The sequence below is a fragment of the Desulfotomaculum sp. OF05-3 genome (genome assembly GCF_003435535.1).
Taxonomy (GTDB): Bacteria; Bacillota; Clostridia; order Lachnospirales; family Lachnospiraceae; genus Pilosibacter; species Pilosibacter fragilis.
This window is the reverse complement of the sequence record NZ_QWGO01000010.1, coordinates 1-57,671: the sequence shown is the minus strand read 5'-3', so window position 1 is coordinate 57,671 and position 57,671 is coordinate 1. Positions and strand designations below refer to the sequence as shown.

Sequence of the window (57,671 nt, the reverse complement as noted above, 5' to 3'; positions counted from 1 at the left end):
TCCCGCTCTACACCATGTGCCTGATCATGGGTGCGATTATTGGTATTGCTTTAAGCAAGACAAAATATAGCCAGTATATTGACCGTGGAAGCATGAAACGTATTTCCGGTGTCGCTCTTGAATACGTAATCGCTATGAATGTTGCGACCATCAAATTAAGTGTTCTGGCTTCCTTCCTGGTTCCAATCCTCGTTACTTCTATCGCAATCACCATTCTCACAGCGGTCATCTGTATCATTCTTGCCAAGAAGTGGTATGGAAAGGACTGGTTTGAAATGGCAATGGGCGCTTACGGACAGTGTACAGGAAGTCTGGCTACCGGTCTTCTCTTAATCAAGGTTCTTGACCCGAACGGTGATACACTTGCCGCAGAGAGTGTTTCCGGTTCCAGTACTCTCGGTTCCTTCTGGCAGCAGCCGTATAACACGATCGGCCCTATGCTGATCCTCTCCAGCCCGCTGCTCACGACTCTCGGAACCGCTGGATTCCTCGTCGCATTTCTGATCGTCGGCACCGTATTATTTGGACGCACTGTAAAGAAGGCATAAGTTATGAGTAAAGTAAACGAACTGATCCAACAATATACAAGTGATGCCCTCGAGATCCGGCGTCATATCCACCGCCATCCGGAGCTGTCTATGGAGGAAAAAAACACAACGGAATTCATAAGTCAGCAGCTTCTCAAATATGGCATTGAAATTTCCGATATCCCGTTTAAATCTGGTGTTCTCGGTATTTTAAAAGGCGGGGAGAATGGACATACCATTCTTCTCCGTGCCGACATTGATGCACTTCCGATGGTCGAAAAATCAGGACTTCCCTTTACTTCAGAAAATACCGGAGTCTGCCACAGTTGCGGACATGACATCCATACGACCGCCCTACTGTTGGCTGCACGGGTTTTAACTTCCCTTCGCGATGAACTTAAAGGAACGGTTCTGTTCCTGTTCCAGCCTGCCGAAGAACGCTTAAGCGGATCTCAGATGGTTATTGATTCCGGCGTTTTTGAAAATTATCACCCGGATTTCGCTGTCGGTCTTCATTGCTGGCCGGACATTCCGGCGGGAACCATCGGCATCCGCCGCGGCTCCTTTATGGCTTCCTCTGACACAGTAAAGCTCACGATCCGTGGAAAAGGCGGACACGGCGCTCATCCCCACAAGAGCATCGATCCGGTCATGACATCCGCATACATTTTAACGGAATTACAGACCATTATTTCGAGGACGATCGCACCTCTCGATTCCGCAGTCCTCACCATCGGAAAGATCACCGGCGGTACTGCAGCCAACATTATTCCTGACGAAGTCGTTATGGAAGGAACTGTGCGCACTGTCAGCACCGAGACCCGTGTCCTGATGGAAGAAAAAATCCGGCAGATCGTTTCCCACGGCGCTGCAGCCATGGGGGCAGAATGTGACATTGGTTACCAGAAAGGCGTCCCTGCCGTTGTCTGCGACAGCCATGTTGTGGATCTTATTGAACAGGCAGCTGCTGAAGAACTCGGTGCTGACCATGTAGTCACTCTCGCTACTCCATCCATGGGATCTGAGGATTTTGCCAGATACCTCGAAAAAGTTCCTGGTGCTATGTTCCGGATTGGAACAAGAAATGATGATCCGGCATCTTCCCGCCCACTGCACAATGCCGGAATCGTGTTTGATGAACAGGCGATTACCTCAGGTGCATCCGTTTTCGCGGGACTTGCGCTGAGATACCTGCATTGATATACCATCTCATACCCCTCTTTCCTCCAGGGGCACAGGTGTACGCCAGAAGTTCAGAATTATCCGGACTTTACCTGATGCCCCTATATATGAAGAAGAGCGCTCCGCCAGGGCCGCTCTTCTTCGTCTTATTGTATTCTATTTACCAATCAGTTTTTTCACATCTTCTAACGACATCCCCTGCTCTCTCGCGATCTTTGCAAGGTCTTCATATTCCAGCTTTCCACGAACCACACCGTAGCCTTCAGAAACCTTCTCCCGGACCACACCGTATGGCGTTTCATGTTCCTTCATCGTTCTTGTCAGGGTGTAGCGTTTGCTAATACTCTCACGGATACCAAGCGTTGTTGTGTGCTTAAAGAGCAGGGAAACCATCTTTTCTTTGTCATTACAGCGGCACATGCAGGTTAAAAGGATTCCCGGGCGGCTCTTCTTCATGCCGATCGGAATCGTGTAGACCTCAAGGGCGCCTGCGGCGAAGAGGATCTCCTGAACGAAGCCGAGAGCTTCCGGTGTCATATCGTCGAGGTTGCAGGAGAGCTCTGTCACTTCACTTCCATTCTCCTCTGTCTCGCCTAAGAGGACGCGCATGCAGTTTGCGCGCTCAAAGTCTTTCTTTCCCATACCGTAACCAATGGCAGCGGTCCGCATGACCGGCATTTCCTTAAATTCTGTCACAAAGTGCTTTAACAGTGCCGCTCCGGTCGGGGTACAGAGTTCGCCTTTGATGACTCCGCTGTAAATCGGAAGTCCCTGTAAAATAAAGGCCGTCGCAGGTGCCGGAACCGGAAGGATTCCGTGGGCACAATGGACATTTCCGCTTCCGACATGGATCGGGGATGCGATAACCTTCTGCGGAACGATCATGTGCATTAAGAGGCAGACTCCGGCGATGTCCGCGATCGCGTCGGCGGTGCCGACCTCGTGGAAGTGGATCTCCTCGACAGTCTTTCCATGGACGTGGGATTCCGCCTCGGCGATCAACTGATAAACGGCTACAACATCCGCTTTAACCTCTTCCGGAAGGTTTAAGTGCTCGATAATGTGAGAGATGCCCGCCATGCTGGCGTGATGGTGGTGGCTATGTCTGTGATCGTGGGCGTGATCGAGATCGCTCTGTTCATCGTGGTGATGCTCGAACTGGCCATCATGTGTATGCTCATGAATCGTCTGTTCTGCTGCCGACTCTGCCATTTCATGAGAATGATGGTGATCTTCATGGCTATGGTCATGGTGGTCATCTGTATGGTCGTGATTGTGTTCATGATTATGGTCATGATGATGATCGTGGTCGTGCTCATGATCGTGGTCATGGTGATGCTCATGCCCCTGCAGGTCGACGTCTACACTCTCCTCTTCTTCCCCATGGATCGTCACTTTCATATGCGTCCCGGTGATCCCACACTTTACTGACGGTTCTGCTTCGACGGAAAGCCCCGGAAGCCCCATCCCATTCATCATCTTTAAAAACTTCTCTTTATCCGGGCAGATTTCGTAGAGAGATGCCATCAGCATATCTCCGGCAGCGCCCATTCCGCAGTCAAAATATAATGTTTTCATATCAGTTCCACCTCATTTAAAAATTACGCAAATTATTTTCTTGCATTTCGCCCGCTGCTGGCATCTTCCTCCAGATGCACAGCAGATCGGACTGATTTTCGAGTTTTTATCCACGCATATGGTTCATCATACTCGCCAGATACCCGGCTCCAAATCCATTGTCGATATTCACAACGCTGACACCGCTGGCGCAGGAATTCAACATGGAGAGCAGTGCTGACACGCCGCCGAAGGACGCTCCGTATCCGATGCTGGTCGGCACCGCGATCACCGGGCAATCGGCGAGACCACCGATGACGCTGGCAAGGGCACCTTCCATACCTGCGATCGCGATGATCACGCGGGCGTTCATGATGGAGTCCATGTGGGAGATCAGTCGGTGAAGTCCCGCAACACCCACATCATAAAGGCGTTCCACCTGATTCCCCAAAGCCTCTGCCGTGAGTGCCGCCTCCTCCGCAACCGGAATATCACTGGTTCCGCCGGTCGCCACCACGATCGTCCCAACGCCGTCTTTTTCCGGGAAGCTTCCGCAGATCACAACCTTCGCTTCCTTAAAATATTGATATCCGCTGCCGGTCGGATACAGTTCTGCCAACAGCTGCTCCGTCTCCCGGCTCTTTTCCTCGTCAACACGCGTGATCAGGATCGTCTCCTGCTTCCGCTTTTTCATTGCCTCCACGATTCCGGCGATCTGTCCCGGAGTTTTTCCCGCGCCGTAGATCACTTCCGCCGCACCCTGACGCAGCTTCCGGTGGGTATCCAGCTTCGCGAATCCCAGATCATCGTATCCTGCTGCTGTAAACGGCTCTTTCTTCAGCTCCAGAACAGCGTTATCCACAGACAGCTCTCCCGCCGCTACTTTTTTCAACATTTCCCGTATATTTTCCATGTATAATTTCCTCACGCTTTTGTGCGACAGGGACTTCCTCAGAATTTTCTGTTGCACAAAAAAGCCATGAAAAGAGCAGCCCGTCGTTCTGACCGGCTTTCTGCTCCCTTCATGGCAACTGTTCTCCTCTTAATTTTTATGATGCATGTCTTCCACACCGTGTGAGCACACCAATACGGCATCTACTCACCAACCGTATTCCGGAGTGTACCGATTCCTTCGATTATGCACTCTACAACGTCCCCGGTCTCGAGGAATTTCGGCGGAACGAATCCCATGCCGACTCCTGCCGGCGTTCCTGTTGCGATGATCGTTCCTGCTTTTAATGTCATGCCCTGTGTGAGTTCACAGATCACTTCCTCGATTCCATGGATAAAGAGCCCTGTATTAGAATTCTGGCGGAGTTCTCCGTTTACCTTAGACTGGATCTTTAATACCGGCGGAAACGCAGTGGAATCCGCAGTCATGATACACGGACCGAGCGGTGTAAACCCGTCCAGACTCTTTCCGAAATACCACTGCTTATGCTCTGTCTGAACCTCTCTGGCGCTGACATCATTTATGATCGTATAGCCGAAAATATAGTCCTTCACTTCGCCCGGTTTTACGTCCTTCGCATCTTTCTTGATAATAACGGCAAGCTCTGCCTCGTAATCCAGCTGGTTTGTCAGGTTTTTATGTGCCGGAATGATTCCGTCCGGATCATTTGTGCGATTTACGCGCTTAGAGAAATAAATTGCTTTCTCCGGCTTTGAGAATTCCTCTTTCTTGAATCTCGCGGACTCTTTCGCATGATCCATGTAGTTGATTCCCAGGCAGATAATATCCTGATCCGGCTCCGCGATCGGAGATACGACACGGATCTCGTCCACCGGGGCCGCTCCCATAACATCACCCGGGGCTTTCTTTGAAATATAATCCAGCATTTCCATCTCAGACTGTCCCGCCTCGCGGATCAGCTCCTTCATGGACCGATATTCCATTCCTGCAGCAGAAACCGGATAAACCCAGGTTTCATCCTCGTTTAATACACCTAAAAAAGATCTTTTGTCTACTTCATATGCCAGTAATTTCATAGCCTCTCCTTATGGGATATGTTTCAATTCAAAAATCCCGTTACCCATTATTATAGTACAAATCAGAAAGTGAGACAAGAATAAATTGACAATTAGAGTGTGCAGATCTGCTGAACAGGCACTGACAATTTACAAATTCCATCTTGTAACCACACGGTATCCCCTTTATAATAAAAGTCGATACAGTCAGATGGCATCTGCCTCTGTATTGTACAGAATTTTCAATTCGGAAAATTCCAACCTGTGTACAACAACAAACAGCAAAACTCACGAAAGGGTGTATCTGATTATGGAAAAGATCACAAGCTTCACTGTCAATCATCTGAAACTGATTCCCGGTGTTTACGTTTCCCGAAGGGATGTTGCCGGAGACAGCCATGTTACGACCTTCGATATCCGTATGACCCGTCCGAACTTTGAGCCGGTTATGAACACTGCCGAGGTCCATACGATCGAACATCTCGGCGCAACCTTCTTAAGAAACCACCGTATTTACAAAGATAAAGTGCTCTACTTCGGCCCGATGGGATGTCGCACCGGATTCTATCTGCTTCTCGCTGGCGATTATGAGTCTGCGGACATCATCCCGCTTCTCCAGGAGATGTTCCTCTTCATCCGCGACTACGAGGGCGAAGTTCCGGGTGCCGCTGCCCGCGACTGCGGAAACTACCTCGATATGAACCTCCCGATGGCAAAATATCTCGCCGGAAAGTTCTATGATGAGGTGCTTGAGGATATCCGCGAGGAACAGCTTGTTTATCCGGAATAAGCAACACCGGGCGCAGATTCCGACAAGTGCAGATTCTGGCAGACACTGATCCCGACAGGAACAAAACAAATATGTGCAATTTTCTTATATCATGCAAAATCCCCATCCTTCAGGCCGATGTCTCTATCTTCTGACCTGTGATGGGGATTTTTTCAGCTATTTTTCCAAAAAACTCTCAAGGATCACGATCCCGCGCGGCGGTACCGCCAGCATCATCTGGTTTTTCGGAACTTTACCGGTTCCATCTGTTAGAAGGTCGGCCGCATCCGGGTCGCCCGTATTGCAGATCACACGCCATTTTGCTCCCTTCGGGAGATGCGGAAGTCCGAACATATGCGGCTCCCAGTGCATGTTATAGGCTACATAGAAGTTCGCGTCGTCGGTCCCGTCCGGGTGCTTTGCGTAGGCGCCCCAGTAGAGGATCCCGAACTGGCGGCGGAAATTTTCAAACTCCGGCTTCCAGGCGTTTTCCCCGTGGTAGGACACATCCGGCCGTCCGCAGGACTTATAATCCATGATCCGCGGTTCCCGGTCCATATGGAACATCTTGTGGGCTTTCCGGAAGGCAATGAGACGTTTCACAAAGTCCACCTGATCCTTGTTGGTCTCCAGAAGCTTCCAGTTTAACCAGGAGACCGCATTGTCCTGACAGTAGGCATTGTTGTTTCCGTCCTGACTGTTACCGAACTCGTCGCCCGCCATGAGAAGCGGAACACCCTGACTTAAAAACAGGAGCAGATACGCATTCTTTAAGAGCTGTTTCCTCAGCTCCACGATTTTTTTCTTTCTCGTCGGGCCTTCCGCGCCGCAGTTCCAGGAATAGTTGTAGTCGCTTCCGTCCCGGTTCTCCTCGCCGTTTTTTTCGTTGTGCTTCCGGTCATAGGAGACGGTATCCATCAACGTAAAGCCGTTGGTGTTCGCCATATAATTGATCACGGCATATTCCATCGGATTTCTGCGGTTCCGGAGCTCAAATGCCGATAACATCCCCTCATCGCCCTTTAGGAACCGGCGCATGTCCTCCATGAACTGCATATTGTATTCCGCGAGATTCTTTTCCTCCACCGATACCGCGCCATCTCCCGGAGTCACATAGCCCTGTTTCGGCCGGCGGTTCATGACATCGTTCCAGTTTTCCGCAAAAAGCTTCGTCCGCTTTAAAAACGGATCCTCCGCTGCCAGAGAAAGATCCGGGAATCCGGTCAGATGGAAACCATCCACATGGTACTCTTCCACCCAGTACCGGAGCACGGAGAGGATCTCCCCCGGAAGCTCTTTTCCTGTAAAGTACATCTCCGGGATACACTCGATCCCGGCCTTATGCAATTCTTTAACTAATGTTTTGAACTCACCTTCCGCCGACATTGTCTCACGGGAGGCATACGCCGTCTTCACCGCGTAGAGATAGGACGGACCATATCCCCAGTAATTTAAGTATCCTGTCGGCTCCTGTTTCGCGTTATGGAATCCGCTTCCGGAGGATGACATCATGATCTCATCGAACTCTGTCACCGGCATCAGCTCCACCGCCGTGATCCCGAGCTCTTTTAAATATGGGATTTTTTCCATGACACCGGCATACGTTCCGCGGGCAGATACCCCGGAGGACACATGTGCCGTAAATCCCCTGACATGGAGTTTGTAGAGGATCGTTTCTGCATAAGGGGTTTCCGGGTTTACATCATCCTCCCAGTCAAACTCCTCCGACAGTACCCTGCCACGCACCGGTTTTCCCGCACGTTTCCGGTCTGCCCATTTCTCCCGGCCTGTGATGACGCGCGCGTTAGGATCTGTCACAATTTTCCCATCTATCATGAAATTATATTCAAATGATGCAAAATCTGTCCGATCCAGCGCCAGCTCCCACACATCTCCCATCCGGTATTTCGGATCAAACGAGATCTCCTCGCACGGCGTTTTTTCTCCCGGTCTGTATAAGAGCAGACAAACCTCCTTCGCACGCCCCTGCACCAGGATCCGAACTCCATCTGCCTCCTGCGTGACACCAAGTGGATACAGGATTCTGTTTCTGTTTCGATATTCTGCCATTCTAAAATCCCCCGTTTTCCCGGACATATTCTATTTACTGATTTCAGCAACGGTTACCTGCGGTCCTGAGTTTCCGATAATCAACATCAGTAAAAATATATTTTTGAACAACTGCCGCTCTGACCTTTTCCTGCTGCCAGGTCTCGCATAACCGGCACAACAAATACACAAGTCCGCTGACAGTTATCATATTACCTGTTCTTCTGCGCTTCGATCTGCTCCGCCAGATCGTTTAAGTAGACCCAACGATCCATCTTTTCTTCGAGCTGCGCTTCCTTCTCTTCTTTTTCTTTCATAAGCTCATTGAGCTTTGTAAAGTTCGTCGCAGAGGCCTCGATCTCCTTCTCAAGGTTCTCTACTGCCTCTTCCAGAGCGGCGATGTCATCTTCGATGGTATCCCACTCTCTCTGCTCTTTGTAGCTGAATTTCAGTTTTTTCTCCCTTGGCTTCGCGTTCCCGCGGGATGCGCTGTCTGTCTCAGCCGCGTCATTTCCCTTATCCGCAGACTTCTTCGCTGCCGCCGGATTCTCCGCCGCGCTCTCCGCAAGCTTCGCTTCCCGCTCCGCCTTCGCCGCCTGATAGTCCGTAAATCCGCCCTCGTACTGCTGAAGCTTTCCATCTCCCTCGAAGGCAAAAATCCTGCCGACCACGCGGTCAAGGAAATACCGGTCATGGGATACCGTGATGACGATCCCCTGAAAGCTGTCAAGATAGTCTTCCAGGATCATCAGCGTCTGGATATCAAGGTCATTCGTCGGCTCGTCCAGGATCAGGACATTCGGTGCACTCATGAGGATCTTCAAAAGGTAAAGGCGTCTTCTCTCGCCGCCAGACAGCTTCTCGATCACGGTGTACTGGACAGACGGCGGGAATAAAAACCGCTCCAGCATCTGGGACGCGCTGATGCTGCCGTCCTTTGTCTTTACATACTCCGCAACATTCTTAATATAGTCGATGACCTTGAGGCTCGTGTCCATGTCCTCATTCTCCTGGGAGAAATAGCCGAGCTTTACAGTCTGTCCGATCTCAATTGTTCCGGAATCCGGTTTGACCCAGCCGGCGATCATCTTCATCAACGTCGATTTTCCGCTTCCGTTGGGACCAATATAGCCGATGCGGTCATCCTTTAAGAAAAAGTAGGTGTAATCCTTTACAAGGACCTTGTCCCCGTAAGATTTGCAGAGATCCGAGATCTCGATGGTGGTACGGCCGAGGCGGCTGGAGATGGACTCCATCTCGACTTTTCCGTCCTCCACCGGTCCCTTTTTATCCCGCAGTGTCTCAAACCGCTGAATTCTGCCTTTCTGCTTTGTAGAGCGGGCACGGGCGCCTCTCTGCATCCATGCGAGTTCTGTCCGCAGGATCGACTGACGTTTGCGCTCAGAGGCCTTTTCCATATCCATGCGCTCTGCCTTCAGCTCCAGAAAACCTTCATAGTTTGCCTGATAGCTGTAAAGCTTTCCGTTGTCCAGCTCCACGATCCGGTTCGTCACGCTGTCAAGGAAATACCGGTCATGGGTGATCATAAGGAGTGCACCCTTGAATTTCTTTAAATAATCTTCCAGCCAGTCCGCCATCTCACTGTCCAGATGGTTTGTCGGCTCGTCTAAGATCAGAAGCTCCGCCGTCGATAGAAGTACAGACGCCAGCGCCGCGCGCTTCTTCTGTCCGCCGGATAAATGCTCCACCTTCTCGTTGAAATCCGGGATTCCGAGACGGTTTAACATGGATTTCGCCTGACTTTCGATATCCCAGACGTGTTCATGTCCCTCATTTTCCCTTAAAACGCTCTCCAGCACCGTCTCGCCCGGATGGAATACCGGGTTCTGAGGGAGATATCGGATATCCAGATTCCGTCCACGGACGATCCGGCCGGAGTCCGGCTCCTCAAGTCCCGCCACCAGCTTCAATAGGGTCGATTTCCCTGTTCCGTTGATTCCGATGAGACCGATTTTGTCACCTTCGTTGATGGAAAAGTCGGTGTCATCAAAGAGCAGCCGCTCCGTATATGATTTTGTCAGATGTTCTGCCGTCACTAAATTCATGTTATGTCAACCCACTATCACTTTCTCAATCAAAACTTTTTACCTTCATTTACGTTTTTCAATATCTGCACAAAATTCTTTAATCTGTAAATTGCGTATTCTTTCGCAGATACTTGTACACAGCTTTTATCGCTACATACCGCTATACCTTGAGTCAGGTACTGTACCAAATCTATTCTATTGAATATCCAGCTCCACCGGACAATGATCGCTTCCCATCACTTCCGTATGGATCTTCGCGTCCACAAGCCTGTCCTTCAGACTTTCTGAGACACAGAAGTAGTCGATCCGCCACCCCGCATTCTTCGCTCTTGCCGAGAACCGGTAAGACCACCAGGAGTATATCCCTTCCTGATCCGGGTAAAAATATCGGAACGTATCAACAAATCCTGCCTCTAAAAGCTCCGTAAATTTCGCTCTTTCCTCATCAGAGAAGCCTGCATTCTTCCGGTTCGTCTTCGGATTCTTTAAGTCGATCTCCTGATGTGCCACGTTCAGATCACCGCAGAAAATTACCGGTTTCTTCGTCTCCAGTTCCTTTAAGTACGCCCGGAATGCGTCCTCCCACTGCATCCGGTAATCGAGGCGCTTTAAGCCGTCCTGGGAATTCGGGGTATAGCAGGTGACCACATAATACTCCGGGAATTCCGCCGTGATCACCCGGCCTTCATGGTCATGCTCCTCAATCCCAAGACCATAGGTCACCGCGATCGGCTCTTCCTTTGTGAACATCGCCGTTCCGGAATATCCCTTTTTCTCCGCGTAATTCCAGTACTGGTGATATCCCGGAAGCTCCAGCTCTACCTGCCCTTCCTGACACTTGCTTTCCTGAATACAGAAAATATCTACATCCGATTCCTTCACATATTCTAAAAATCCTTTTCCCAGGCAGGCACGAAGCCCGTTTACATTCCAGGAAATCATTTTTTTCATAGACAGCTTCTCCGTTTCTATCGCACTTTCTCGGCCACCGGACTGCTCCGGATTTTCTTCGATAAATGTCGAAACATTCAGAAAATGTGTGGCCCGCATATAGATTCAGTATAACATTATTCCTAATGTTTTACCATCAAAAAAATAATTCCACATAGTATAAAAAGAATGTGCCTTGGCACATTCTCGCGCCTCGCGCGGTCGCTTGCGACAAAACTCCTCAGAATTTCCTGTTACATAAAAAAACAGGTCCCCACACAGCATACCGCCATATGAGGACCTGTCTATTTTCAGCCTACCACACTCTTATCGATCACTTTCCAGTAAAGCGCCTTCCTCTCGATCAGCTCCGAGATCAGGTAAAGCGCCAGACCGATCACACTTAAAAGAATGACCGCATTCAGGATCATCTTGATATCGTATGTCTCACTGCCCAGCGTAAGCAGATATCCAAGACCTGCTTTCGCTCCGATCATTTCACCGATGACCGCGCCTGTCATCGCCTGCGTTAGGGCAAGCTTAATTCCGGATAACATCATCTCGATCGAATACGGAACCTCGATCTTACAGAAGGTCTGCCATTTGCTGGCCTTTAACACCTTCATCAGATTATATACATTATCCTCTATGGAGCGGATCGCCGATACCTCATTGATCATGATCGGGAACGATACGACCAGAATAACTAACGCCGCCTTGGATTCGATTCCAAGACCCATCCACAAAATGAACAGCGGTGCCAGAGAAATCTTCGGGGCTGTCTGGATAATGATGACGAACGGCATGATCAGACGCTCAATAAAGCGGATCTTCGCCATAATATAGCCGAGAACCAGTCCGATCACGATACCGATCGCCGTTCCCACCAGGATCTCTTCCATTGTGACGCGGATATGTTTCATCACATCACCGCTCACAAACAGCTTTACCATCGAGTTCGCCAGCTCTGCCGGACCGGGAAGCAGGTAGTTCGGTACATGAAAGATCCGGATATACAGTTCCCACACGATCAGAAACAGCGGCAGAAACAGTGCCGGAAGAATGGTTTTTCTATATTTTCTGTAAAACATCTCTCACCTCATAGCTCTTCCCGTCCGAAGCGGGGAAAATTCTTTATTTTGCCGGTGTGTAAAGGAGTTCAGATGCATCGAAGGTCTCGTCGATATTGCCAATCTCCTTGGACTCATCGATCAGTGCCTGCCACTTCTCCGGGTTTGACGCGCCGATTCCGTTTTCCTTCGTGTAATCGCTCTGCCATAAGGTCTTTACGAATACATCGTTTAAGATCTGGACAACAACATCTCTCTTCTCAGCGAAGGTCGGTGCATATTTCTCGATGGACATATCAACAGCTTCCTCAACGTGACCGTCGATGATGTACTCGATCGCTTTGTTTAACGCGCGGCAGAATCCGTCAACAGTCTCCGGATCCTCTGCTACTAACTTGTCGCCTGCAACTAATACGTTGCCGAAGGACGGAAGGAACTGGTCGCATGTGATCTCGCTTGCCGCGTAACCGGAGTTGTTTAACTCGATGGTTCTGAGTTTGGAGAACACGATCGCGTCAACCTGACCCTCTGTGAGTGCTGTCAGAATTGCGCCTGTACCAACGATCTCAACCTGTACATCGTCGATTGTAAGGCCTGCAGACTCCATAGCTGCCTGGAGCTGGAAGTAGTTTGCGCTTCCAAGGCTTGTAACTGCTACTTTTTTACCCTTTAAGTCAGCCGGTGTGCTGATTCCGGAATCGCTTCCGAAGATGATCGCGCCGAGGCCTTCCTGATAGGTTGTATGAACAACTTTAACCGGGATACCCTGTGCCTTTGCCGCTACAACTGCATCTGCGTTCGGGAAACCGAACTCAACATTTCCTGCTGCAACGTTCTTTACGATATCGGCTGCTGCTGCATAATAGAATTCAACATTCAGTCCCTCTTCCGCAAAATATCCGTTCTCCTGCGCAAGGTATAACGGTGCGTAATACGGAACTGCGGAACCATCGATCTGAATGGAAACCGTCTTTAAATCGCCTGTGTCCTTTGCTTCTGCCGCCGTTGTCTCCTCAGCCTTTGTCTCCTCTGCGGCTGTCGTTGCCTCTGCGGTCGTTGCTGCTGCTTCGCTTGCTTTGCCTGCGCTCTCAGAGCTGCATCCTGCGAGCATGGACACTGCCATTGCCGCTGTCAGTACGGTTGCAAGAATTTTTTTCTTCATGGTACTCTCCTTCTCCTTTTCATAAATACATTGATTCTTTGTCTTACCGGAACTGCATTTCCGGCATCTATAACTTCCCTCGCCATTTTTGGCCGGGTCATTATCTATATTTTATTTGATCGCGGTCAGCGGGCGGGCCCGCAGGCCTTACAATCCGTTACTTTCTGTTCAGATATTCCTTATAAAGCTTTTCTCCCGCGGCAAGAGCCGTTCTGCACATCTCCTTCTGGGCCGGTTCAAAATCCACCAGCCACTGGTCCGTGATCCGGTTGCAGTGTACTGCACAGATACTTCCGGAAAGAACATTGTTTAACGATGCCAGCGTAAAGATCGTCTCCGCCTCCATCTCCATGTTCAGAATGTTCCATTTTTCATACTGTTCCAGAACAGCATTTTCATCATATCCTGTCTCAAACGGCATCTGACGTCCCTGTCCGTGATAGAAGGAACCGACCGACATACAGATTCCCATGGAATATTCGTTCTTTCTCTCCTCACACGCGCGCTTTAAGCAATCCAGCACTTCAAATGAGGCTAATGCCGGATACTCAGACGGAGCGTAGAAGCAGGAAGCACCGCCTTTCCGGACAGCACCCGTGTTCAAGACCATCGCCCCGCACGGTACATCTTCTTTCAGCACGCCGGTCCCGCCGATGCGGATCAGAGCTTTCGCGCCGAGAGCGATCAGCTGGAGCACAGCGATCTCCGTTGACGGACCACCGATTCCAGTCGAGCACACTGTAACTTTGATTCCGTTGTAATATCCGGTTCCAACCACATATTCCCGGTAGTTGCTGACGATCTTATAATCCTCTAAAAGACCCTCAAACATGGCAACGCGTCCCGGATCACCCGGAAGCAGTACGATCTCTCCGATCTCCTCAGCCGTACACTGGATATGCGGCATTTTTCCATTCATCGTCGGTGATGAAGCCGATGTAAAATTCACACTCATTTCCTCCCAAAATCTTTCTCTCATTCAGCACACCGCATTTTTGTCAGAAGCGGCGGGCTGAGCACTAATTTTTCGATTCGTGCCAGTACAGGAACTTATCCTCCAGCACACTGATCACCTGATACGTCGCGATTCCCAGAATGATCGTGACGATGATGCCCGCGAGCAGCATCGGGGTGTCATAGGTCGATGACGCGTAAGTCAGGATATATCCGAGACCCTGTTTTCCGGACATCCATTCGGCAACGATCGCACCGATGACTGCCTGAACGATACCGACCTTCAGACTTGCAAACAGCGCCGGTAATGAATACTGCATTTCAACCTGTGAAAACACCTGCCATTTTGACGCTTTTAAGATCTTCATCAGGTTTCTGACATCCGGCGGGATCGATTCCAGACCCAGCATCATTCCCGACAATACCGGGAACAGGACCATGGATATGATCAAAACAACCTTTGATACGAGTCCGATTCCGAACCATACGACGAATAACGGGACAAGTGCGATCTTCGGTGCCGTCTGAAGGAAGATCAGGTACGGCATCAGCATCGTTTTTAAGGCATCGATCTTGATAAACACATATCCCAGAACAATTCCTAAAAAGGCGCCGATCACAAATCCGAGAATGACCTCATAAGTCGTCGTCCAGAGATGTGCGTATACAGTTCCTTTTACAAACATTTTGACAAGGCTGCTCCAGACCTTCGGCGGAGACGGCAGGATGTACGCCGGGACATGCTTTACCGCAACGTAGATCCACCAGAGCGCGATAAACACGCCGACGGAAAGCGCGTATTCCCCGATGGTTCTCAGGAGTCCCTGAAGTTTTCCGTTCTTTTTCATCCGATGATCCCCCTCAGATACTTATTGTATTCCGTGAACTTCGGATCATTTCTCGTTGCCTCTCCCCTTGGACGCGGCAGATCGATCTCCACCATCTCCTTGACTCTTCCCGGTCTCGCCGACATGACGAGAACGCGGTCCGACAGGAAGGTGGCTTCCTCGATGCTGTGGGTAACGAAAATAACCGTCTTTTTCGTCTTCTGCCAGATCTTTAAAAGCTCCTCATTTAAGTGGTCACGGGTCAGGGCATCCAAAGCTCCGAAGGGCTCATCCATCAGAAGTAACGGAGCGTCATAGGAAAGCGCCCGGACGATGGACACACGCTGTTTCATACCGCCGGAAAGCTCTCTCGGAAGCGCAGTCTTAAACTCCGAAAGCCCTGCAAGTTCCAGGAGCTCGTCAAGCTTCTCCTCATTCTCTTTCGTCTGCTTTTTCTGGATCACTAACGGAAATTCTGCATTCTGTCTCACATTTTTCCACGGGAGAAGAACGGAATCCTGAAATACGAATCCCATCTGCTGGTCTGCCCCGTCGCGATACTCGATCGTACCGGAGGTCGGTTTATCAAGGTTTCCAATGATCCGCAAAAGTGTCGATTTTCCACAGCCGGACGGGCCGATGATGGAAATAAACTCCCCCGGACGGATCTGGAGGTTGATATCCTTCAGTGCGATCGTATCCTCTTTTAGCAGGTTACTGTACACCTTATTTAAGCCCTTTAACTCTACACTATACTCGCTCATAACAAATCTCCTTTTTTCTATCGGATTGCCTCGGAAATTTCTTTCGCACATTCCTTAAGCTGACAGATCCTCTGGAACATTTTTTCCGTATCCCCATCCTTCATGGACGTAAACGCGATCGCAGCCGCCAGCTCTCCGTTTCTGTCAAATACCGGGCACGCTGCGCCGATGATCCCCATCTGTAATTCCTCGTCAATGACCGCATACCCCTGATTATGAATGCGGTCCAGCTCTTCATTCAGCTCCTTCAGATCCGTTTTCGTATTCGGCGTCGTTTTCGTGCGTTTCTCACGATCAAGAATATCCAATGCCTCGCTCCAGTTCATGTAAGCCATAAAAACACGGCCAGCCGACGTGGAATAGAACGGGATCTCATGTCCGATCTTAACCATATACATATTGGAATCGCCGCGTTCGCTGCATGCCACATTCATCACTGCTCCATGCTCCATGATGCAGAGGACCACATTCCGGTCGATCTTTTCCGCCAGTCTCCGCATAGGCATCTGTGCCGCCTGCGTCAGCGCACTTCCCTTTACGACCCCGGTAGCGATTGCGCAGATCTTATATCCAAGACGATATTTTTTCGTATGTTCGTCCTGAACGACAAAATGATTTCCCTTTAAGCTTGAAAGGATCCTGTGAGTGGAGCTTGCCGGGATCCCAAGCTGCTCCGCCAGATCCGTCACCGACATTCCATTCATATTTTGGCTCAGTATTTCCAGGGCATTCAATGCCCGGTCGATCAATTGCATAGTCTCCTCCAATTTCTGTAATGTGCGCAGCCACAGGATCCGTGGCTGGCTTATGTCAATGAGTTATCGTTTCTATGCTATTCCGCGTAGCGGAATACTGTTCCGTTTATCGAAATATTACAATTTCATTTTAGCATTATCCAATCTTCAATGCAAAGCTTTTGCTACATCGAGCCGGAGTTTTGGCATATGCTACAATTCCCCTATTTTTTTTCGTATAATTTCACGGAAACATGTTCCATCCAGCGGAAAATCAGGTTTTTGTCATTCCGCGGCATGGAAAAAGGAGGCAATACTCTGCCCCCTTACATTCACACGTTTCCTTCTTATGATTCTTTGATGCCGGATTGTTATATGCTTTTCGCTCCGATATCCTGTTATTTTAAAAAACGTGCTTCCCACGCATATTCCTGCATCTTCTCGATCTCCTCGTCGGTGAAACCAAGTTCCTCCTTCAGCACTTCCTTCTCTTTCTGAAGTGTGGTTCTCGAACAGGTGCGGTTGTCGGAATTTACGGTCACATGGACACCTGCCTCAAGAAGCTTGTGGATCGGGTGCATCCTGATCGCCGGAACTACCTTTGTGTGGTAATTGCTGGTAACGCAGACCTCAAGAGTCACATTCTCGTCGATGAGTCTCTTTATCAGCTCCGGATCATTGATGGCCGCAACGCCATGTCCGATCCTCTTTGTTCCGAAGGACAGCGCCGTCTTCATACTGTCCGGACCAGCCGCCTCCCCGGCATGGAGCGTCATCGGAACACCGTACTCACGGGCCTTCGCGAATACCGGGGCGAAATTCTCAGTCGGGAACAGGCCTTCCGCGCCTGCGATGTCCACCGCGCAGACCACATCCCCAAGATATTTCTTCGCAGTTTCTACTGTCTGCATGTTCAGCTCCTCATTGTCCGCTCCACGCATACAGCAGAGAATCAGACCCACACGAATCTGTGGATACATCTTCATGCCGCGTTCTGCTCCGCGGATGGCTGCCTCGACAACCTCATCCTGAGTCAGTCCGTCTTTGATGGAAAACTGCGGCGCAAATCGAAGCTCCGCATACTCCACGCCCTCCTTCGCAAGATCCTCCACCAGTTCAAAGGTCACACGCTCGATGGCATCCGCCTTCTGTAAGACGAGTAACGGAAGATCGAAGCGCTCTAAGTATTCTTCCAGAGTCTTACAGTCCTCCGGTACTTCCATCATATATTTTACTTCCTCCGCACTCTTTGCCGGAAGCTCCACGCCCTGCTCTTTTGCAAGCTCCCAGACGGTCTCCGGGCGAAGCGATCCGTCCAGATGTAAGTGAAGTTCTACGATATGGCTCATATCTGACAATATTCTCCCTTCTAAACTATTCAGTGTCTTCTATATTGTGTCTTCTATATTGTGTCTTCTATATTGTGTCTTCTATGTTGTGTTTTCGTACAGTCAGCACAATCACTGCACAGATCTTCTAATTTACTACAAAGCAGCCCCTATGTCAGGAGCTGCTTGCATCAATTCTTTCCGACCGCACTCTGCTGCCGTTTTTTATCTCAGTCGAGAAGACTCCCACCTCTTTAGGTGGTGAGTAATAGCAAATTTATTTCCCGGCCGCCGCCTTCATCTGTTTTTTCTTCTTATTGTGCTCCACCATCGCGCAGTAAACCGTATACGCAATAATAATGATCAGATACGGCATCATCTGGATAAACTGCAGCGGGATCGAAGAGTTCTGGAGATAGTTCGCAAGACTCTGGCAGAATCCGAATAACAGAGATGCCAGCATGCCGATCACGGCATTTCCCGCCGCGATGGCCTGAGTTGCCAGAGCGATGTAACCACGCCCCGCTGTCATACCGGAGGAGAAGAGTCCCACATATCCCATGGACAGGAACGCGCCTGCCATGCCTGTCATCATTCCGCTTAAGCAGAGGGCGATGTACTTGATCTTTTTTACCGGAATTCCGACGGATTCCGCCGCATCCGGGGACTCACCGACGGCACGGATATGCATGCCGAGTCTTGTATACTTAAACATGTACCACACAACTGCCACCAGGATCAGCGCCGCGTAGGTCAGGACATGATGTCCGGAGAGCACCGCACCGATCACCGGAATATCCTTGACTACCGGGATCGTCACACTCGGGAGCTTTAAGGACGGCAGGGATGTGGACGCACCCTTTTCGCCTGTGATCAGGTACAGGACAAAGATCGTTCCGCCGGAGGCGAAGGTGTTTAACGCGATACCTGAGATGACCGCGTTGGAGTTTAATTTCAGGATAAAGTAGGCGAGGATGTTGCTGACGATAAAGCCTGCAAGCACCGCGCCCAAAAATCCAACCCATGCGCTCTGGGAAAATGCACTGACGACAACGCCAACAAAGGCGGAGATCAGCATCGTTCCCTCAAGGGCGATGTTGCTGGTTCCGGACCTCGAGGAGATCATAGCCCCCAGTGTCGTTAAAAGCACCGGTGTCGCGCTTCGAAACATTGCGAAATAGAACTCCGGGAGACTCAATGTTTTTAAAATTTCCTGTAAGATTCCCATCTGTTACGCCTCCCCTTTCAGTGCTTTTTTCGCTTCCTCGCGCTGTTTCCAGCCTGCCATGAACCGCTCGGCCGTCACAAACAGGATCAGAACTGCCTGGATAATGGAAACCAGCTCGTTCTGGACGTCGGAACGTCTCGACATTAAGTCTGCGCCGACACGGATATACGCAAGGAAAAATGCCGCGAACGGTACCATCTTCGGATTATTGCCGGACAGGATCGCGATGATAACACCATCCCACGCATAGGACGGGGAATCCTGCCAGTTGAAACGCTGGTACATTCCCATCTGCTCGACTGCGCCGCCAAGACCCGCAACGGCACCCGCAATGACCTGGGTCATGATGATGACACGGCTGGTACGGATTCCGGAATACTTTGCGAACTCCGGATTGCTTCCTGAGATGCGGACCTCATAACCAAACTTCGTCTTGTATACAAGAATATATAACAGGATCACCGCTGCAATGGCGATGAGATATCCCACATGGAAGTTCGTTCCGGAGATCAGCTTTCCGAGAGATGCTGTTGCCTGATATTTCTTCGACGCAAAGGTTCCCGCCTCACGGTCAGCAAGGAACTTTGTCACGTTGTAGATCCCAAGGTAAAAGAACACGTAGTTGAACATTAAGGAAGTTACCAGCTCATTCGTGTGGAAATACACCTTTAAGAGCGCCGGGATACTTCCGATCAGCCCACCCACAGCCGCAGCCGCGATCATGATCACGATCGGGTGTACTGCGAACGGCAGGGATGTCTTGATGGCGAGAGCCGCTGTCACAACAGCGCCCGTGTAGAGACATGCGTCCGCAATCATGGAGAAGTTGCCGGACTTGAATACAAGTCCCAGGGCAAGTCCCGTAAAGATCAACGGTACGCTGCTGGCAAACACTTCAAAAAAGTGACGTTTGGACTGCAGCGGTCCTAAAAACAGGTTATAGATCGCGGTCACCGGCTCCTCACTGACTGCGAAGATCACCGCTACCGACAAAGCGATGGCAATGGCAAACGCACAGAGAAGTCTTACGATCGTAAATTTTTTATTCACAGTAAGCACCTCCGATCTGCTCCTTGGAATCTTCTTTTACACCCAGCATATAAAGACCGAGCTCATTCTCTGACGTATTTTTCACATCGGAGATATGACCGACGATGCGGCCCTCATGCATGACAAGGATCGTATCACTTAAGGAAAGAATCTCGCTTAAGTCCGCGGATACAAGCAAGATCGCTTTCTTTCTGCTTCTCATGTCCACGATCTTCTTACGGATAAACTCGATGGCTCCGACATCGATACCTCTGGTCGGCTGGTTCATAATCAGAAGATCCGGTTCATAATCGAACTCACGTCCCACAACGACTTTCTGGACATTACCGCCGGAGAGCTCCGCGATGGACTGCTTGGAGTTATCGAATTTTACAAGGAACTCTTTTAAGATCCGGTTCGTAAACTCGCTGATCTTTTTGCTGTCCAGGAGTCCGTGGGTCTTTAATTTGTCGGTATAGTAGACCTTGGAGATCGCGTTGTCCTCCAGGGAAAGCTTCGGAGCCGTGCCGAATTTCATACGGTCCTCGGAAACGTGGGAGATTCCCGCTTCCTGGCGTGCGAGCACCGGGGCGTTGGAGATGTCCTTTCCATTCATTGTAATCGTTCCCTGCTGCTGTTTTAAGGTCCCGACGATGGCCTCGACAAGCTCCGACTGTCCGTTTCCGTCGATTCCTGCGATTCCTAATATCTGACCTTCTCTGATAGAGAAGGAGACATGATCCAGTCTCGTCTTTCCGAACTGGTCCACATAGACCATATCTTTCACAGAGAATACGGTCTTTCCCGGCTCCATCTCTTCCTTTTCAATGTCCAGGCTGACATCACGGCCTACCATCAGGCGAGAGATCTCATGCTCGTCGAGATCCGAGATCTCGTAGGTTCCCATGGTCTTTCCGTCCCGGAGGATCGTCATACGGTTGCAGAGTGCCTTGACTTCGTTTAATTTGTGGGAGATAAAGATGATCGTGTGGCCGTTTTCTCTTAAAAGTTTTAACTGTTCAAATAATTCTTCTGTTTCCTGTGGTGTCAGCACGGCTGTCGGCTCGTCCAGGATCAGAATATGGGCACCCCGGTAGAGTGCCTTTAAGATCTCAAGTTTCTGACGCATGGCAAGAGAAATGTCCTCGACCTTTTCCTTCGCCTCTACCTTCAGATTGTATTTGTCGGAAAGCTCCGTAGTGATCCGCACCGCCTCTTTCCGGTCTACCTTAAATGCAGTTCCTGTCTCTGCGCCGAGAATCAGGTTCTCCGCAACGGTCATGGACGGAACCTGCATGAAATGCTGGTGTACCATGCCGAGTCCGGCCGCGATCGCGTCGCTGGATGATGAGAAATGTACCTCTTTTCCATCCACGAAGATCTGGCCCTCCGTCGGTGCCAGCATGCCAAACAGCATCTTCATTAAGGTAGATTTTCCCGCGCCGTTTTCGCCGACGAGGGCATGGATCTCACCCTTTTTGATCTGCAGATTGACATTATGGTTTGCCACAACGCCGCCCGGATAAACTTTTGTGATGTTCCGGGCCTCTAAAATGATCTCCTGCTCCATTGTTTCCTCCAAGTAAGGCATCTTTGTCTGCCTGTGAAAGTGGTTCCTGTTCGTAAATTCCTGAGTCGCAAATATATTGCAAATGCGGACATTGGACTGCGCCCGCGTAAATGTAAAAATCTCCTGCGATTCGCGGGTAGATACGGGGCGATGGACGGCCCGTTCCCCAGAGTTTCCGGAGGACCAGACGATTCCAACGTACCCTATATCTCTCCGCATGAATACAGGAGATAAAGACTCGCTGCCCCGACATGCCTCTTCTTGTTTTCATTAGCATGAAAACAAGAAGCTATGGGCGTTTACTGAGCTCCGTTGATGATTCCCTTCAGAGTTGCCTCATCCATACCATAAGCGGAATCAACGGTAACCTCGCCTGCGAGCAGCTTCTCTTTTGCATCCTCGACAGCCTTCTTCGCATCATCGGAAACAACAGACTGGTAAATATCGTTGTCAGCAAGACCTACAACGCCGTCCTCGATTCCAAGGATCTGGTACTCACCGTACGGAAGTGTTCCGTCAACTGCCTTCTCTACTGCATTGTAGATGCTGTCGCCAACGCCCTTGATCGCGGAAGAGATGATGAAGTTTGCCTCATCCTTGCCCTCGTAAGCAAGCGCCTGGTCGGAGTCAACGCCGATGCAGTACTTCTTGCTTTCTGCTGCTGCCTCGATAACACCTACGGATGCCGGACCTGCTGCTACGAATACAACGTCAGCGCCGTTGGAGTACTGAGTGATTGCAAGCTCTTTTGCTGTTGCGGAGTCAACATAGGAACCAACGTAGGAAACAAGTACCTTCACATCCGGATCTACGAACTGAGCACCCTCAATGAAGCCTACTGCAGAGTCGTTGATAACGGCTGCTGTATCCTTTGCGCCTACAAAACCGATGACGTTTTCCTCGTTTGCGTATTCCATATCGGACTTTGTCGCACTTGCTGCAAGAACGCCTGCAAGGAATGCGCCCTCGTTCTGCTTGTAGCTCATGGAGTATACGTTGCTTAAATCACCAAGTGTGTAGTCAACATCTGTATCGAAGATGATGAACTTCTTCTCCGGGAACTCCTGAGCGACCTTCTCTGTGATCTCCTTCATATCCCAGAGACCTGTAATGATAAGGTCTGCATCGGACTCACAAGCGTCTAACATGGAACCTTCGAACTTTGTCTTGTCGCTGCCCATCTCGACCATGTTTACTTCAACCTTGTCGCCAAGCTCAGCCTCAAGCTTTTCCATACCGGCCTGTGCGGAGTCGTTGAATGCCTTATCGCCGAAGGAACCGGTAACAAGAAGTGTTACTTTTAACTTCTCGCCGTTTGTCTCAGCCTTTGCTGCCTCTGCAGTTGTCTCAGCAGCTGCTGCGGTTGTCTCGCCTGCTGCTGCAGTTGTCTCGGTCTTGCTCTCGCTTGCGCATCCGAACAGCATGGAAGCTGTCATAGCCATTGCAAGTGTGCTGCATAAGAATTTCTTTTTCATAATTAGTTGTTCTCCTTTTCGTAAAAAGTTGATTTATTCAAACTATCCAGAGTTTCCAGATAATTTTTCTTGTTCATCACCGGCTTGAACGCCTCTTTGATCTTCCACGCGGACGCACCGCCGTCGGATAAGAGATCTGCCACGGTATCTGCAAAATAATGAGCCGGGACACAGTATGCCTGCTCCGGATCCGCCGTCTTAAAATCTTTTCCGTGAATGCTGCCCTCAAATCCGGCAACACCGATCTCAACGATCGGCCACATAAGGGATAAGTCTCCCATATCTCCGGAAGCGAAGCCGTGGGTTCCCTGGGCGATCATGCTCTCGTCGATATAATCTAAAATGTGTTTCTTCACAAGCTCTGTCAGGTTCTCGTCCTGATGGAGCGGGAAATATCCCGGTGTATCCTGGATCTCAAGATCACAGTTGATCGCAAGTGCTCCGGCGCGGATCGCGCGGGTCACTTTCGCGTTTGTCTCAAAGATCGCCGGAACTGTCTTCGCCCGGACATACATCTCAAGCTGTGTTCTTCCCGGAACCGTATTGACGGACTGACCACCTTCCGGCACATAGAAATGGACGCGGATCGCGTCATCTGCTCGGAAAGTCTCTCTCAGAAAGTTGATCCCTGTCATGGCAAGGTTTACCGCGTTGAGCGCATTCACACCGCCTTCCGGGTTTGCGCCTGCGTGGGACGCTTTACCGGTGAAGATCGCACGCTTCATGATAAAGCCGTTTAAGCTGGAGCCGATCTCCGCATGATACTTTGTCATATCGATCCCCATAGCGTGGCAGGATAACATGATGTCCACATCATCAAAAATGCCTGTGGCGATCATCTCCTGCTTGCCTGACGGGTGGGAGATCTTTCCTTCCTTAATAAGCCCCTTCCGGTAATCCATATCGCAGAACTCCTCCGCCGGCGTCACGAGAAGTGTGACCTTTCCGCAGAGATCCTTTAACATACCGGATTCCCTGATGGCTAAAAATAAGCTCATCATAACGCCCAGCTGACCGTAGTGGCCGCAGGTATGAGCCGCGCAGCTGTCCTCACTGGCGTACGGATGTCCGAAGGTCGGAACCGCGTCGAATTCCGTGATCAGGCCGATATTCGGCCCCGGCTTTCCGGAGTCTAAGACTGCCCGGATTCCCGTGTATGCGACATCTTCATGCGGAATCCCCGCCTTGTCGAGTGCCTCGATCGCCTTTTTTCTTGTTCTGAACTCCTTAAATCCGAGCTCCGGATGACAGTAAATATCTTCGCTCATTGCGATGATCTCCGGCAGGATCTGATCTAATGCTTCATGAACTGATTTCATGGTGTTTCCTCCTTCACTATACCTGTGCAGGCCGGATGCAGAGCCCTTCACGACAGTCTGCCTGAAATTCCTTAGAAGTCCCCATTACACAAAAAAGGTCTGCAAATGCAGACTTTTTTACGGGTTACTCAGGCAACTAATGAGTCAGTATAGTGCAGAAAATATCATAACGAGTTTTATAGGCAGATGTCAAGATTTTTCTTTGTTTTTTCTATGTTTTTCTATGTTTTTTCGGCAGCTTCAGACCATATTCCGTCTCTCAGAATAGAACGCGCCAACTCCGTAACCGGAATCGGCGCGTTCTGCATATCAGGTATATGAGAGGGATTTAGTAGATGATATTTACAAGTCCGGTTGAGCAAATCGGGATAAATGTAAGGATCAGAAGGCAGCCGAATAACAGTGCATAAAACGGAACGGCTTCCTTGATGAAATCCTTTGTGGAACACTTTGTAACACCGCAGGTTACAAACATTAATGTTCCCATCGGCGGTGTGAAAGCACCGATGGCGTTTGCGAAAATAAATACCATTGCGAAGTGAATCGGATCGATTCCGTATGCTGTCGCAGCCGGCGCAAATAACGGCACGAGAACAATCATGCTGGCATTCCCTTCTACGAACATGCCGACAAAGATCAGGAAGATATCAACAGCAACAAGGAAAATCCATTTATTATGGATCACAGAGATCATCCACTGGGTAAACATCTGCGGGATCATCTCTTTTGTGAGGATCCAGGAGAATGTGGATGCCGCAGCAACGATCAGCATGATGGATGACGTTGTCATAAGAGTCTCTTTTAAGCCCTGACGAATTTCATTCGGTCCCAACTCTCTGTAGCCGAATCCGAGGACAGCAGCATATACGATCGCAACAGCACCGGCCTCTGTGGCTGTGAAGATGCCGAGACGAACGCCGCCGATGATGATGATCGGAAGGCATAACGGGAGAATTGCCGGTTTAAAGGATGTCCAGAACATGGATCCTGTCATTTTCTCCTTGCGAAGCGGAAGATATCCGCGCTTCTTGGAGATTTTTGATACCATGAACATCATGGTCGCGCAGAGAAGAATTCCCGGTCCGAAACCTGCGATAAACAATTTACCGATGGACACGTTCGCAATACATCCATAAAGGATCAGTCCGATTCCCGGTGGGATCAGCGGAGTGATCATACTGGAGGCTGCGGTAACTACTGTGGAGAATGCACGTCCGATTCCTTTTGCTTCCATCTCCGGAACGAGCATCTTTGCCTCCATCGCCGCATCCGCAAGTGCGGAACCGGAAAGTCCTCCCATCAACGTACTTAATAAGATATTTACCTGGGAAAGTCCGCCGTACATTCTTCCGGTCAGTACGGAGCAGAAGTCCATGATCCGTTTTGTAACGCCCGTGTAGTTCATCAGAACACCAGCACATACGAAGAACGGAATTGCGAGAAGTGTCACGCTCTCAGATCCGGTGATTGCCTGCTGGGCAAATACCGCCGGATTGATTCCCGGAGTCATAATAAAATAAACGACTGAAGCTCCTAATACAGCCACGAATACCGGAATTTTCAAAAACAGCAGCACTAGGAGGATCAATGACATAATTCCAACAGATGAATTCATTACTTTTCCTCCTTTCCTTTGAAAAGTTCTTTTAACTCGTAATATTTTTCTTCCGTATAGCTGATCAGCATCAGCACAATGGAGGCTGGGGCAATCGCATAGATCCATGCATATGGGATCATAAGGATCGGAGTCTTGCGGTTTGTACGCAGCATTACATTGATATAATCTTTGCTTCTAAATAAGAAATAAACAAGTACTGCATATACGATTACTGGAATCAGAAGTTCTATAATCTTGCGAATATTTTTCGGAAGTGCATCTACTAAAATCTCAATCGCCACATGGCTCTTTGTGCGGAACGCAGCTGGCGCTGCCAGGAATGTGATCCATACCATGCATGCAAGCTGAAACTCTTCCTCCCAGGTAAATGGCTGGCTGAAGATATAACGCATCGGCACACCGACAAATGTCACGCCGATCAAAACCGCCAGTACCAGAGATGCCACAGCGACTTCAATTCTGTCCAGAATATCCAGAATTTTTTTCATCGTTTATCACCATCCTTATCTATGGGAGCTACCGCAAGTGGCAGCCCCCCCCTGACAGACTTTTTCTTACTGGATTGCAGCTTTTACGGTATCATACAGACCATCGCTCCATCCGAACTGAGAACCTTTTTCATAGAAGGAAAGGCTTGCTTCCTTCCACTGAGCCCTCTCATCGTCGGTAAGCTCTGTGAATGTTACACCAGCATCTTCCAGTTTCTTTTTGTAATCATCGTTGGCTGCTGCCTGAAGATCGTTGTTATAGAGACCAGCCTCCTCACATGTCTTGAATAACAGGTCCTGCTGCTCCTGTGTTAAGGTGTTGAGGTAATCTGTTCCGATACACCAGGTCGTAAAGTTTAAGATATGTCCTGTCATAAGGATGTTTTTCGTAACTTCCTGGAAACTCTGTCCGTATAATGTGGAAAGTGGGTTCTCAACGCCATCAAGAGTACCATTCTGTAAGGATGTATATACATCGCCAAGCGCCATCGGCACTGCAGTTGCTCCAAGCGCATTAAATCCCTCTACATATATCTGGCTGTTCGCAAGACGGATCTTTTTACCTTTGATATCTGCTGGTACAACGACTTTATCTTTTGTCATAAGTTCACGCTCGCCGTATACCCAGTTGGATCCGAGAACAGTAAGTCCCTTATTCGCGAGTTTTCCGCACTGCTCTTTATACCAATCACTGTCAATCAGTTTCCAAACCTCATCCCAATCGTCAAAGAAGAATGGTCCATAGAGAATTCCAAGATCCGGTACACCGTAATCTGCATAGTACGCGCCATCTGCAATCGTGATAACATTCTCGCCCATAACCATCTGGTCGATCAGTTTACTCTTATTGCCGAGTGCACTGTTGGCGAATACCTTGAGTTCCATGGTTCCGTTACTTTCTTCTTTTAAGAGTTCAGCCCATTTCTCAACGGCCTGTCCGATCGGCTCTTCTGTTGTATTTTCAAAGCCGATATTGATCGTTACAACATCACCAGGTGCTGCCGACTCTGATGCTGCGGTTGTTCCTTCTGCTTTTGCTTCAGCTGCGGTTGTCTCTGCCGATGCTGCTGTTGTACTTGTGGATGCGCTGCTATCACAAGCGCTGAGTAACATAGATGCGCATACTGCTGCGGATACGGCCGCCATTGCTTTTTTCTTCATAAGTATATTCCTCCCATTTATAAATACATTTTTTGTTTCTTGGATCAAAACTGAAATTCAGCTTTTACGATCTCCCCATAGTTCCTATCCAGATCTTCAAATGCTTCCCCGGCATGATCTACGGAATATGTTCTGGAAATAAGTTTTGTGAGATCCACAAATCCTTCACGGACAAGCTTTAAAACTGACCGGAAATCATCGGAGGTTGCGCCCCTGGATCCGTATATATTTAACTCTTTTCTCTGAACTTCCAGGAAATTGAAATCTGCATTATGTTTTGCGACACCGATCACAACCATCTTACCGTGGCTTGCAACTGCCTTTACGCAGGCCAGAAAGGTGGACGAAGCACCGACTGCCTCTACGGTCGCGTCAAAACCGTCCCCGTTTGTGATCGTCTTAATAAATTCTTCCAGTTTTTCCGGACTGTCATTGACAAATCCACCATCAAGGCCAAAATCCTCAACTGCTTTCTTTACCTTTTCCTCAGCGATATCCGTGATGTAAGCTTTCGCCCCGTAGCTCTTTGCCGCTACACCTGCGAGGATTCCGATTGCTCCTGCACCAAAGATCAGTACCTTATCATCAGGTTTTAACTGTGCTCTGGAAACACCGTGATAGCTGATACAAAACGGTTCTACGAGAGCCAGTTCCTTCGAATCAATTCCTGTTCCATCAAACAATCGCTCCACCGGCATTGTAAAGTAGTCGCTGAACGCCCCTTCTCTCTGTACGCCCATGGTCTCGTTGTGGATACAGGCATTTACATATCCGCGCCTGCAGGAATAGCAGGTTCCGCAGTTGAAGTACGGGTTTCCGGTTACCAGCATTCCTTTTTTGATTCCATATGGATTCTCGCCAACCTCTACGACTTCCGCTGCGAATTCATGTCCGATGGTTCTCGGATAGCTGACGTATGCGGATTGTCCGCGATAGGAAGCGAGATCACTTCCGCAGATACCGCCGCAAACCATTTTTAACAGTACCTCTCCCTGTTTCGGGACCGGAACCTCTCTTTCTGCTGTGACAGCTTTCCAGGGTTCCGGAATGACGATTGCTCTCATTTTAAGATCACCTCTGATTATTTAACTTCTGTCATAAACTCATGTAAGAAGCGGAAGCCCCAGCCTTCACCCTCACGTGGGCGAGCGAAACCGTTGTCGATCACCATCGGATTATCGATGATCGCATCGATCCAGTCGAAGCTCTCTGCGCCGTATGGGTTCGCAACTGTGCAGAGGAGCGGAACATCGTAGTCTTTGTAATAGTGCGGAAGTACCGGGATGTTGTAAGCGTTTGCAAGTGCTGCGCTGTCTCTCCATGCCTCTACACCGCCAAGGCGGATCAGATCCGGCTGCCATAAGTCAAGGGCACGTCTTCCGATCAGCTCACGGAGAGCAACTGTGGAATACTCTCTCTCTCCCATCGCAAGACTGATCTTTGTCTTTGCATGGATCGTCGCGTATCCTTCAAAATCTGTATTTACCACCGGTTCCTCAAACCAGAAGATTCCGAGATGTTCCACATTGCTGATCAGCTTGATCGCGGACGGAACATCCATACCCTGATTTGCGTCCATCATGATCTTCATATTCGGGCCGGTCGCCTCTCTCACGAGGTTTAATCTGCGGATATCGCGCTCCATATCCGGGCTTCCTACTTTGATCTTAACTGCTGTAAATCCGCGTTTCTGGTAGTTTACTACCTCGTCAACAAGCTCTTCGTCGCTATAGCTGATCCATCCGCCGCTTCCGTATACCGGGATCGGTTTTCTATGGCAGCCAAACATGCGGTAGATCGGCTGTCCCATAGTTCTTGCCCATGCGTCCCACATTGCTACGTTTAATGTGGCGAGTGCCCATCTCTGAAGTCCTACGATTCCGAAGTATTCACTCTCGATCTCATAGTCTTTCTGGGCCTGTGCGGTCTCATATACATGATAATCTCTCTCAAGAACGAATTTCTTCATATCTTTTAAAGCGCCCTCGATTGCGTTCGGACTGTAGTGGAAGCTTAAAAGATAGCCCTGACCGATCACTCCGCCTTTCGTCTCGACCTCGAGAACGTAGAAAGCAATCTTGCTGATATCATGTGTGGAATCTGCGATCGGATGACTCAGCTTGCTGACAGCCTGATAAATACGTATATCTTTAATGTGTGTTTCGTTTTCGTTCATTTTTTGCTTCCTCCTGTTATTTTACTGACATGTTTTTTTGCTATGTGATATATCTAACTGTATATTACATCAATAGTTGATATATTTCAATGCTTTTTTTTGAATTTTATATTGCAATTTGTCACAAACTTATATATGCTTATTACAGCACATTTACCAAATGGGAGGATCATAATGGCAGAAGCATTGACAAATCAAGCATATGAATATCTCTATCAAAAGATCGTTTCCTGCGAATATCTGCCCGGTCAGGAATTAAATGAAAAGCAGTTGTTGGAGGAGACCTCTTTCGGAAGGACTCCGCTTCGTGAAGCACTACTCATGCTGCAGGCTGAAAATTTAATCGATATCTTTCCTCGAAAAGGTATGCGGATCACGCCTTTTACAGAGAAAAATATCGATGATCTTTATCAAACACGCAAACTGATCGAGCCGACAGTCTGCCGGAAATATCTTACAATGTATTCCAAAAACAAATTGCTGGAATTCCAGAAGCAGTTTGAAAAGGCGGAGAATGGTCCTGATTTCGATGAATTTAAGATTGATACCTCCTTCCATTCGTATCTGATTGACATTACAGAAAACAGCATTCTGATCAATATGTACCATTCTGTTATGGTCCAGCAGATGCGTCTTGCCATGTACGCTGCACTTAAAGATGACCGAAATCGCGTCGGGAACCTTGAACAGCACCGCGCAATCATTGATGCGCTCTTGAGGGAAAACGGAGAAGACGTACAGGATGCCATTATTCTGCATATCAATCACTCTTTAATCAAATCTCTAAAAATGATTAAAAACGAAGATTGACCGTTGTATATATGTCAAATAAAACAGATCTGGCACATATATGGAAAGACTGCTGTGATCCGCCTCTGTCCGGGGTTAGTGATCACAACAGCCTTTTTCATCCATGTATAATGTTGTTTCTATAAAATTTCGAACTTCTTAAACGCGTCCGTTGCGCTCATTCCGCCCTCGATGGCAGCGCGGACTTTCTTTTCTCCGGCCGCCTTTTCCAGCGCTTTTTCAATGCACTCTGTCGCTATTTCCTTTGGAATGATCAATACACCATCCATATCACCGAATACAATATCGCCGTCATGGATCGTCACCTGACCGATTTCAATCGCGCAGCGGAAGTCCACCACATTTGTCCGGATCGAAGAATCCTGCGCCCAGCGTCCTCTCGCAAAAACCGGAAAGTTCTGCGCAAGTACCTGCGGCGTATCTCTCGTGTAACCGTCAAGAACTGCTCCCACAGCCCCCCTCGTTCTCGCTGTCGCAGTGAGAAGTTCTCCCCAAAGCGCGCTGTTTCCCGCGCCGGTAGCAATATAGATCTCATCCTCCTTCAGCTGATCCAGAGCCTCTGTCAGAAGTCCGAACGGTTTTTTCTGCGCTTCATATACATTATGTTCCAGGATTGTACACGCTCTTCCGGCTAATTTCATGTCATCCTTTAACGGCATGATCTCCGGCGGCAGGAACTGATGATTATAACCCATTGTATCCAGAATATCGCCTACTACCGGAGTGTACAGTTTCTCTTTCATGAGCCCAAAAAGCTCTTTGTCATCGGTCCACATACTCATTGTGCATTTTCTCCTTTATTTTTAATATATTATTTGTATTATAGTGCAACTTGTGATATAATTCAATCATATTTTTATGTATTGTGATATATCTATGATTCTATCAACCTTTTACCTCAGGAGAATGGCTATGATTATTACGAAATTTGAGACATGGTGGGTAACTCGTGACAAGTGTCTGTTCGATGAAAAACGTCAGGGCGGAGCAAAAATGGGCTGGGATGTTTTCGCAATTAAGCTGACTGCCGATGACGGCACAGAGGGGATTGCAACCTGTATGGCTGCCCGCAGCGGCGGTGTCACCGAAAGCTATCTTCATGACAGCATCGCCCCGATCCTGCTCGGGCGCGATCCCCATGACCGGGAAACACTCTTCTATGAATTATGGAATGTGGATCGCCATGAAGCGTTCTTCCCGGTATTTCTTCCGGGACCGGTGGATGTAGCGCTCTGGGACATGTGCGCGAAGGCTGCCGGTCTTCCGCTTTACAAGTACATCGGCGCTTACCGTACCAAACTTCCAGTGTATGCCAGCGGAAATTTCCATGCTACTGTACAGGAATATGTGGACGAAGCTCTCTACTACAAGAACAAAGGAATTTTAGGATACAAGGCTCATCCGGGCGGACCTGTCGAATTTGATATGAAGGTTCACGAGGCTGTACGGGAGGCTGTAGGGCCGGGTTACACTTTGATGAGTGATCCGGTAGGCGAATATACCTTAGATGATGCGGTACGCGTCGCAAGACAGTTAGAGCGTCTTGGTTACGAATGGTTCGAAGAGCCATTCCGCGATTTCGAACTCTACAAATACACGGAACTCTGCAAAACTGTCGATATTCCGATCGCGGCCACAGAGACAACCCGCGGCTGCCACTGGGGTGTTGCTCAAAGTGTTGCTCAGCATGCCGCCGATATCGTACGCGCGGATGTGAGCTGGAAGGATGGTGTCACCGGTACATTAAAGATCGCCCATATGGCCGACAGTTTCGGGTTAAACTGTGAGATCCATACAACGACTATGAACTACATGGATCTTGCCAATGTCCATGTAAGCTGCAGTATCAGAAACTGCAAATATTTTGAATACTTTGTTCCTGAGGACAATTACAGACTTCCGATGAAGGGAGATCTGCCGATCAGGGACGGCTATATCTATGTCCCGGATAAACCAGGCGTCGGTGCCGAGCTTGACTGGGATCTGATCAACGCAAACTGCCACAGCTATCGCTGTCAGAGTTTATAGTTACTGATTTTTCAGGAGGTACATCATCATGAAAGAATTAGAAGAACGCGTCGGCATCGTTACCGGCGGAAGCAGTGGAATCGGGTACGCGATTGCAAATGTACTGGCTGAAAATGGTGCTGCTGTATATGTTATCAGCCGTACCGGAAAAGTCAAAGACGGCATTGCGCCGTCCGCCCCGGGTGTCACACACCTCAAAGGTGACGTCACCGATTATGACGGGATGAAACGAATTGTGGATGAGATTGCCGGAAAGTCCGGCCTCGATTTTATTGTAAATAACGCCGGTATTACAAAAAAAGCCCGGGCCGAGGTATTTCCGATGGATGATTTTAAGCACATTCTTGATGTGGATGTGACAAGTCTGTTCGCTCTGAGCCAGATCTGCTACCCATATTTAAAAGAGAGTAAACACAAAGGACGTATCATCAACATCAGCAGCATGGCGGCACATCTCGGCTTCTCTGAGGTCGTTCCCTACTGCGTCAGCAAATCTGCCGTATGCGGCCTGACCCGCGGTCTTGCCGTTGAATGGGCAAATGACAACATCTGTGTCAACAGCATCGCCCCGGGCTGGTTCCCGAGCGAGATGAATAAGCAGGTCATGACACCGGAAAGAAAGGCAGCGATCCTCGCGAGAATGCCTGTTCACGCTTTCGGTGACACAAGAGATCTGGGTGCTATGGCGAAGTTCTTAATTAGCGACGGTGCTACATATATCACAGGACAGGATTTCGCGGTTGATGGCGGCGCACTGGCGTATGGATTCTAATTTTGACTGGATAAGATATTAAATTGGCAGGGCTTTTTGCCGGGCGCATTCTTTGTATACACGTCTCCACAAAAGGCCCTGCCTTTTGAAAAAGAAAAATCTGCGGTCAATTTCTCTCTCGAGTTATCTGACCACAGATTTTTTAGAGGATGTATCGTATAGTTTTTATGAAATACCTGATTAATATTTTCCAGCCTACATAAATCTGGAAACCGCCTTGCGGATCTGCGGACCCGCGATGATCGCAATGATGATCTTCGCTGTGTCGCCCGGAAGATACGGGATAACGCCGATGCCGAGAGCTGCCACGAAGCTCATTCCGAGCTGTCCCGCAAGCCATGCGGTTCCGAAGATATAGCAGATCGCCATTCCGATGATCATTCCGACTACATGCATGTAGATCTTTGCCGGAAACTTCTCAACGAAGAAGCCTGCGATCGCTGCCAGAAAGATAAATCCGATCAGGTAGCCGCCGGTCGGTCCGAGAAGCTTACCGACACCGCCACTAAATCCGGAGAATACCGGAAGTCCTACTGTTCCTAAGAGCAGGTATAATACATAGCTCGCTACGGAAAGCTTCATTCCGAGAATATACGCCATAAAGAAGATGACAAGGTTTGTCAGGCTGATCGGTACCGGGCTGATCGGAATCGGAAGTGCCATCGGTGCCAGGATACAGGTAATCGCTGTCATAAGTGCTGTCACCGTCATCTGCGCGGTGGACATGTGTTTTGCTGTTGTCTTTTCCATCTTTGTTTTCCTCCCAACATCCATCATTTCTGCCGCCGGATCTTAAATTCTATCGTTCTTAAATTCTACATTCCGGTACGCATATCACAAAATGGAATTGTTCTGATCGATTCTTTTCCTATCATACGCAGATTCCGTGCATTTGTCAACCCGCTTTTATTATTTGGTTTACATTTTTCCCCTTTTCTTTTTTGCCTATAATCTTCCTGTGTGCCATTTACCCGCCCAGGAAAACGTGCTATACTCTATGTACTTGTCCTCCCACCGCCAACTGGGAGAATTTAGCAGTTACCAGTTATCAGTACAGAGCAGTGTCCGCATGCATCACCGATGCGCTGCACGCGTTTTATATGCCGGACATAAGGAGATTCACTATGAAAATGAAAAGCGGAAACGAACGAAAAAAAATCATCCGGGAACTCCTGAACAGGACTGATCAGGAATTTACAGATGAAGAGCTGATCCATCAGCTGATCATGACAAACATCACAGAAAATTCCAATGAGACAGAAAAGCTGTCCTTCGGCCAGAGAGCATCCGACGCAGTAGCGAAATTTGCCGGAAGCTGGGCATTTATCTTCAGCTTTATCGCTGTCATGGTCGGATGGATGGCTGTCAACGTTATCCTTGGAACGAAGGCCTTTGATGCCTACCCGTTTATCCTTTTAAATCTGGTACTTTCCTGCATTGCTGCCATTCAGGCTCCCCTTATCATGATGAGCCAGAACCGACAGGAGGCAAAGGACAGACAACGCGCGGAAAACGACTTTAAGGTCAATTTAAAGAGTGAACTCATTATCGATGACCTGCACAAAAAAATGGATCTGATCATCGAAAACCAGAAAAAGATCAACCATCGTCTGGATATGCTGGAACAGACCGGCAAGGCTATAGACACGCCAAAATCTGGATCCCCTATCCACAATGCTTAATACAAAATAAGAATGTGCCTTGGCACATTCGCGCGGTCACTTGCGACAATCTACATCTTCACGCAAGTACACAAATATTCCGCAGTACAGTTTTTCTGTACTGCGGATTTTATACAGGAGAGTTTTATTATGGCTGCTGAAAATGATCTCGGCCGTGACGACATAAAAAAACTCGTCGTCCGGATCGCAATTCCCAGTATGCTGGCACAGTTTGTCAGCGTCCTTTACAGTATCGTAGACCGCATGTATATCGGAAATATCCCCGGCTCCGGCGACATGGCACTGGCGGGGGCCGGTGTCTGCGGTCCGGTAGTCACTATGGTCGGCTCCGTCGCGTTTCTCGTGGGAATCGGCGGTGCCCCGCTTATGAGCATGAAGATGGGACAGGGCGATAAAAAGGCCGCCGAGCGGATCCTCGCCAACTGTTTCCTCATGCTGGCAGTATGTTCCATCCTCATGGTGGCCTGCATCTACCCGATCCGCATTCCGATGCTGCGGTATTTCGGTGCCAGCGATATCACACTGCCCTACGCAAACGCATATTTTACGATATATCTGACCGGAACTGTATTCGCCCTAATGTCCACAGGTATGAACCAGTTTATCATCTGTCAGGGCTTTGCAAAAACCGGCATGTACTCCGTCATCCTCGGCGCGGTGCTGAACATCATTCTGGATCCAATCTTCATCTTCGGCCTCCACATGGGCGTCTCCGGTGCCGCCGTCGCAACCGTCATCTCCCAGATGGCGAGCTGCGCTTTCGTCCTGAGGACACTGTTCGGGAAAAATATGCCGGTGCGCATCACCTTCGGCGGTTACAGCTGGCGGCTGATCCGCAGAGTGCTCACCATCGGCTTTACCCCATTTATCATCATCGCCATGGATAACGTCATGATCATCACCATGAACGCGATCCTGCAAAAATACGGCGGTGCGGAGCGCGGAGACCTTCTGATCACCTGCGCAACCATTGCCCAGAGCTTCATGCTCGTAGTCACCATGCCTCTCGGCGGTATCACCAGCGGAACTCAGGCTGTTCTTGCCTACAATTTCGGAGCCGGAAAGACCGACCGCGTAAAAAATGCGCAGAAGTACATCTTTAGCCTTGCTGCGGCATACACCGCTCTGCTCTTCGTCCTTGCGCGTACCATCGGCGGCCTGTTTGTCCGTCTCTTTACAGCAGACCCGGTCGTTGCCGCAGAAGCGCTCCGGGCGATCCGGATCTTCACTCTGGCGATCATCCCGCTGGCATTCCAGTATGAGATCGTCGACGGTTTCACCGGTCTTGGTCAGGTACAGGTTGCCCTGCCGCTTTCCTTCTTCCGAAAAGGCGCATACTTTGTATCCCTGTTCCTGCTTCCCGCGATGTTCGGAGCTGAAGCGGCGTTTTACGCAGAACCGGTATCTGATATCCTTGGACCGATTGCTTCGGTGATCGTGTATCTCACTTCGATGAAGAAGGTTCTGGCGAAAGCCGGGGCTAATTAACCGGTTCCGCCAAAACTAAGTGTAAATACGCAAAAACAGAGCATATATCTTCGCATGCCAATGTTTTACATAGGTTATGGTTGAATATATGCTCTGTTTTTTATGTCTGCAGACAGTTTACACTGCCATTTTCTATCTCAATTCAGGCGGCAGCAGAATCAGTCATCATTCTCTTCACTCTCAGTGATCGTATATGTGAATCTCTTTCTCGCCATCTCATCGCTCTCAAGGTACTCGTCGTAGGTCGTGATCTTATCGATCAGCTGGCCGTTGATGATCTCCATGATACGGTTTGCAGTCGTCTCTACGACCTGATGGTCACGGGAGGAGAAGATGATCACGCCCGGGAACTTCTTCATTCCGTTGTTCAGGGCTGTGATGGACTCCATGTCCAGATGGTCAGTCGGCTCATCAAACATCAGTACGTTCGCGCCGGAGATCATCATCTTGGAGAGCATGCAGCGCACCTTCTCACCACCGGAGAGAACTTTTACCTTTTTTACGCCGTCTTCACCGGCAAACAGCATTCTTCCGAGGAATCCGCGGACATATGTGACATCTTTTTCCGGGGAGTACTGGGTCAGCCAGTCTACGATCGTATCATCATTGTTGAACTCTGCGCTGTTATCCTTCGGGAAGTACGCCTGAGTCGTTGTGAGGCCCCATTTGTAGCTTCCGGAATCCGGCTCCATCTCACCGGAGAGGATCTTGAAGAGTGTGGTCTTCGCAAGCTCGTTCGGTCCTACAAGGGCAACCTTGTCCTCTCTTCCCAGGGTAAAGGAAATATTGTCGAGAACCTTTACGCCGTCGATGGTCTTTGTAAGTCCCTCAACGGAGAGAACCTCGTTTCCGATCTCACGGGCCGGACGGAAGTCGATATACGGGTATTTTCTGCTGGACGGGCGGATCTCGTCAAGCTCGATCTTCTCTAACGCACGTTTTCTGGATGTCGCCTGCTTGGACTTGGAAGCGTTGGCGGAGAATCTCTGGATGAACTCCTGCAACTCTTTGATCTTCTCCTCTTTCTTTCTGTTTGCTTCCTTCATCTGCTTGATCATCAACTGGCTGGACTCGAACCAGAAATCATAGTTTCCGGCATAGAGCTGGATCTTGCCGTAGTCGATATCAGCGATCTGCGTGCAGACTTTATTTAAGAAATAACGGTCATGGGATACCACGATAACAGTATTCTCAAAGTTGATCAGGAACTCCTCAAGCCATGCGATCGCGTCGAGATCCAGATGGTTCGTCGGCTCATCGAGGAGCAGGATATCCGGGTTTCCGAATAATGCCTGGGCGAGGAGAACTTTAACCTTCTGCGGTCCGAGAAGGTCTTTCATCGTTTTATAGTGGAGGTCTGTCTCGATACCAAGACCGTTTAACAGGTTCTCAGCGTCGGACTCCGCTTCCCATCCGTTCATGGTTGCGAACTCGCCTTCGAGCTCTGCAGCCTTGATTCCATCTTCGTCTGTGAACTCTTCCTTCATGTAGATCGCGTCTTTTTCCTTCATAATGTCATAAAGGCGCTTATTTCCCATGATAACGGTATCGAGAACTGTGTACTCGTCGTATTTAAAGTGGTCCTGCTGTAAGAAGGAAAGACGCTGACCCGGAGTGATCGCAACTTCACCGTTTGTCGGCTCGAGCTGACCGGATAAGATCTTTAAAAATGTGGACTTTCCGGCACCGTTGGCACCGATCAGACCATAACAGTTTCCTTCTGTGAATTTAATGTTTACGTCTTCAAATAAAGCTTTTTTTCCGACACGGAGTGTCACATTATTTGCACTAATCATTTTCTAAATCTCCTTTTAACTGACAAGGGGTATCTGTGAAATGCGCCTTAGCGCATCCCCCGCGCCGGGCACAAACAGCCTGCCTCGGATCTAAACCCTGGCAGAACTTAAAACGATAACCTTCCGCAAATGTCTCCAGCCTGCCGGTCAGTTATCAAAGTCCTTCTTATTCTATTAAAGAACACAAGTTTTTGCAAGGCTTTTCGCGAAAAAAGCCTGTTTTTCAAGGAAAAATCCTATCCAACAAAAGAACTGCCGCTCCAAGTACAACTCGGAACGGCAGTTCTCTTAGTTTCTCTTCTATTCGAATTAGAGTTTAACTACGTTAACAGCGCGAAGCTTCTTGCTGTTCTTCGGATCCTGCTCTGTGTCGAAAGTAACCTTCTGGCCCTCTTCAAGAGTCTTGAAGCCGTCGCCTACGATTGCGGAAAAGTGTACGAATACGTCGTCGCCGCCATTATCGTTGGAGATGAATCCGTAGCCTTTCTCAGAATTGAACCACTTAACTGTACCGTTGTTCATTTTGGTACCTCCATAAAAAATTGAATTTTTCCGTACTAAGACTATTGGAAATCCCCACACATCGCTGTTGGTCTTTATTTCAAAAAACTCACATGCTTTTGTAATTCATCGTATCGCGCAAATGACTTACAAAAACATGTGAGTTCAATAGTGCATCGGAATTAACTTAACAATATCACACTTCTGGTCTTGTGTCAATCGAATTTCCAAGAAACGGGCGGTCTGTTTTATCCTTACGAACCGCCCGTTTTTCCTTATTTCTCGGCACTGTGCCGCGTACCGCAAACATCTGTTTTTCTCGACAAAAATTGACTTTTCCCTTCGGTAATTCTACCGTGATTTTTGTATTTTTTTCGATCTAAAACCGTCCGAATGTATCGACCAGCCATGACAGATGGTTGATATGATCCTGCGTCAGCTCGCCCGGTTTCATTCTCCATCTCCAGTTGTTTCCCACCGTACCCGGCGTGTTCATTCTCGCCCAGCTATCGAGCTTTAAGACATCCTGCGCCTGGAAGATCACAACGCTGGCTACAGACGCGTAGGCGGTCTTTAAGACCTTGTCTACGACCTCATGCTGATGGGAGACACCCATGTAGTCTGCGATATACTGCAACTCCCACCACTGGCGCGCCTCCGGCTTAAAGTAGCCCACCAGAGTCTCGTTGTCATGGGTTCCGCCGTAAACGACGGAATTCGGGGAGTACATATGCGGCAGGTGCTCGTTGAAGCGGTCGCCGCTGAAGGCGAACTCGATGATCTTCATTCCCGGATATCCTGTCTCCTCAAGAAGCTCCTTGACCTCCGGAACAAAGATTCCAAGATCCTCCGCGATGATCTTCGTGTCACCGATGACCATGTTGATGGCATCTGTGAGCTTCTTTCCAGGTCCCTTTAACCACTCGCCTGTCTTTCCGTCCTCGGAACCCGCCGGAATCGCGTAGTACTGGGTTACACCGATAAAGTGGTCGATACGGACCACGTCATACAGGCGGGCAGACGCTTTCATGCGCTCCTTCCACCATGCGAAATCGGTCTTTTCCTGAACATCCCAGCGGTAAAGCGGATTGCCCCAGAGCTGTCCCGTCTCGCTGAATGCGTCCGGCGGAACTCCGGCAACCTTGATCGGAGTCAGGTTCTCCTCATCCAAAAGGAATAACTCCGGGTGGGTCCAGACATCCGCGCTGTCAAGTGCCACGTAGATCGGAATATCACCGATGATGGAGATTCCCTGCTCATTCGCATATGCGCGGAGCTTTCCCCACTGCTGGTAGAATTTATACTGTAAAAACTTCCAGAAGTCGATCTCGTCCTTCAATTCCTCGCGGTAGGACTCCACCGCTTCTTTCTTCCGGAACCGGATATCTTCCGGCCATGCCAGCCATTCTTTATTATCAAAATGGAACTTTAACGCCATGTAAAATGCGTAATCATTCAGCCAGAACCAGCTGTCCATACAGAACTTCTCGTAGCCCTGTTCCTCGCGGTACTCACTTCTCGCGTACGCCTTTTTCAACAGTGGAAACCGGTACCAGAACACCGCGTCGTACGCCACCTGGGTCGGATTATCCCCCCAGTAACAGGCGTTGATCTCGTCCTGTGTGAGAAGTCCCTCCTTCACCAGGGTATCCAGATCGATAAAGTACGGATTTCCCGCAAAAGCGGAAAATGACTGGTACGGGCTGTCCCCGTAGCTTGTCGGTCCCACCGGCAGAACCTGCCAGTATTTCTGTCTTGCTTTCTTTAAGAAGTCCACGAAATCATAGGCCGCACTGCCAAATGTACCGATTCCGTATGGTGACGGCAGGCTTGACACCGGCATCAGAATTCCGGCTCCGCGCTCCAGCATTGTCTTCATATTTGTATCCCCTTCTGTCCGGCAGATCCCCGCCTGTTTATCTTTTACCATTCAGCATTTTACCATCCATAACGGCTCACAGCCCGGCACATATTATGCGCAGGGCTGTTGCTGATTTCTTCTGTATCGTCCACCTTCTACACTCCGCTGTTCATGCCATTGGCAGACAGCAACAGAAACTTTCTGGTGAATTAACGATTCTTCTTGATTCTCTCGTCGTTTTCAAGGACTTTCTTCGCGATCATGATAAAGTGGAGCTTGAAGTTATCCTCTGTATCGTTTACGTCAAGTCCGGTATTGATGCGGACCATATTTAAGCTTGTCTTTACATCATCCTCAGACATTCCGAGCTGTCTTGCAGTCTCAGCGATGTCCTCTTTGCATTTGTAGTATTTCGCGAGAACCCGCTTCTCAGTCTCACCGAGCTGTTTTAAAACGGTTCTGGTAAGGCGGTCACCGAAGTTTACAACCATCTGGTTGATGCTGCTGTAAATCTCCATACCCATGTATTCAAGGATCACACGGTCTTTCTTGAAGATCTCGCCGGCCTTTACCGCATCCTGGGCATTGATGTATGTATGCTTGATTCCCTTGATTCCGCTCTCGATCGTACCGATGCCGACGCGGATCTTTCTGTCAGAATTGATCTTTTCTACCTGCTCAAGGGCTGTCTCCTTGATCTGCGGGATCAGGTCACGCATTGCGGATTTGTCGTTCATGATCAGGATCACGCATACGCCGCTGTCGCAGGTGATAATCTGCTTTCCACCGATCTTCTTGTTGATATCGGAGAGAGCGATGATCGCGTTTGCCGCGTCTGTGAGCTTCTCACGGTCTTCCGGTTTTACATTCATATCAGACGGATACTGGAAAGAGACCGCCATAAAGGTGTCCATATCCACGTCGAAACCAAGCTGTCTTCCAAACTGTTTTACCAGATCCTCGTCCTCGTAGTATCCGATTACGATGTCATTAAAATAAGCCGATAATGTGATATCTGTCGTGTTCTTGTTCATGAAATACACCCCTCATTTCTATATATTCGCCGCCGCTCTTTCTGTCCCTTCACCGGATCCGTATGCGGCGGACAATGCTCTCCGGGAAAGCTTAATTATAAGAAAAATCTTCTTATTTGTCAAGATGTCTGACAATATTTCTCAGTATTGCTATGACTTTTTGCAATTTTGAAAGATACCAGCAGTAAAACCAGCCTTCAAAATGATTTTCCATGGATTTTATCTCATTCCAGATGCATTTAGTTTACATAACTTTTCAGAGAAATTGCCTGATGCTGTCGTTCTGAAATTAACTCAGCATCTCACCTATCTTTTCCAACGTATCCGCCTCGTAATCCACATGCACCCCGGCTGTATTCTCCTGATGGTGCGGGTTGTACCACAGGGTATCGATTCCGGCATTGTTTCCTCCACGGATGTCAGAAGTCAGGGAGTCACCGATGATCAGCATGTTCTCCACGTCATTTCTGCCCATCTTTTTAAAGCAGTAATCGAAGTACTCCTGCTGCGGCTTCTGGTATCCGGACTCCTCTGAAACATAGATTCCCTGAAACAGTTTATCCAGTCCTGCTGCCGCGAGGCGTTTATACTGGGTCTCAGCGACGCCGTTTGTAACGATATGAAGCTCATAGCGATTCTTTAAGCCATTAAGGAGGTCCATGACTCCGTCTAAAAGAAACGCACTCTCATTTAATGTCTGGCGGTACAATCCATCGACCTCAGCGCCATTTACCTTGATTCCGAAGTCACTGAAGAAATCCTCAAATCGCAGGCTTAACACCTGCTCTCTCGTAAGTTCCCCGCGCTCCAACTTCTGCCAGTAGCTTTTGTTCAGATGGTGGTACTTCTGCATGTTCTCCTCTGTAGCCGGTACGCCAAAGTGGGTGAGTACCCGCTCGATGCCGATCTTCTCCGCCTTGTCGAAATCCAGAAGTGTTCCATCCACATCAAAAAGAAGCACCTGGTATTTTTTCATAACTTGTTTGCTCCTGTTCTTTATTTCTCACAATTCTCAGCTTTGCCTCCTCCTGCATTGCTGAAAACCGCTGCACTCCCCGGATCCAGCTCCAACCGGACTCTCTGAGTCTTATCAGCCCGATGCCAGGGAGCTCTGCTGTATGTTCTTAATCCTTGTATACAATCTTTCCACCGCAGATCGTATACTTCACACGACCGAAAAGCTTTGTTCCGATAAACGGCGTGTTGTGGGACTTGGACGCGATCTCATCATCTGTAACGATCCATTCCTCGTTCTCATTGAAGATCACGATATCCGCATCTTTGCCCTCCGCGAGATATCCCTTATCAAAATGGTATAATTTCGCCGGATTCACGCACATCTTCTCCACAAGCTGCATGGTAGTCAAGTGGCCTTTCTTCACAAGCTCTGTCACCGCAAGGCCGAGAGCAGTCTCAAGACCAATGATTCCACTCGGTGCTTTCCATACCGGAAGAACTGCCTTTTCCTCCGCGCTGTGCGGAGCGTGGTCGGTGGCGATCATATCGATGGAGCCGTCCTTGATTCCTTCAATAATTCTCTCGCGGTCCTTCGCGGTTCTAAGGGGCGGGTTCATCTTCGCCATTGCGCCATGTTCTAAAACAGCAGTCTCATCTAATGTGAAATGGTGAGGTGTGACCTCCGCTGTCACGTTTGCTCCAAGCTCTTTCGCAAGCTTCACAGCCTTTACGGATGTGGCGGAGCTGATATGCTGGATATTGACTGACGCGCCTGTGTGCAGGGCGATCATGCAGTCACGGGCCACGAGAGAATCCTCAGCAAGTGCCGGGGAACCTGTGATTCCAAGCTCTTTTGCGACTGCACCTGCGTTGATTCCGTTCTCGGAGATGAATGCCGGGTCTTCCTCATGGAAGCTCAGCGGTACATTTAACTCTTTCGCCTTCTTCATGGCCTCGTAGACGAGTTTCTCGTTCATCAGCGGGATTCCATCGTCCGTAAATCCAACAGCTCCTGCTGCCTTTAAGGCGTCCATATCCGTGAGCTCCTGCCCCTTCATTCCAACAGAAACGCATGCGGCCGGAAGAACATTGATACCTGTCTTCTCTCCTTCTGCGATGATATATTTTACGGTCTCCACATTGTCTACCGGCGGTTTTGTATTTGCCATGGTGACAACCGTTGTGTATCCGCCCTTTTTCGCTGCGGCGGAGCCTGTCTGGATATCCTCTTTGTATGTAAGTCCCGGATCGCGGAAGTGAACATGGACGTCAATGAGGCCCGGCGCTACGACACAGCCGTCTGCGTCGATCACCTGCTCATAGCTTCCATCATCTTCCACTTTTCCGATGGTCTTTATCTTTCCGCCATCAATGACAACGTCCAGGATCCCGTCGGTATTGCTCTTTGCGTCTACTACTCGTCCGTTTTTAATCAGAATCATCTTAGCTCCTCCTGTTTTATCTGTTTCTATGTTTCCTATCTCTGACCGGCTGCTGTTTTTCTTTTCAGCAAGAATGTTTTCCTTCATCTCTGCCTGATGTGTGAATTTTCATATGTCTGGCCGTCGGACCTTTTTATCACTTTCTTGTCGGCACGATCTCCAGCCAGTAATTATCCGGATCTGTGATAAAGTAGATCCCCATCTTCTCATTTTCAAAGCAAATGCATCCCATCTCTTTGTGCTTTGCGTGAGCCGCCTCGAAATCATCTACCCAGAATGCAAGATGGAACTCGTTGTCTCCAAGATCATAGTGATCTTTCTCCCAGTCCCTGAGCCATGTGAGTTCTAACTGGTGCGGTGTCACGCCGTCTCCGAGGTATACCAGGATAAAGCTCCCGTCCGCCGCTTCTTTTCTTCTTACTTCCTTTAATCCAAGAGCTTCCTCATAGAATTTTAAGGACTTGTCAAGATCTGTGACATTAAAATTATTATGCGCAAATGTGAATTTCATGGTGTTCTCCTCTCAAATTATACTTGTTTCACATTACGGTATCGTAGACAAAAGAATCCCTGTATAATTATGTAAAATATCATCCGGCTGGATTGCGTCCGATACCATAGAAATTTCAAGCTTATACTCTGTTCCCTCTTCGCCAATCGAGCCATGTACCGGTACATACCGGTCAAAGCAGACATTTTGTTTTTTCTTTGTTGTGACAATTAACGAAACGTACTCTTCCGTTGTCAGAAGCTTGTAGTAAACATCTTCTTCCGGAAATGTATTTCTCGCCCGGTCGATCATATCTGCATAGTTGTAATCTTCTGATCCATCATCCGGACCGGACCTTTTTCCGTTGATCGCAGCCTGCAGTTTTTCTAAAACAGCTGCCGTCCTTGCCTCATTTTTCCTTTGTTCGATTTCTGACGCAATACTCACCTGCAGTGAAATGATCAGTACGATTCCTGTCATGCCAGCTATAGTCGTCAACCATACAGCGATTATCTTTGATTTCTTTTTCTTCTCGTCCTCTCTTGTAAGCCGGGTACAAGAAAATTCTTTTACAAAGGATGGCTGATTTTTATTTCCGTAAGCAATAATGGCATCTATCGTGTCATATCCCTCTTCAACACTGTACTTTCTCCAGACAGCATGCTCTGAATAAAACTTTTCCAGCCTATCGTAGAAACGCGGGAACCATCCCGTGTACCGCTTCCTTCGAATGAAAAATACGCTGATTCCGCCAATAAGAATCGTAAAATATCCGACTCCTATCACCCCGTAATAAAGGCCTTCTATTTTCGATACCTGTTTTTCCGGCAGTATGGCAAGGAAATGATACTCACCATCCGTTTCCTTCTCCCAGTATGTCTGAAGCCTGTTTCCGTAAGAATACTGTACCGGATCCATTCCAAGTTCGGCAAGTGTATACTGTACATGCTCACCTTTATTTGGATCTTTCAGACGCAATGACTGTCCATCTTCCTGTACAACTGCGATGACATTCTTTTTTCCTGTGAGTTTATAGCCCGTTATGCTCTGAAAAGGATCATACAGCCCAGCACCGAAAAACCATGTCAATGATAAGATCATATAAATAACGAATAGTGTTATGAGTTCTTTCCACACGTTATATTTCAATGACTTCTCTATCATTTCTTTTTCGTACTCAGGAATTCCAGGTAATGTAATGTACCAGGAAGCAAACCGTTCTCTTTTCGCTTCTTCATCCATCACTTTTCCGATATTCATTGAGGTCGCAAGCTGCATTTTATTCCCCCTCTCAGATTTCCCAGCCTTCTCCCTCTTCATGGATCTCAACGATCCTGTCACGGTATCCCGCCGAACACGGCATTTTTTTCAGCCGCTCCGCCACATCGTATTCCCCCCAGAAGTGCATCGGGAAAATATGTTTCACGTCGACTTCCTTCACGAAATCATCGATTCCCAAGTAAAAATATTCACCGAGTCTCGGATCCAGCGGTAAAAACGCAATATCCGCCTTCCTGCCATGCATCTTTGCGATCTCCTCCCGGTAAGCCTTCGTCATATTCTTATTCCACTGCGGATCTTCCCCATCCCAGTACCAGTGGTTTAAATCTCCGGCATGGTAGATCTCCAGGCCATCCACACTGCACCAGAACGCGACGCCCTCATCCGTGGACTTAAATCCCTCGACCTTCAGCGTTCCGTCATCCAGTATCTGCCCCGGATTTAAAAATTCTGTCTTTCCTTTACAAGATTCCGGAACCCGCTTACTCCAGATATCAAATGCCAGAATATAATGGATCTTCGGATGTTTCTCCTCCAGTTCAAAGATCACCTTTGAAAAATGATCCGGATGTCTGTGACTGGCAAACACATAGAGCGGCTTTTCCTCAGAAAACTCCGGCAGTTTTCCCTGAAAATAATCAAACAGCAGATACGCCGATTCCGTCTCCACAAGAAATGCGCTGTGATGAATGTATGTGATCTTCATGTCTTAAAACCTCTTTCCGCACTTCGGGCAATAGTCAAAATTTTCTTTCGTCTCATAGCCACAGTTTGAACACCGCTTCACCGGCACATCCCAGGCCGGGGCATCATGCCCCTCTGAAACAAGGGTAAGGTCTTCCTCCCGGATCGGCACATCCTCTCCTGCGGCGATCCGCTTTCCGACTTCCTCGTCCAGCTGGTAAACGGTCCCGCAGCAGCTTGTCTTCACATAATATTTCCGCCCCCATTTAAAGATTGGAATAAAGAAAAAGGACAGGCACATATAGGTCATAAACACCTGATACCGTCCATATCTCCCGCAGCGGCCACAGATCATCGCCGCCGCGTTATAAATCAGTTCTTTTGTTCCCTGAGTAATTCCGCCAATAAAAAACATTGGGTTCCTCCAGTAATCTTATTTTAATAGCCTAAATTTTCCCCAACGATCACAACCTTGATCCGTCCGTCATATCGGGATCTCCGTGTAACAACGATCGAACAGCACATACAGTCGGGGGACTGGCAGTCCATGCAGACTCCCTTTACACCACATGGCGTTTTCCGGCCGGTAGCATCTGCAATGATCGGACAAGCCTGCGTCTGGATCCGGTCGATTCCATCCTCAATACTCCGCACTATCTTATTCATTCCGACAACAATGATCACCTGCTTTGGTCCATGAATCAGACAGGCTACACGGTTTCCCGCACCGTCAATATTGACCAGTTCGCCTTTTACGGTGATCGCATTCGTTCCCATAAGGAAACAGTCCGCACTGCAGGAGCCGAGATATGACGGATTTCCCATCGTCTCTTTATCTTTCATCGGATAATCCCGCATCTCATGTCCGGATTTCTCCAATTCAGCCAGAATCCCCAGCTCCCGGATCGATGCCGAGCCGCCCCAGCCGATGGAAGCACCGGGTTCGATCAGCGAGAGTACCGTTTCCACTGCCTCTTTCTTATCCCGGCAATAGATTCCCTCCATGTTTCTTTTTTTCAAATTACAAATGACATCTTCTGCCATCCGTTTTTTTGCGTCCTCCAACATCGTACCTCTCCTTTATAACTGCCTGACCATCGTTTTTCCGATGCTTCGCATTTCAAATCGACAAAATTCACCATTACCACTGTATTGTACGGAATTTTCAATTCAGAAAATTTCGATCCGTATACAGTAACCACTTTCTCAGTGCTAATTGTAGCATACTCTTCCCATATCTTGCAATTCCTGCTCAAATATTTTATACTGGAATCCATCAGCATGTTACTGTTTGTGCCTTGCGCAAACAGTGGAATCGGCGTCCATCCGCCCCGCTGCGTGACTACCCGAAACACAATTTTAGGAAAGAGGAAGATATTTTGAGTATAAATCCAATGATGTTTCTGCAGTTCAAAAACTCCTGGCAGACCTTTATCAGAAACCACCCGAAATTCCCGGCTTTCTGGCGTGCGGTCTACAAACATGGCATACAGGAAAACATGATCATCGAATTTAAGGTTATCGAACCGGATGGCAAAGAACTCGCCTCCAACATCCGTGTGACCAAATCCGATCTGGAGCTTTTTGAGAATCTGAAAAAAATGATCACAGACCAGTAAGTCTTTTTCTTGCAATTCGTGTACGAGTATTCTATACTTTATATGTCAGTGTCAGGCGGGAAAACGCCGCGCTGATCACACTTCCCCGGTTTAAATCCCGGATCTTTGCTGTCACTGTCAGGATCTCCGGTATTGTAAACTGTGGTATTCAGTAACTATTCAGTAGGTCTGCGCATTTACTTCGCTGACCGTAAGAAAACTTAGACTAGAAGGCAAAAATCCTATCGACACAGCCGATTTAGAATGGATTTTTGCGCGTAACTGTGAGGGTACTGAACAGTTACGGTATTCATTTAATCATGGAGGACAAACTTATGCTGGAAACTGGAATAAAAGGAAGACAGGAGGTTGTTGTCTCTGACGCAAACTCCGCAAAAACAATGGGAAGCGGCACACTCGACGTGTTCGCGACACCGGCTATGACCGCTTTAATGGAAAAGACCGCCTGGATGAGCGTTGCTGATCAGCTCGACGAGGGCTGCGGTACTGTGGGTACACTCTTAAACGTAACACACGACGCACCGACACCACTTGGAATGACCGTATGGTGCGAGACTGAACTTGTCGAGGTAGACGGACGTCGTCTCGTATTCGATGTTGCCGCTTACGACGCCAAAGGAAAGATCGGCGGAGGCCGCCACGAGCGCTTTATTATCCAGAACGAAAAGTTCCAGGCGAAAGCGAATAAGAAGGCACTTGCTGAATAATTTTTTGTCTCCCGCCATCTCTAAATTTGGTGGGAGACAACTTTCTTTTTTATTTCATAAATATTCTTCTGATGTTCAATTCGTTTTAATCTGGTTCTTTTAATCTTTATCAAATCTTTTGATTCATGATTTATTAACCTTTTTTATTTCTAAATTACAATTCTATTGACTTATTGAGATATATCTCATATCATATAAGGAGACACACAAAACACCAAAGAAAGAATTATCGACCGCACTTTTGAGAAAAAGAAACTATATTCAGAGGAGGGAACATGCATGACACTTCAGGAATATAAAAAACAGAAAATGCAAAATCCAGATTTTTCCGCCGCATATGACGAGATTCAACCGGAAATGGATATCATCCGGGCAATTATCGATGCCAGAATCAGTCAGAACATGACGCAAAAAGAACTTTCCGAAAGAACAGGAATCAACCAGACTGAGATCAGCCGTCTGGAAAACGGAAGTCGAAATCCATCTATCAAACTGCTTCAGCGCCTTGCCGAAGGAATGGGAATGACTTTAAAAGTTTCTTTTGTTCCTAGGCAGACCCGCTGACCAGCCAGGAGGTACTCTATGATTACAAAAAACTTAAAGAACTTCAACCTCCGCCAGATCGCCGACTCCGGTCAGTGTTTCCGTATGATTCCCTGTGCCCCGAATGATCCACAGACGGCTTACCGGGTCATCAGCGGCGGACATTTTCTTATTGTGGATCAGAATAGAGATGAGGTGATTTTTCACTGTCCCAATGACGAGTTTGCATTCTGGGATCATTATTTTGATCTTGGGACGGATTATGGTGCTTATATCCGCGCTGTTGACCCTGCGGATGAATATCTTTCAAAAGCGGCGGCTTTCGGCAGTGGAATACGGATCCTGAACCAGGATCTCTGGGAGATGATCATCACCTTTATTATCTCACAACAAAAGACAATTCCGGCGATCCGAGCGCTAGTGGAGGCGCTGAGTGAGAAATATGGAACGCGGTATGAGTTGTCTTCCGGATATTATTATGCGTTTCCAACTCCTGAAGAGTTAAACCACGCCTCCCTGGATGATCTCCTCGCCTTAAAACTCGGTTACCGTGCCAAGTATATCAAGCGGACCTGCGAAGACGTCTGCTCCGGAAAGATGGATCTTGACCGTCTGCGGGGACTGAATTACTCCGACTCCATGGAAGCTCTTCTCTCCTGCTACGGAATAGGCGTCAAAGTTGCCAACTGCATCTGCCTCTTCGGTCTGCACCATATCGGTGCCTTCCCGGTGGACACCTGGATCAAAAAGATCCTGCTGCGGGAGTATGCCCCGAAAAGCCGCTGCACCAGTCATGTTCCCGAATCACGGCTCTGCGAGGCGCTGATCGAAGAAAATTTCTCGAAATATCCGGGGTTCGCCGGTGTGCTGCAGCAGTATATCTTCTTTTATGAGAGAGAGTTCTCATCAAAAGCAGCCCAGACTGCTAACGTCTAGGACCTGCTGCCGGCAGCTTCTTCCAGATGCACGACTATAAAAAGCCACCGGAATGATAATTTTCACTTTCATCCCGATGGCTTAATATTTACTCTATTTCCCGTTCCAGCACACATTTCATGTGCCGGCACCGGCAATTTCTATCTCTTATTTGATCTCATCCGCAATATCATAGATCAGCTTCTCCGTATCATCCCATCCAAGACACGGATCCGTGATGGATTTTCCGTAAATATGCTCGCCAATCTTCTGGCTGCCCGGCTCTAAGTAGCTCTCGACCATAACGCCCTTGATGAAATTATGGATCTCCTCAGAGTGGCGGCGGCTGTGAAGAACTTCCTTCACGATACGGATCTGCTCCATGTAGCGCTTGTTGGAGTTAGAGTGGTTTGCGTCAACGATGCAGGCCGGATTCAACAGCTCTCTCTCCTGGTACAGGCTGTAGAGAAGCTCCAGATCCTCATAGTGGTAGTTCGGCAGACACTGACCATGCTTGCTGACTGCGCCTCTTAAGATCGTGTGCGCCAGCGGATTACCCTTTGTCTCAACTTCCCATGTACGGTAAATAAAATCGTGGCCATGCTGGGCAGCATAGACCGCATTTAACATAACCCCGAGATCACCGCTGGTCGGGTTCTTCATTCCAACCGGAACGTCCATACCGCTGGATACAAGGCGGTGCTGCTGGTTCTCAACAGAACGCGCACCGATCGCGACATAGGAAAGTACATCGGAAAGGTAGCTGTAATTTTCCGGATACAGCATCTCATCGGCTGTCGTGAATCCATAATCCTCGATCACGCGCATATGAAGCTTACGGATCGCTACAAGTCCTTCGTACATATTCGGCTTCTTCTCGGGATCCGGCTGATGAAGCATTCCCTTGTATCCGCCGCCTGTGGTACGCGGCTTATTTGTGTATACACGCGGTACGATAACCAGCTTATCCTTAACCTGCTCATTGACCTTGGCGAGACGGCTCATGTACTCACATACAGCGTCCTCGCGGTCCGCGGAGCACGGTCCAATGATCACGAGGAACTTTTTGCTCTTTCCCGTGATAACATCCGCAACCTCTTTATCTCTTGCCGCTTTTAACTCCACGCACTCCGGTGTCAGCGGAAATTCCGCCTTGATCTGCGCCGGTGTCGGAAGTAAACTTTTGTAATTGAATGACATAATTTTCTCCCCCAAAATATTATTTTCATGTAGATTCAGCCCTGCCTTTCTATATCGAATATGAACCGCGAACCAACTGTTCCAGACTGCATCATTCAATATCCAAATGCTGGCAAAACCAAATCATCACCTTTTAAGCACGTATTTTATTTTTAAGCACTTTATCGCTTTTAACTGCTGATGTGTCCATTTCTAAAAATGTCCCGCGCTGCACATATGTCAGTGCGGGACATTTATTATTATAGTACACTTTTTTTAGGACTTCAAGTACTTATGTCTCTATATTTCTTTTTTTCGATGCTCCTTCCTCAATCTGTTTGCGTCCTGCTTGCCCGCATATATTTTGCATACTTTTTCTGGTAAAACAAAAACCTCAGAGTCCTTATAAACAAAGGATTCTGAGGCTCTCATAAGAGAGGCGGCAACCAGATTTGAACCTCCTGTCATCTCTCGAAACCCAGATAAAGAAAGGAGTTTACATGCCGATTGATGCTTGTGTTTGCGGACGCAAACAGTGCGCAAACACATAAATCTCACCTTTTCTGGCTCTAAGTTCATTTTTTCTGATTTAATATACCGGTACATTGTAATGGTGCGTTGTTTATAAAAATGTCTCAAAAAGATATAAATTTATGTAATCGGAGGGTCACAGTCCCTCCGCAGAGGGGCAAACCGCCTGCCGTGTTGCGCAATTAGACGGTGCTGCTTGAGACGGATATCTAAGCGGACATTTTGTACAGGGCATATTTCTAGCAAAACTTGCAACCCATTTCATGGACCAAGTACAACGAGGCTGTCGCATTAGCAATGTTTTTGCTAGGCGACAGCCCCATTTATTATTACATTTGTAATGCAGCGGCCTCTTCAGAGTGCACAGATGGAAATGGAATGACATTTTCTGGAAGATGCTGTTCAGCTTCCCATAGTGTCAATTTCTGTTGCATATTCATCCAGCTCTCTGGAGAAGTATTCGTTGCTTTCGCGATGCGAATTGCCATATCAGGGCTTAGCATTGCTTTTTCATTTACAAACTCTGACAATGTTTTTCGACTGACCCCAAGCATTTTGGCAGCCTCTGTGATGGTAAGACCCAGCGGCTTTATAACATCTTCCAGGAGGACAGCTCCCGGATGTGTTGGTTTTCTATTGGTCATACATGTTCCTCCTTCTAATGATAATCTTGGTAATCTAGGAGATACGCATCCTGCCCTTCAAAATAAAATGTTAATCTCCAGTTGCCATTAACAGTAACAGCCCACATATCCTGTTTATCTCCTTTCAGAGGATGTAATCGATATCCTGGTAAATTCATATCCTGTGGACTTATACTTGCATCAAGACGATCAAGCATTCTTCCTAGTTTTGGCGCATGCTCTGGTTGGATTCCCTTCTTGGAACCACTTTCATAAAATTCCCTTAAGCCTTTGTGCGCAAATGATTTAATCATATTTATATTATACCGTGTAACGCTATGGGTGTCAAATAAGAAAATATAGTTCAGAAAAAATAAGATTCAGGAATTTTCCAGTTACCGTTTGCTTGATAAGCATATCTGATGAACGAATCTGCGGAAGATTCTTAGGAGAATCAGTATCCCAGACAGCATCCGTTCCTGGTTCAGGCCGGGAATCAATCCATCCCGTAATAACGGAACAGAAAAACCCCGGAGGTCGCAACTCCGGGGTTTTTCGCGTATCGTTTGAATTCTTACATCATTCTTACCTAACGGTAGCCTAACGATAGTATAACATGTATGTTTTTTCTGTATACCTAATAGTTTCCTTTTTTAATTTAATTTCTCGTATAATTAAAATAATCGCGCCATTCGAATTCTGTACGGTATCATTGTATTGCGATTATTACGGAAATGGTGCATTCGCATGTTACCCAGGCGCGCACTGGAAAGAGCTGTGCTTTCCGCATGCAGGGGGGGAAATCTCCCATGTTTATTTGCTCCCCGATATACATTCTGTTAATGAAATTTTTTATGGTATGATTTCTTTATATAACAGAAGAAAAGCCATGAGGTGATCAACGATGAAAGAAAAATTTTTAATGGACCTGATCGGTTGCTATCGGGAGTATTTTCCGGAAAACATACCTGTTGAATGCCGAAAAACAGCGGCATTGATAGTATTCCGCTTTGCAATTCCAGATGAGGAATTAGATCATATATGTAAGTTGCTTATAGAGACTGAACTGGGAGAGCTGGAGTCGGCCGTGTATCAGGCATATCGCTTTTATATCAGCGAACCGTTCCGAGCGGCACTTGCATATATTTTACAGCACCAGGATCTTCCACTGTCAGAGGTCAGATATGGATTAACTGATGCCAGGCAACAATCCAGAACCAGAATCCGGAATACAAAAAAGGGAGAACAGTTCGTTGCAGAGCAGATGCAACGAATTGAGCGGATTAACCGGAATCTGCTTTTACTTAGTGAGGAAATACAGGCGGGCGAAGATTCCCACAATATTTAAAGCCGGATGACTACACGTAATCATCCGGTTTCTTTAACTGCTTAAAATAAATCGGTTGTAAAAAACATTTTCTGAGATGCAGATATTCTGGACTTCAGATCTGAAGGTATTTGAAAACTTTCCCCCTTTACTCTATGCATAACGCTAAAGATATAAAACAAACAATATAGTTAAGCGAATAGTATTACTACATACACATATAAAAATGAATAATTTCTTGCATTTTAACCAAAAACTTACAGCATTTTTATGATTTATTTACCAATATTGCATATTCAAAATTATTATGATAAAATTTACATACAAAAAACAAATGGTGTGCCTAATTTTGAAATATTTAAACGTGAAAGAGGGTGAATACTGTTGAACAAAAAATTGTATATATTTTTTTCTTTAACATCCTTTGCTTATATGCTATCTGTTAGCGTATATTTGCTTAATAGCTTTATACTGTTAAATGATACTATTTTTGCGGTTACCAGAATTTTAATGATATGTTGTTTGCTTATATTTTTACTGTTTGGATTAAAATTAAAAACAATTGCAAAAATAGGAGGGAATAATCAAACGCTAACCAAATTTCAACATATTCAAAAAGTATGGAGCATAGTCATAATAACTAGCCTAATAATTCTTGTTTTTAGAGATTTTGTATGAATATTATAGGGGCTGTTGCATTAACAAATATTCGATTCTCTCAGCAGGGATGAACTGATCCAGGTATTAATGACAAAATACGGAGCTACAGAAACTGAAGCTGAAAGGTTAGTTGACCGTGCTTATGAAAATACCCAGCCGTATTCCGCAAGGGCGAAAGCTTTTCCTTCGAACCCATCCATTGGGCAAACATGCGTTATTGATGTAACGATTCACGTTGACGATGCCGCAACAGCTGCTGGAATTGCTAGTGAAATTATGGCTGCTTCGCCTTATGTGACTTTAGCAGCCGCGCTTTATGCTGCCAATATATTACTTACGGCTGGAAGTATGATATATGGATATACAGTTGTACTCCATATTAGTTATACCTATGGATATACAAACGATGGTGTTTTAGGTTGGACCCCGGGCTATGTATCTTATGAGATTTATTAATTGAGAGGTATGCTATGAAATATAAGGGAAATGTCTATTCGTATTTTAATTTATCAGGGATATTATTTTGTATTTTTATTGCATGGGCATCCTATTACAATTATAAGAATTTACAAATAACCGGACTTTTGGCTTTTTTTGTATTCTGCGTATTGAAGTGTGCAATGCTTGCAAAATTTAAAAAAGATATACTTGAAAAAGATACTCCCTTATTATTTAAAGTTTCTAACCATGTGTTTGGAATAGCATTTATTATCATGGATATCTTTATCTTTTATGTAAATAGGTGATCACTGGTCGCCTATGTTAAAGGAACTTAAGGCGGAAATACACATGGATGCATTTCCGCCTTTTACTATGCAATTGGAAATTTAGATAAGTCGTTTCTATATTTGTAGTAAGTGCCGCGACTGATGCCGATTACTTTCATGCAGTCAGATGGACAAAGATCTCCACCAAAGAGCGTATCACGTTTCAGAATAATATTTTTTGCCTTTCGTTCCTTCTCGGTGATGCACCGGCCACGAGGCCGGCCGAGCTGCTTTCCAGAACGTCTGGCTGTTTCTAATCCCTCGATCGTTCGTTGCCTGAGATCATCCAGTTCCTTATGGGCCTGTTGAAAGGCAATACGGACTTGCTTTTCTGCAAGCTTCACTTGATATGCTTCGATGGCCTCCAGAATTATATCAACCTCCGTGCCAGTCCGTGGAATTTGCATCTGACAGGCTTCCCGATATACCTCCGTGTTGATCCCAGGCTCCACGAAGAAAAACAAGTTCACTTTTCTTTTATACAGATCCAGGTACTCCTTTACTCCATCATCCTCATCACGGGCCATTCTGGAAACCGAATCAAAATAGATATTATCTCCAGGCATAAATCTGGGATAATATCTCCGCCACTTAGGCCGATCCTGTGTGCTACCAGTAAAAATTTCCTTGATGATAACAAGGTTCGGATCCGGACACATCAGGCGGATGTTGCGCTCCTGTCGTTCCACGTTCTGAAATTTTGTAGAAATCCTTATATATCCATAGTTCAATGCGCATCTCTCCCGATTGTATGAAAAAAATGTTATATTTATAGTGTACAGATGATTGGCAATATACGCAAGTTGAAACTGTATAAAAAAAACGACCGTTTTTTTTCGTACACTTATATCTTTCATTATCTGAGCGATTATTGTATAATATAAACGTAAGCTTTTTATCATACTCCTCGGAGGATACCTCATTGATATACGGATAAAGGGCCTAAAATGGGCTGACATTGATGGGGACTTTATTCGTATACAGCGCTTTATAGATAACAAGAACCGTGTCATCAATTCCATTAAGGGCAACACAGCAGATGGAATTCGCTCTATGCCGCTGACACCTGCAACAAAAGCCATTCTCAGCCGGATCCGAAAGTTACAACCCGATAATCAGGAATTTATCTTTTATCGTGGCGACAGCCCATTGGCAACAGTTACTTTCAATCGCCGTTTGAAAAAATGTTGTGAGGACTTAGGCATCGAATACCGCTCCTCCCACAAGCTGCGTTTCTCGACAGCATCTATCATGTATAAGAATGGTATGGAAGATACAGCGTTACAAAAACTGCTTGGTCATACGACACTTTCCATGACACAACACTATTTATGCAATATTACTTCCAATGAAGAGACAGCAAGTAAAATGGCCGCTATTCTCGGTTAAGGTATAGCGACCATTTTACGATTCTAATAAAGGAGATATGAGCTTCTGCTTGCGCAAACACACTCTCTTCTAAATATTTTTTTGTAAGGACAGCCGGAGCATAAATCTTGTTGAGCTGCAATTCCTTTATAGCTATAAGCAGATCAGCAATACTCATTGCTATCAGAAGCCTTGTTTGCGCAAACGATATATAGTCCTTTTAATGCATTGAAAATGTGCCAGATTCAAGATCAAATCAATTTATTGTATGAATATAGATAGGTAAATCTTCATACAATGCACTGTTTTCAGACCGCAAACACGCGCAAACATCAAAATTATAAAACATAAACCCCAGAACCCTTATAAATAAAGGATTCTGAGGCTCTCATAAGAGAGGCGACAACCAGATTTGAACTGGTGATCAGGGTGTTGCAGACCCACGCCTTACCACTTGGCTATGTCGCCATATTTAGTTAAATGACCCCAACGAGGTTCGAACTCGTGTTACCGCCGTGAAAGGGCGATGTCTTAACCGCTTGACCATGGGGCCTTAAATATATACTACCATATTTACATGCCTCTGTCAACCGGGTAGTATTACCAGTCATCAGGTTCATCGGATAGTACGAAAAAAGCTCCCCGAGTAGGACTCGAACCTACGACAGCGCGG

56 protein-coding genes and 2 tRNA genes (1 of these 58 running past the window's edge) are annotated in these 57,671 nt (G+C 47.7%); 16 read left to right on the top strand and 42 right to left on the bottom strand.

All coding sequences use genetic code 11. The features are described from left to right. Both DXA87_RS07405 and DXA87_RS07400 read left to right on the top strand, forming a co-directional pair. Positions 1–548: the 3' end of a sodium/glutamate symporter gene (locus DXA87_RS07405; RefSeq protein WP_117483812.1), read on the top strand. The gene continues 799 nt to the left of window position 1, outside the view; only the last 548 of its 1,347 coding nucleotides appear in the window; its start codon lies beyond the left edge, outside the window; the stop codon is at positions 546–548. A 3-nt stretch (positions 549–551) separates the two neighbouring features. Beyond that, the gene (locus DXA87_RS07400; RefSeq protein ID WP_117503718.1) at positions 552–1,727 is read left to right on the top strand and encodes a M20 family metallopeptidase; all 1,176 of its coding nucleotides are present in this window, start codon (positions 552–554) and stop codon (positions 1,725–1,727) included. Positions 1,728–1,865: 138 nt separating this feature from the next. Here DXA87_RS07400 and larC read toward each other — a convergent pair whose 3' ends face one another. The 3 genes from larC to DXA87_RS07385 form a co-directional block, all read right to left on the bottom strand. Continuing rightward, complete coding sequence (larC, locus tag DXA87_RS07395) at positions 1,866–3,287, bottom strand: nickel pincer cofactor biosynthesis protein LarC (RefSeq protein ID WP_117503717.1); 1,422 nt, start codon at positions 3,285–3,287, stop codon at positions 1,866–1,868. Positions 3,288–3,393: 106 nt separating this feature from the next. Continuing rightward, on the bottom strand, positions 3,394–4,179 hold the full coding sequence (larB, locus tag DXA87_RS07390; protein WP_117503716.1) for a nickel pincer cofactor biosynthesis protein LarB: 786 nt from the start codon (positions 4,177–4,179) through the stop codon (positions 3,394–3,396). A gap of 182 nt (positions 4,180–4,361) precedes the next feature. Beyond that, positions 4,362–5,255, bottom strand: coding sequence for a fumarylacetoacetate hydrolase family protein (locus tag DXA87_RS07385; protein ID WP_117503715.1), 894 nt, complete (start codon positions 5,253–5,255; stop codon positions 4,362–4,364). 289 nt (positions 5,256–5,544) lie between these two features. On the opposite strand from DXA87_RS07385, the gene DXA87_RS07380 reads away from it, so the two are divergent. Beyond that, positions 5,545–6,024, top strand: coding sequence for an S-ribosylhomocysteine lyase (locus DXA87_RS07380; RefSeq protein WP_117503714.1), 480 nt, complete (start codon positions 5,545–5,547; stop codon positions 6,022–6,024). Between the two features lie 156 nt (positions 6,025–6,180). Here DXA87_RS07380 and DXA87_RS07375 read toward each other — a convergent pair whose 3' ends face one another. From DXA87_RS07375 to DXA87_RS07280, 20 genes are all read right to left on the bottom strand, one after another. Continuing rightward, positions 6,181–8,073 carry an alpha-amylase family glycosyl hydrolase gene (locus DXA87_RS07375; RefSeq protein WP_117503713.1) on the bottom strand — a complete coding sequence of 631 codons (1,893 nt, stop codon included), beginning with the start codon at positions 8,071–8,073 and terminating at the stop codon, positions 6,181–6,183. Between the two features lie 191 nt (positions 8,074–8,264). Next, the gene (locus DXA87_RS07370) at positions 8,265–10,118 is read right to left on the bottom strand and encodes an ABC-F family ATP-binding cassette domain-containing protein (protein WP_117503712.1); all 1,854 of its coding nucleotides are present in this window, start codon (positions 10,116–10,118) and stop codon (positions 8,265–8,267) included. A 177-nt stretch (positions 10,119–10,295) separates the two neighbouring features. Beyond that, the gene (locus tag DXA87_RS07365; RefSeq protein ID WP_117503738.1) at positions 10,296–11,051 is read right to left on the bottom strand and encodes an exodeoxyribonuclease III; all 756 of its coding nucleotides are present in this window, start codon (positions 11,049–11,051) and stop codon (positions 10,296–10,298) included. A gap of 290 nt (positions 11,052–11,341) precedes the next feature. Further along, positions 11,342–12,121 (bottom strand): ABC transporter permease, encoded by a 780-nt coding sequence (locus DXA87_RS07360; RefSeq protein WP_117503711.1) that lies wholly within the window; start codon positions 12,119–12,121, stop codon positions 11,342–11,344. Positions 12,122–12,164: 43 nt separating this feature from the next. Next, positions 12,165–13,262, bottom strand: a complete 1,098-nt coding sequence (locus tag DXA87_RS07355) for an ABC transporter substrate-binding protein (protein ID WP_117503710.1) — start codon at positions 13,260–13,262, stop codon at positions 12,165–12,167. Between the two features lie 157 nt (positions 13,263–13,419). Next, positions 13,420–14,217: a nucleoside phosphorylase gene (locus DXA87_RS07350; RefSeq protein WP_117503709.1), complete on the bottom strand. Its 798-nt coding sequence runs from the start codon at positions 14,215–14,217 to the stop codon at positions 13,420–13,422. 64 nt (positions 14,218–14,281) lie between these two features. After that, on the bottom strand, positions 14,282–15,064 hold the full coding sequence (locus tag DXA87_RS07345; RefSeq protein WP_015552254.1) for an ABC transporter permease: 783 nt from the start codon (positions 15,062–15,064) through the stop codon (positions 14,282–14,284). Further along, the gene (locus DXA87_RS07340; protein ID WP_015552253.1) at positions 15,061–15,807 is read right to left on the bottom strand and encodes an ABC transporter ATP-binding protein; all 747 of its coding nucleotides are present in this window, start codon (positions 15,805–15,807) and stop codon (positions 15,061–15,063) included. Before DXA87_RS07340 ends, DXA87_RS07345 begins: the two co-directional genes overlap by 4 nt. A 17-nt stretch (positions 15,808–15,824) precedes the next feature. Next, the gene (locus DXA87_RS07335) at positions 15,825–16,562 is read right to left on the bottom strand and encodes an IclR family transcriptional regulator (RefSeq protein ID WP_117503708.1); all 738 of its coding nucleotides are present in this window, start codon (positions 16,560–16,562) and stop codon (positions 15,825–15,827) included. Positions 16,563–16,939: 377 nt separating this feature from the next. Continuing rightward, positions 16,940–17,890 (bottom strand): adenosine deaminase, encoded by a 951-nt coding sequence (gene add / locus DXA87_RS07330; protein WP_117503707.1) that lies wholly within the window; start codon positions 17,888–17,890, stop codon positions 16,940–16,942. 256 nt (positions 17,891–18,146) lie between these two features. Beyond that, positions 18,147–19,097: an ABC transporter permease gene (locus DXA87_RS07325; protein ID WP_117483801.1), complete on the bottom strand. Its 951-nt coding sequence runs from the start codon at positions 19,095–19,097 to the stop codon at positions 18,147–18,149. A 3-nt stretch (positions 19,098–19,100) separates the two neighbouring features. Then, on the bottom strand, positions 19,101–20,147 hold the full coding sequence (locus DXA87_RS07320) for an ABC transporter permease (protein WP_117503706.1): 1,047 nt from the start codon (positions 20,145–20,147) through the stop codon (positions 19,101–19,103). Further along, positions 20,140–21,696 (bottom strand): ABC transporter ATP-binding protein, encoded by a 1,557-nt coding sequence (locus DXA87_RS07315; protein WP_117470506.1) that lies wholly within the window; start codon positions 21,694–21,696, stop codon positions 20,140–20,142. Before DXA87_RS07315 ends, DXA87_RS07320 begins: the two co-directional genes overlap by 8 nt. 299 nt (positions 21,697–21,995) lie before the next feature. Continuing rightward, entirely contained in the window at positions 21,996–23,171 is a 1,176-nt protein-coding gene (locus DXA87_RS07310; RefSeq protein WP_117503705.1) for a BMP family ABC transporter substrate-binding protein, read from the bottom strand. Positions 23,172–23,173: 2 nt separating this feature from the next. After that, positions 23,174–24,490 (bottom strand): amidohydrolase, encoded by a 1,317-nt coding sequence (locus DXA87_RS07305; protein ID WP_117470504.1) that lies wholly within the window; start codon positions 24,488–24,490, stop codon positions 23,174–23,176. Positions 24,491–24,818: 328 nt separating this feature from the next. Further along, a complete protein-coding gene (locus tag DXA87_RS07300) occupies positions 24,819–26,105 on the bottom strand; it encodes a TRAP transporter large permease (protein WP_117503704.1) in 1,287 nt (428 codons plus the stop codon). Further along, positions 26,105–26,596 (bottom strand): TRAP transporter small permease, encoded by a 492-nt coding sequence (locus tag DXA87_RS07295; RefSeq protein WP_117503703.1) that lies wholly within the window; start codon positions 26,594–26,596, stop codon positions 26,105–26,107. The genes DXA87_RS07300 and DXA87_RS07295 overlap by 1 nt, the downstream gene beginning before the upstream one ends. Before the next feature lie 66 nt (positions 26,597–26,662). After that, the gene (locus tag DXA87_RS07290; protein WP_117503702.1) at positions 26,663–27,757 is read right to left on the bottom strand and encodes a C4-dicarboxylate TRAP transporter substrate-binding protein; all 1,095 of its coding nucleotides are present in this window, start codon (positions 27,755–27,757) and stop codon (positions 26,663–26,665) included. Between the two features lie 44 nt (positions 27,758–27,801). Continuing rightward, the gene (locus tag DXA87_RS07285) at positions 27,802–28,821 is read right to left on the bottom strand and encodes an alcohol dehydrogenase catalytic domain-containing protein (RefSeq protein ID WP_117503701.1); all 1,020 of its coding nucleotides are present in this window, start codon (positions 28,819–28,821) and stop codon (positions 27,802–27,804) included. Between the two features lie 17 nt (positions 28,822–28,838). Continuing rightward, positions 28,839–29,933 carry a mandelate racemase/muconate lactonizing enzyme family protein gene (locus tag DXA87_RS07280; RefSeq protein WP_117503700.1) on the bottom strand — a complete coding sequence of 365 codons (1,095 nt, stop codon included), beginning with the start codon at positions 29,931–29,933 and terminating at the stop codon, positions 28,839–28,841. A gap of 174 nt (positions 29,934–30,107) precedes the next feature. On the opposite strand from DXA87_RS07280, the gene DXA87_RS07275 reads away from it, so the two are divergent. Beyond that, complete coding sequence (locus DXA87_RS07275; RefSeq protein WP_117503699.1) at positions 30,108–30,743, top strand: GntR family transcriptional regulator; 636 nt, start codon at positions 30,108–30,110, stop codon at positions 30,741–30,743. Positions 30,744–30,862: 119 nt separating this feature from the next. Here DXA87_RS07275 and DXA87_RS07270 read toward each other — a convergent pair whose 3' ends face one another. Further along, the gene (locus DXA87_RS07270; RefSeq protein WP_117503698.1) at positions 30,863–31,525 is read right to left on the bottom strand and encodes an RraA family protein; all 663 of its coding nucleotides are present in this window, start codon (positions 31,523–31,525) and stop codon (positions 30,863–30,865) included. Between the two features lie 130 nt (positions 31,526–31,655). On the opposite strand from DXA87_RS07270, the gene DXA87_RS07265 reads away from it, so the two are divergent. Together DXA87_RS07265 and DXA87_RS07260 are read left to right on the top strand one after the other, a co-directional pair. Then, entirely contained in the window at positions 31,656–32,771 is a 1,116-nt protein-coding gene (locus DXA87_RS07265; RefSeq protein WP_117503697.1) for an enolase C-terminal domain-like protein, read from the top strand. Positions 32,772–32,799: 28 nt separating this feature from the next. Continuing rightward, positions 32,800–33,543, top strand: coding sequence for an SDR family oxidoreductase (locus DXA87_RS07260; protein ID WP_117503696.1), 744 nt, complete (start codon positions 32,800–32,802; stop codon positions 33,541–33,543). A 195-nt stretch (positions 33,544–33,738) separates the two neighbouring features. Here the strand turns inward: DXA87_RS07260 and DXA87_RS07255 are convergent, their stop codons facing one another. Further along, positions 33,739–34,293 (bottom strand): biotin transporter BioY, encoded by a 555-nt coding sequence (locus DXA87_RS07255; RefSeq protein WP_117470503.1) that lies wholly within the window; start codon positions 34,291–34,293, stop codon positions 33,739–33,741. Between the two features lie 374 nt (positions 34,294–34,667). On the opposite strand from DXA87_RS07255, the gene DXA87_RS07250 reads away from it, so the two are divergent. Together DXA87_RS07250 and DXA87_RS07245 are read left to right on the top strand one after the other, a co-directional pair. Next, positions 34,668–35,225 (top strand): DUF1003 domain-containing protein, encoded by a 558-nt coding sequence (locus tag DXA87_RS07250; RefSeq protein WP_117503695.1) that lies wholly within the window; start codon positions 34,668–34,670, stop codon positions 35,223–35,225. A 129-nt stretch (positions 35,226–35,354) separates the two neighbouring features. Next, positions 35,355–36,713 (top strand): MATE family efflux transporter, encoded by a 1,359-nt coding sequence (locus DXA87_RS07245; protein ID WP_117503694.1) that lies wholly within the window; start codon positions 35,355–35,357, stop codon positions 36,711–36,713. A 158-nt stretch (positions 36,714–36,871) separates the two neighbouring features. On the opposite strand, the gene DXA87_RS07240 is transcribed toward DXA87_RS07245, so the two are convergent. From DXA87_RS07240 to DXA87_RS07190, 11 genes are all read right to left on the bottom strand, one after another. Then, positions 36,872–38,509, bottom strand: coding sequence for an ATP-binding cassette domain-containing protein (locus DXA87_RS07240; protein WP_117470501.1), 1,638 nt, complete (start codon positions 38,507–38,509; stop codon positions 36,872–36,874). A 309-nt stretch (positions 38,510–38,818) separates the two neighbouring features. Further along, a complete protein-coding gene (locus DXA87_RS07235; RefSeq protein WP_015552243.1) occupies positions 38,819–39,031 on the bottom strand; it encodes a cold-shock protein in 213 nt (70 codons plus the stop codon). A gap of 358 nt (positions 39,032–39,389) precedes the next feature. Beyond that, positions 39,390–40,889: a 4-alpha-glucanotransferase gene (gene malQ / locus DXA87_RS07230; protein WP_117470581.1), complete on the bottom strand. Its 1,500-nt coding sequence runs from the start codon at positions 40,887–40,889 to the stop codon at positions 39,390–39,392. Positions 40,890–41,080: 191 nt separating this feature from the next. After that, positions 41,081–41,905, bottom strand: a complete 825-nt coding sequence (locus DXA87_RS07225; RefSeq protein ID WP_117470500.1) for a hypothetical protein — start codon at positions 41,903–41,905, stop codon at positions 41,081–41,083. A gap of 289 nt (positions 41,906–42,194) precedes the next feature. After that, positions 42,195–42,881, bottom strand: a complete 687-nt coding sequence (locus tag DXA87_RS07220; protein WP_117503693.1) for a YjjG family noncanonical pyrimidine nucleotidase — start codon at positions 42,879–42,881, stop codon at positions 42,195–42,197. 148 nt (positions 42,882–43,029) lie between these two features. Further along, positions 43,030–44,304, bottom strand: coding sequence for a dihydroorotase (locus DXA87_RS07215; RefSeq protein ID WP_199537910.1), 1,275 nt, complete (start codon positions 44,302–44,304; stop codon positions 43,030–43,032). A gap of 136 nt (positions 44,305–44,440) precedes the next feature. Then, positions 44,441–44,815 carry a VOC family protein gene (locus DXA87_RS07210; RefSeq protein WP_117503692.1) on the bottom strand — a complete coding sequence of 125 codons (375 nt, stop codon included), beginning with the start codon at positions 44,813–44,815 and terminating at the stop codon, positions 44,441–44,443. A gap of 33 nt (positions 44,816–44,848) precedes the next feature. Then, entirely contained in the window at positions 44,849–46,072 is a 1,224-nt protein-coding gene (locus DXA87_RS07205; protein WP_117470497.1) for a hypothetical protein, read from the bottom strand. A gap of 13 nt (positions 46,073–46,085) precedes the next feature. Beyond that, positions 46,086–46,781, bottom strand: a complete 696-nt coding sequence (locus tag DXA87_RS07200) for an MBL fold metallo-hydrolase (protein WP_117470496.1) — start codon at positions 46,779–46,781, stop codon at positions 46,086–46,088. Positions 46,782–46,784: 3 nt separating this feature from the next. After that, entirely contained in the window at positions 46,785–47,174 is a 390-nt protein-coding gene (locus DXA87_RS07195) for a zinc ribbon domain-containing protein (protein WP_117503691.1), read from the bottom strand. Positions 47,175–47,197: 23 nt separating this feature from the next. Further along, on the bottom strand, positions 47,198–47,827 hold the full coding sequence (locus DXA87_RS07190; protein WP_117503690.1) for a lactate utilization protein: 630 nt from the start codon (positions 47,825–47,827) through the stop codon (positions 47,198–47,200). Between the two features lie 311 nt (positions 47,828–48,138). On the opposite strand from DXA87_RS07190, the gene DXA87_RS07185 reads away from it, so the two are divergent. The 4 genes from DXA87_RS07185 to DXA87_RS07170 all read left to right on the top strand — a co-directional run bounded on the left by DXA87_RS07185 (position 48,139) and on the right by DXA87_RS07170 (position 50,564). Beyond that, entirely contained in the window at positions 48,139–48,378 is a 240-nt protein-coding gene (locus tag DXA87_RS07185) for a hypothetical protein (protein WP_242992134.1), read from the top strand. 314 nt (positions 48,379–48,692) lie between these two features. Further along, the gene (locus DXA87_RS07180; protein WP_117470492.1) at positions 48,693–49,085 is read left to right on the top strand and encodes a thioesterase family protein; all 393 of its coding nucleotides are present in this window, start codon (positions 48,693–48,695) and stop codon (positions 49,083–49,085) included. 279 nt (positions 49,086–49,364) lie between these two features. After that, positions 49,365–49,649 (top strand): helix-turn-helix transcriptional regulator, encoded by a 285-nt coding sequence (locus DXA87_RS07175; RefSeq protein WP_117485610.1) that lies wholly within the window; start codon positions 49,365–49,367, stop codon positions 49,647–49,649. Positions 49,650–49,667: 18 nt separating this feature from the next. After that, on the top strand, positions 49,668–50,564 hold the full coding sequence (locus DXA87_RS07170) for a DNA glycosylase (RefSeq protein WP_117503688.1): 897 nt from the start codon (positions 49,668–49,670) through the stop codon (positions 50,562–50,564). A gap of 147 nt (positions 50,565–50,711) precedes the next feature. On the opposite strand, the gene DXA87_RS07165 is transcribed toward DXA87_RS07170, so the two are convergent. The 3 genes from DXA87_RS07165 to DXA87_RS07155 all read right to left on the bottom strand — a co-directional run bounded on the left by DXA87_RS07165 (position 50,712) and on the right by DXA87_RS07155 (position 53,190). Further along, positions 50,712–51,743: a 3-deoxy-7-phosphoheptulonate synthase gene (locus DXA87_RS07165; protein WP_015552230.1), complete on the bottom strand. Its 1,032-nt coding sequence runs from the start codon at positions 51,741–51,743 to the stop codon at positions 50,712–50,714. A gap of 839 nt (positions 51,744–52,582) precedes the next feature. Beyond that, positions 52,583–52,897, bottom strand: a complete 315-nt coding sequence (locus DXA87_RS07160) for a HigA family addiction module antitoxin (RefSeq protein ID WP_117470490.1) — start codon at positions 52,895–52,897, stop codon at positions 52,583–52,585. A 14-nt stretch (positions 52,898–52,911) separates the two neighbouring features. Continuing rightward, complete coding sequence (locus DXA87_RS07155) at positions 52,912–53,190, bottom strand: type II toxin-antitoxin system RelE/ParE family toxin (RefSeq protein WP_015552228.1); 279 nt, start codon at positions 53,188–53,190, stop codon at positions 52,912–52,914. A 590-nt stretch (positions 53,191–53,780) separates the two neighbouring features. Between DXA87_RS07155 and DXA87_RS07150 the strand changes: the two genes are divergently transcribed. From DXA87_RS07150 to DXA87_RS07135, 3 genes are all read left to right on the top strand, one after another. Further along, positions 53,781–54,224, top strand: a complete 444-nt coding sequence (locus tag DXA87_RS07150; RefSeq protein WP_117503687.1) for a hypothetical protein — start codon at positions 53,781–53,783, stop codon at positions 54,222–54,224. Positions 54,225–54,950: 726 nt separating this feature from the next. Next, positions 54,951–55,319 (top strand): hypothetical protein, encoded by a 369-nt coding sequence (locus DXA87_RS07140; protein WP_117485602.1) that lies wholly within the window; start codon positions 54,951–54,953, stop codon positions 55,317–55,319. 14 nt (positions 55,320–55,333) lie between these two features. Then, positions 55,334–55,609, top strand: a complete 276-nt coding sequence (locus DXA87_RS07135) for a hypothetical protein (RefSeq protein WP_015552225.1) — start codon at positions 55,334–55,336, stop codon at positions 55,607–55,609. Between the two features lie 65 nt (positions 55,610–55,674). Here the strand turns inward: DXA87_RS07135 and DXA87_RS07130 are convergent, their stop codons facing one another. Continuing rightward, positions 55,675–56,361 (bottom strand): recombinase family protein, encoded by a 687-nt coding sequence (locus DXA87_RS07130; protein WP_117485624.1) that lies wholly within the window; start codon positions 56,359–56,361, stop codon positions 55,675–55,677. A 166-nt stretch (positions 56,362–56,527) separates the two neighbouring features. Here DXA87_RS07130 and DXA87_RS07125 point away from each other — a divergent pair, with 166 nt between their 5' ends. After that, on the top strand, positions 56,528–57,019 hold the full coding sequence (locus DXA87_RS07125) for a tyrosine-type recombinase/integrase (RefSeq protein WP_117485600.1): 492 nt from the start codon (positions 56,528–56,530) through the stop codon (positions 57,017–57,019). A gap of 376 nt (positions 57,020–57,395) precedes the next feature. Here the strand turns inward: DXA87_RS07125 and DXA87_RS07120 are convergent. Together DXA87_RS07120 and DXA87_RS07115 are read right to left on the bottom strand one after the other, a co-directional pair. Then, positions 57,396–57,466: transfer RNA gene (locus DXA87_RS07120), tRNA-Cys, on the bottom strand. Between the two features lie 13 nt (positions 57,467–57,479). Beyond that, positions 57,480–57,551: transfer RNA gene (locus DXA87_RS07115), tRNA-Glu, on the bottom strand. Positions 57,552–57,671: the final 120 nt, after the last annotated feature.

Excerpts from the sequence above, each read along its gene's own strand:
- DXA87_RS07360 (WP_117503711.1), bottom strand. The coding sequence starts at position 12,121 with ATGTTTTACAGAAAATATAGAAAAACCATTCTTCCGGCACTGTTTCTG.
- add (WP_117503707.1), bottom strand. The coding sequence starts at position 17,890 with ATGAGCCATATCGTAGAACTTCACTTACATCTGGACGGATCGCTTCGC.
- malQ (WP_117470581.1), bottom strand. The coding sequence starts at position 40,889 with ATGAAGACAATGCTGGAGCGCGGAGCCGGAATTCTGATGCCGGTGTCA.
- DXA87_RS07310 (WP_117503705.1), bottom strand. The coding sequence starts at position 23,171 with ATGAAAAAGAAATTCTTATGCAGCACACTTGCAATGGCTATGACAGCT.
- DXA87_RS07300 (WP_117503704.1), bottom strand. The coding sequence starts at position 26,105 with ATGAATTCATCTGTTGGAATTATGTCATTGATCCTCCTAGTGCTGCTG.
- DXA87_RS07340 (WP_015552253.1), bottom strand. The coding sequence starts at position 15,807 with ATGAGCGAGTATAGTGTAGAGTTAAAGGGCTTAAATAAGGTGTACAGT.
- DXA87_RS07370 (WP_117503712.1), bottom strand. The coding sequence starts at position 10,118 with ATGAATTTAGTGACGGCAGAACATCTGACAAAATCATATACGGAGCGG.
- DXA87_RS07205 (WP_117470497.1), bottom strand. The coding sequence starts at position 46,072 with ATGCAGCTTGCGACCTCAATGAATATCGGAAAAGTGATGGATGAAGAA.
- DXA87_RS07260 (WP_117503696.1), top strand. The coding sequence starts at position 32,800 with ATGAAAGAATTAGAAGAACGCGTCGGCATCGTTACCGGCGGAAGCAGT.
- DXA87_RS07255 (WP_117470503.1), bottom strand. The coding sequence starts at position 34,293 with ATGGAAAAGACAACAGCAAAACACATGTCCACCGCGCAGATGACGGTG.
- DXA87_RS07280 (WP_117503700.1), bottom strand. The coding sequence starts at position 29,933 with ATGAACGAAAACGAAACACACATTAAAGATATACGTATTTATCAGGCT.
- DXA87_RS07400 (WP_117503718.1), top strand. The coding sequence starts at position 552 with ATGAGTAAAGTAAACGAACTGATCCAACAATATACAAGTGATGCCCTC.
- DXA87_RS07170 (WP_117503688.1), top strand. The coding sequence starts at position 49,668 with ATGATTACAAAAAACTTAAAGAACTTCAACCTCCGCCAGATCGCCGAC.
- DXA87_RS07155 (WP_015552228.1), bottom strand. The coding sequence starts at position 53,190 with ATGATTAAATCATTTGCGCACAAAGGCTTAAGGGAATTTTATGAAAGT.
- DXA87_RS07215 (WP_199537910.1), bottom strand. The coding sequence starts at position 44,304 with ATGATTCTGATTAAAAACGGACGAGTAGTAGACGCAAAGAGCAATACC.
- DXA87_RS07365 (WP_117503738.1), bottom strand. The coding sequence starts at position 11,051 with ATGAAAAAAATGATTTCCTGGAATGTAAACGGGCTTCGTGCCTGCCTG.
- DXA87_RS07220 (WP_117503693.1), bottom strand. The coding sequence starts at position 42,881 with ATGAAAAAATACCAGGTGCTTCTTTTTGATGTGGATGGAACACTTCTG.
- DXA87_RS07180 (WP_117470492.1), top strand. The coding sequence starts at position 48,693 with ATGCTGGAAACTGGAATAAAAGGAAGACAGGAGGTTGTTGTCTCTGAC.
- DXA87_RS07275 (WP_117503699.1), top strand. The coding sequence starts at position 30,108 with ATGGCAGAAGCATTGACAAATCAAGCATATGAATATCTCTATCAAAAG.
- DXA87_RS07335 (WP_117503708.1), bottom strand. The coding sequence starts at position 16,562 with ATGCAATTGATCGACCGGGCATTGAATGCCCTGGAAATACTGAGCCAA.
- DXA87_RS07385 (WP_117503715.1), bottom strand. The coding sequence starts at position 5,255 with ATGAAATTACTGGCATATGAAGTAGACAAAAGATCTTTTTTAGGTGTA.
- DXA87_RS07190 (WP_117503690.1), bottom strand. The coding sequence starts at position 47,827 with ATGTTGGAGGACGCAAAAAAACGGATGGCAGAAGATGTCATTTGTAAT.
- DXA87_RS07315 (WP_117470506.1), bottom strand. The coding sequence starts at position 21,696 with ATGGAGCAGGAGATCATTTTAGAGGCCCGGAACATCACAAAAGTTTAT.
- DXA87_RS07140 (WP_117485602.1), top strand. The coding sequence starts at position 54,951 with ATGACAAAATACGGAGCTACAGAAACTGAAGCTGAAAGGTTAGTTGAC.
- DXA87_RS07350 (WP_117503709.1), bottom strand. The coding sequence starts at position 14,217 with ATGAGTGTGAATTTTACATCGGCTTCATCACCGACGATGAATGGAAAA.
- DXA87_RS07345 (WP_015552254.1), bottom strand. The coding sequence starts at position 15,064 with ATGAAAAAGAACGGAAAACTTCAGGGACTCCTGAGAACCATCGGGGAA.
- DXA87_RS07380 (WP_117503714.1), top strand. The coding sequence starts at position 5,545 with ATGGAAAAGATCACAAGCTTCACTGTCAATCATCTGAAACTGATTCCC.
- DXA87_RS07285 (WP_117503701.1), bottom strand. The coding sequence starts at position 28,821 with ATGAGAGCAATCGTCATTCCGGAACCCTGGAAAGCTGTCACAGCAGAA.
- larB (WP_117503716.1), bottom strand. The coding sequence starts at position 4,179 with ATGGAAAATATACGGGAAATGTTGAAAAAAGTAGCGGCGGGAGAGCTG.
- larC (WP_117503717.1), bottom strand. The coding sequence starts at position 3,287 with ATGAAAACATTATATTTTGACTGCGGAATGGGCGCTGCCGGAGATATG.
- DXA87_RS07165 (WP_015552230.1), bottom strand. The coding sequence starts at position 51,743 with ATGTCATTCAATTACAAAAGTTTACTTCCGACACCGGCGCAGATCAAG.
- DXA87_RS07160 (WP_117470490.1), bottom strand. The coding sequence starts at position 52,897 with ATGACCAATAGAAAACCAACACATCCGGGAGCTGTCCTCCTGGAAGAT.
- DXA87_RS07175 (WP_117485610.1), top strand. The coding sequence starts at position 49,365 with ATGACACTTCAGGAATATAAAAAACAGAAAATGCAAAATCCAGATTTT.
- DXA87_RS07245 (WP_117503694.1), top strand. The coding sequence starts at position 35,355 with ATGGCTGCTGAAAATGATCTCGGCCGTGACGACATAAAAAAACTCGTC.
- DXA87_RS07200 (WP_117470496.1), bottom strand. The coding sequence starts at position 46,781 with ATGAAGATCACATACATTCATCACAGCGCATTTCTTGTGGAGACGGAA.
- DXA87_RS07240 (WP_117470501.1), bottom strand. The coding sequence starts at position 38,509 with ATGATTAGTGCAAATAATGTGACACTCCGTGTCGGAAAAAAAGCTTTA.
- DXA87_RS07290 (WP_117503702.1), bottom strand. The coding sequence starts at position 27,757 with ATGAAGAAAAAAGCAATGGCGGCCGTATCCGCAGCAGTATGCGCATCT.
- DXA87_RS07355 (WP_117503710.1), bottom strand. The coding sequence starts at position 13,262 with ATGAAGAAAAAAATTCTTGCAACCGTACTGACAGCGGCAATGGCAGTG.
- DXA87_RS07135 (WP_015552225.1), top strand. The coding sequence starts at position 55,334 with ATGAAATATAAGGGAAATGTCTATTCGTATTTTAATTTATCAGGGATA.
- DXA87_RS07375 (WP_117503713.1), bottom strand. The coding sequence starts at position 8,073 with ATGGCAGAATATCGAAACAGAAACAGAATCCTGTATCCACTTGGTGTC.
- DXA87_RS07210 (WP_117503692.1), bottom strand. The coding sequence starts at position 44,815 with ATGAAATTCACATTTGCGCATAATAATTTTAATGTCACAGATCTTGAC.
- DXA87_RS07295 (WP_117503703.1), bottom strand. The coding sequence starts at position 26,596 with ATGAAAAAAATTCTGGATATTCTGGACAGAATTGAAGTCGCTGTGGCA.
- DXA87_RS07225 (WP_117470500.1), bottom strand. The coding sequence starts at position 41,905 with ATGAACAAGAACACGACAGATATCACATTATCGGCTTATTTTAATGAC.
- DXA87_RS07235 (WP_015552243.1), bottom strand. The coding sequence starts at position 39,031 with ATGAACAACGGTACAGTTAAGTGGTTCAATTCTGAGAAAGGCTACGGA.
- DXA87_RS07305 (WP_117470504.1), bottom strand. The coding sequence starts at position 24,490 with ATGAAATCAGTTCATGAAGCATTAGATCAGATCCTGCCGGAGATCATC.
- DXA87_RS07195 (WP_117503691.1), bottom strand. The coding sequence starts at position 47,174 with ATGTTTTTTATTGGCGGAATTACTCAGGGAACAAAAGAACTGATTTAT.
- DXA87_RS07265 (WP_117503697.1), top strand. The coding sequence starts at position 31,656 with ATGATTATTACGAAATTTGAGACATGGTGGGTAACTCGTGACAAGTGT.
- DXA87_RS07270 (WP_117503698.1), bottom strand. The coding sequence starts at position 31,525 with ATGAGTATGTGGACCGATGACAAAGAGCTTTTTGGGCTCATGAAAGAG.
- DXA87_RS07325 (WP_117483801.1), bottom strand. The coding sequence starts at position 19,097 with ATGGGAATCTTACAGGAAATTTTAAAAACATTGAGTCTCCCGGAGTTC.
- DXA87_RS07250 (WP_117503695.1), top strand. The coding sequence starts at position 34,668 with ATGAAAATGAAAAGCGGAAACGAACGAAAAAAAATCATCCGGGAACTC.
- DXA87_RS07150 (WP_117503687.1), top strand. The coding sequence starts at position 53,781 with ATGAAAGAAAAATTTTTAATGGACCTGATCGGTTGCTATCGGGAGTAT.